Below are 57,671 nucleotides of genomic sequence, written 5' to 3' on the forward strand. Positions count from 1 at the left end.
TACTGCAGGGGGGACCCTGTGGGAGAGTAGGACGCCGCCGAACAATTATTCCGGGAAAGCCCCGTGCCCTTGTGGCACGGGGCTTTTCTGCGTTCACAGCGTCTCGGAACCGCGACGGGAGACCGCGTGACGTAGCATGCCGGCCATGGAGATCGATTTGCACGCTGGTATCCCGGTAGGTGATCTTCCTCCGTCCTTCGTCGCGAGCGACGTACAGCACGCCGACCATGCCATGCACACGATCTTCGTCGATGCCCTGGACGATCTGGACGACCTCGTCGCCCAGATCGGCTTGCGGGGTCTGGAGCCCACGGAGCGCGAGACTTTCCCGAACGGTGTGCGCACGGCTGTCCACCACGATCCGGACGGAAACCGGATCGGATTCGGCGGCGCTCAGCCTGAGGCGCGAGTGTGGCTCCTCAGCCTCTCTGCCCAGGGTCTTTACAGCCGACCGGCCGCTTTCAGCGCGAGGTAGGCATCAGCCAGTGCGGGTGCGAGTTCGTCGGGCGCGGCATCGACGACTGTGACGCCATGACGCCGGAGCTGGTCCGCGGTGCGGCGGCGTTGCTCTTGTGCCTGAGTGCCGGCTGCGGCCTCGTAGGTCGCTTCCGCTGTCCCGCGCGCACGGGACATCTTCTCGGCATGAGGGTCGGCGACAGATGCGACCATTACCGTGTGGCGCTGGGTGAGCTGCGGAAGGACCGGCAGGAGGCCCTCGTCGACAGGCGCGGCGTCCAGACTCGTGAACAGGACGATCAAGGAGCGACGCGGAGCGTTGGCCAGTGCGGCCGTGCTGAGACCGTGAACGTCGGTTTCCACGAGTTCGGGCTCCAGGGTGGCCAGCGCGCTGACAAGCGTCGACAGGACGTCCCCACCCGCTCTTCCCTGCACCTGAGCCCGAACGCGTCGGTCGTAGGCGAGCAGGTTCACCAGGTCGCCCGCGCGGGTGGCGAGGGCGGCGAGGAGCAGAGTCGCGTCCATGGCGGCGTCGAGTCGCGGCACATCCCCCACCCGGCCTGCGGACGTGCGGCCGGTGTCGAGGACGACGAGGATCTGGCGGTCGCGCTCGGGGCGCCAGGTACGGACAGCGACAGCGGACTGGCGTGCGGTGGCCCGCCAGTCGATGGAGCGGGTGTCGTCGCCCGGAACGTAGGCGCGCAGGCTGTCGAACTCGGTGCCCTCTCCGCGGGTCAGCACGCTGGTCCGGCCGTCGAGTTCACGCAGTCTGGCGAGCCGGGAGGGCAGATGCTTCCGGCTCGTGAAAGGAGGCAGTACCCGGACGGCCCAGGGCACGCGGTGATATCCCTGCCGAGCCGCGAGACCGAGGGGGCCGAAGGACCGGACAGTGACGCGGTCTGCCTCGCGATCTCCACGCCGCGACGGCCGCAGGAGTGTGCTGAGGCGGCGACGCTCCCGTGGGGGCACGGCGAACTGGTGCCGGGACGAGCCCTGTTCTCTCTCAGAGGTCCAACTGCTGGGAGGCCAGCCGTCGCGGAGATGGGCGCGGAACGGACGCCGGGACGGATTGGTCACGGTGAGTTGTACCGTTGCGATGTCACCGAGTCGAACGGATGTATCACCGGATCGGGTGAACTGCAACGTACGCACTGGCGCAGCCAGGGCATAGTCGCACAGAATTGCCAGTGAGAGCGGGATGTTGACCGCGAGCATGCCCGTCCAGCTCGGGGCCAGGATGCCTACGGGGAGTGACCCCAAAGCCGCCACCAGGGCGGCCCGTCCGGTGAGGGCCATGGTCAACGCCTCACCTGGGAACGGGGACGTGGGCGAGGACGGCGGTGATGACGGAGTCGGCGGTGACTCCCTCCATCTCCGCCTCCGGCCGCAGTTGTATGCGATGACGAAGTGTGGGAAGAGCGAGGGCTTTCACATCGTCCGGGATGACATAGTCCCGGCCCGTGAGCCAGGCCCATGCCCGTGCGGTGGAGAGCAGTGCAGTGGCTCCTCGGGGGGAGGCACCGAGGCTGAGTGAGGGGGATTCACGCGTGGCACGGCAGATATCGACGACATAGGCGGCGATCTCGGGGGAGACAGACGTCTTGGCGACGGCGGCACGTGCCGCTTCGAGGTCGGCCGGGCCGGCCACGGGCTGTATGCCTGCTGCCTTCAGGTCACGAGGGTTGAACCCGTCCGCGTGGCGCGTGAGTACGTGGATCTCGTCTTCGCGTGAGGGAAGCGGGACCGTCAGCTTGAGGAGGAAGCGGTCCAGCTGTGCCTCGGGCAGTGAGTAGGTGCCCTCGTATTCGACAGGGTTCTGGGTGGCCGCGACCAAGAAAGGGTCGGGGAGCGGTCGAGGAGATCCGTCGATGGTGACCTGACGTTCTTCCATGGCCTCCAGCAGAGAGGACTGCGTCTTGGGAGGGGTGCGGTTGATCTCGTCCGCGAGCAGGAGATTGGTGAACACCGGTCCGGGCTGGAACGAGAACTCGGAGGTGCGGGCGTCGTATACGAGCGAGCCCGTGACATCGCTCGGCATCAGGTCGGGGGTGAACTGGACGCGTTTGGTGTCCAGTTCGAGGGAGGCGGCAAGTGCGCGGACCAAGAGGGTCTTTGCGACTCCGGGTACGCCTTCCAGAAGGACATGGCCTCGGCAGAGGAGAGCGACGACCAGTCCAGTGACGGCCGGGTCCTGGCCGACCACGGCCTTCGCGATCTCGGAACGCAGAGCTTCCAGGGATGCGCGGGCGCTGTCGGAGTGCACGGGGACCACAGGGGTCCCTGCGGATGCCGCAAGCACGGCGGTCTCCGGGGTCGGGGCGCTCATGACGTGCGTACCTCCCTTTCGAGGGCGTCGAGTTGTTCGGTCAGAAGGACAAGCGCGGCGTCATCGGCGGGAGCCGGGCCGAAGAGAAGTGCGCGGAGGTCGCTGCCCGGGGGGCTGCGGCGTGCGACGACGGCGGGCAGGAGCACAGAGGGGGAATCGGCGTCACGGGGGGGCACTCCGAGGAGGGGAGCAATGCGGGCCCGTGTGGCGGAACGGAGTGTGTCGGCCGCGCGGCTCCGGGCGTCGGCCTTGTGGTAGAGGCGGGCCCGTCCTTCGGTGGATTCGGAGGCCCGTATGGCCACCGGTAGCCGCTCGGTGATCAGCGGTCCGAAGCGGCGGCCGCGCCAGATGGCGGCGAGGACGGCGGCGAGGGCCAGTTGGAGGGTGCCCCAGACCCAGCCCGAGGGGATGAGCCCGATGAGGCCGCTCTCTCCTCCGGCTGCGTCGTCACCGCTTTCACTGCTGGTGTCCCGGCCGTCTGCGCTGCCCGCGGCCGCGGACGGATCGTCGAGCGAGGGGAGGTACCAGACGAGATGTGGGCGGGAGCCGAGGAGTTGCAGGCCCAGCGAGGCATTGCCCTGCCGGTCGAGACGGTCGTTGTAGAAGATGTCGGGGGAGCCGAGCAGCACAGTGTCGCCGGCTCCTTGTCCCGGCAGGACAAGGAGGGAGGCGGATTCGTCGTCCGGATAGCAGGCGGTGGCCTGGGGCGAGTCCGTCACGTAGTGGATGCCGCCCAGTTCGGTGGCGCCCGCGGCGCGGGCTGCAGGGAGTTCGCAGCGTGGGGGCCGTGCGGTCACCGGTCGGTGCGATTCCGGGCGTACGCCGGGGGCGAGGCGGGCTACGGAGGGGCCGCCGGGGGCGATGAGGACGGTACGGCCCGCGGAGCCGGTGGTCGCCGTGTGGAGGTGCCGCTGCTGGTGAGTGGTGAGCATGTTGGGGCCGACAACGAGCAGGGTGGTGTCGGGGCCTGTCGCACCGGCAGCTTCTCCGAGGGTCGTCACGACGTCGACGGTTACGCCGCGTGCCATGAGGAGTTCGGCAACCGCACGGCTGCCGTAGGGGTCTGCGGAGCGGGGATCGAGCCGACCGTGCTGACCACCGGAGCGAACGGCGGCAAGGGCGACCCCGGCGATGACGAGGATGAGGGCGGCGAGCAGCAGTCCCCGGACACGCTGCCAGATCTGGTGGGGGGTGCGGGATTCCGAGGTGGTGGGAGCGGCCGAGGTGACGGTCATCCGGCGACCCCCTGGGTGGTGCCGGTGGTCAGCAGGGGTTTGGCAGCCTCGAGATCAAGATCGAGTGTGCACAGCGTGAGATACGCGCCCTCGTCAGCGGTGCGGCCACCGTATGTGACGTCGTCGAAGGCCCGGGCGGCGGCACGGAGACGGTCTGCGTGTGCGGGCATCAGCCGGCCTGCCTCGGCGGCTGCCTCGTCCGCGGTGCGGCCGGGGCGTGGGTCGAGTACGGCCCGGTCCTCCAGGGAGCGGACAAGGGCGCGCATCCGCTCCTGGACTGCTTCGGTCCAGCGTCGGGCTTCGGCGTGTGCGGCAGCGGTGGTGCGATGGTCGGCCGTGCTGCGGGTGGTGCCGCCGAAAAGAGTTTCGGGAGTGCGGACGGTGCGTCGTGGTGTGCCGAGCCTCCACCACAGGGCGGCGCCCGGACCGGCGACGGCCAGGACGAGTACGACGAGCCCGAGCGGGCCGCCGGGGGCTGCCCCGGCGGCGCCGGCGAAGAGGTCGCCGACCCAGTCCCAGAAGCGGTCCAGGCCGCGTTCGAGAAGGTTCGGATCGTGCTCGTGGTATCTCGGGTCGGACAGTTCGTCCTGCGCGGCTTCCCGGGCGGGGACGCGTGGGGTGCCCACGGGTATGTCCTCGTCTGCCGGGACGAGCGGTACTGCTGCGGTGGTGCCCCCCGGCCCCGTCACCGCATCAGCTTCTGGGGGTGTCGTAGCCGGGAACGCCCGCGGCCCGGGCGAGGTCGAGGTCGAGCGCCTCGCGGCGGATGCGCTGGTCGACGTAGAGCAGGGCCATCACTCCCGCGGTGAAGGGGTAGACGAGCGTCGAGATGATCACATCGCCGATGCCCGTGACGATGAGGAAGGGCCAGCCGAAGTCGGTCGAGCTGCTGTTGAGGAACTCGCTCAGACCTTCGCTGTCCACGCTTATGGCGATGATGCCGAACGGGATCGCGATGATCAAGGTCAGGACGATGACCAGCAGGTAGGTCAGCGCCAGAATGCCGAACGTCCGCCACCAGTTGCCCCTGACCAGCTTGGCCGACCGCCGCAGCGAGGTAAGAACGGATTGCCGCTCGAGCATCAACGCCGGAGCCGCGAGCATGAAGCGGATCATGAGCCAGAGAACGACGCCGCAGGAGGCGATGAAGCCGAGGAAGGTCAGTGCGAGGCCGGCTGTGCCGCCGCCCAGTGCCAGGCCCGGAAGCAGGCCCACGGCCATGATCGCGGCGCTCATCAGGCTGAGCAGAAGAGTCAGTCCGAGCAGCGGAAGAAGCCGTGGGCGGGCCTCGGACCAGGCTTCGGAGAGCGTTACGCCACGGCCCAGCACGGAGCGGCTGACCACCACAGTGAGGACCGAGGTGGTGATGAGCGTGGCGATCATCGCGATGAGCGTGTTCGGGGCGGTGGTGATCAGCTGCGACTGCGCCGAGTCGGTGGCCTGGCGGAGCGCCTCCGCACCGGTGGCGTTCGGGTCGACCGATTCCTGCTGGGGCAAGAGATAGCGCTGGAGAAGGATGATCACGATCTGGGCGATCACGGAGACGATGAGGCTGATGCCGAGGACCGTGCGCCAGTGGGTGCGCATGGTGGAGACAGCGCCGTCGAGGATTTCGCCTACCCCCAGGGGGCGGAGCGGGATGACGCCGGGCTTCGCAGCCATGGGCGGGCGGCCCCACCCGGGCCCCTGCGGCATGCCGCCCCAGCCCGGAGCCGGAGGGGGCGCGCCTGGGCCGCTGCCGGTGGGGCTCGGAGGGGACCACTGCCCCGGAGGCGGCTGTGCGGGAGACCACTGTCCGGCGGGTCCGCTTCCGTCAACGGGCGAGGAGGGTTTGGGGATTCCCGTCTCCTGGCCTTCGGAGGGGGCGGATCCGGGCGAAGCCCAGCCCGGAGAGTCGTTCATCGTCGCTCCTTCACAGTCCTGCCCGCTCATCGGGGCGGCAGGTTGCCAGCCATCGTGCCACGCGTTGGTCCGGGGCGGGCCCGGCGCTGTATCTCCTCCCTGCCTTCATGCGCGGGCGGTTCAGCGGGCAGACTGGGCAGATGGCTGATCAGGACGCACAGACGCCGGCGGGTATCGAGCCTCCGGCCCTCTCCGTACTCCGCTGGGACGAGTCACCGGAAGGGCCTGCGGTGGTGCTTCTCGACCAGACGCGGCTGCCCGCCGAGGAGGCCGAGCTGGTGTGCGCCGATGTGCCCGCGCTGGTGCGGGCGATCCGGGTGTTGGCGGTGCGAGGGGCACCGTTGCTGGGCATCACCGGGGGGTACGGGGTGGCGTTGGCCGCTGCCCGGGGTGAGGACGTGGCGAAGGCCGCGGAGTCGCTGGAGCAGGCGCGGCCCACCGCGGTGAACCTCGGGTACGGGGCGCGGCGGGTGGCGAGGGCGTACCGGGCGGCTGTCGAGAGCGGGGCCGGCCCGGAGGGGGCTGCCGTGGAGGCTCTCTCCGAGGCGCGGGCTCTGCATCATGAGGATGCGGCGGCCAGTGGTCGGATGGCGCAGTACGGTCTGGAGCTGTTGGAGGAACTTCTGCCGGGAGTGGGCGGGCATCGGCTGCTGACCCACTGCAACACCGGGGCGCTCGTGTCCGGCGGTGCGGGCACGGCGTTCGCCGTGGCTCTGAGGGCGCACCGGGAGGGCAGTCTGCGGCAGTTGTGGGTGGACGAGACCCGGCCACTCCTCCAGGGCGCACGGCTGACGGCGTACGAGGCGGGGCGGAACGGGATGCCGTACAGCTTGCTCACGGACAGCGCGGCGGGTTCGCTGTTTGCGGCGGGGGAGGTGGATGCCGTAATCATCGGGGCGGACCGGATCGCCGCGGACGGCTCGGTGGCCAACAAGGTGGGGAGCTATCCGTTGGCGGTGCTCGCGAAGTACCACCATGTGCCGTTCCTCGTCGTGGCGCCGACGACCACGGTCGATCTGGAGACGGTGGACGGCACATCGATCGTCGTGGAGCAGCGTTCCGCGACGGAAGTGACGGAGTTCACATCGAAACCGGGTGTTCCGGCCGGAGGGCACGGGGCCGGGACGTCTGTCGCGCCCCCGGGGGCCCAGGCGTACAACCCCGCATTCGACATCACGCCGCCCGAACTGGTCACGGCGATCGTCACGGAGGAGGGCGTCATTTCCCCGGTCACGGGGGTCGGACTGGCAGAGCTGTGTGCCAGGTCATCGCAGGTAACGATTAGCTAATGGGATGATGTCGTTTATGAAGGGACGCGTCCTTGTCGTCGACGACGACACCGCACTGGCCGAGATGCTCGGCATTGTGTTGCGGGGAGAAGGTTTCGAACCGTCGTTCGTAGCGGACGGTGACAAGGCACTGGCCGCATTTCGTGAGGCCAAGCCGGACCTGGTGCTGCTGGACCTGATGCTGCCCGGACGGGACGGCATCGAGGTCTGTCGGCTGATCAGGGCCGAGTCCGGTGTGCCGATCGTCATGCTCACTGCCAAGAGTGACACGGTGGATGTGGTGGTGGGCCTGGAATCCGGGGCCGACGACTACATCGTCAAGCCGTTCAAACCGAAGGAGTTGGTTGCCCGGATCAGGGCACGTTTGCGGAGGTCCGAAGAGCCCGCTCCGGAACAGCTGGCGATCGGGGATCTGGTCATCGATGTGGCCGGTCACTCGGTGAAGCGGGAGGGGCAGTCCATCGCCCTCACCCCGCTGGAGTTCGACCTGCTGGTCGCCCTCGCCCGTAAGCCGTGGCAGGTCTTCACCCGTGAGGTGCTGCTCGAGCAGGTGTGGGGCTATCGCCATGCCGCCGACACCCGTCTGGTGAACGTGCATGTCCAGCGGCTCCGCTCGAAGGTGGAGAAGGACCCGGAGCGGCCGGAGATCGTCGTGACCGTCCGCGGTGTCGGTTACAAGGCCGGACCGAGCTGATATGACCCTCGGCAGCGCTGCTCCGCCACCCGGGGTGCCCGGGGCCCGTACGGGGCGGGCTGCCGGGTCGGCACGGAGCACTTCCCGTTTCGGCCGGGCCCCCCGGGCCCGGGGCGGCCGGTTGTTCCGCGCCCGGACGCCCGGCGGCCCCGTGCCGCGGCTGCTGATGCGGTGGATCCGCGGGCCGCTGCTGCCGGCCGTCCGGCTGTGGCGGCGCAATCTGCAGCTGCGCGTCGTGGCGGGCACCCTGCTGATGTCGATCGCCGTCGTGTTGCTTCTCGGCTTCGTCGTGATCGGGCAGGTCCGCAACGGCCTGCTCGAGGCGAAGGGCAAGGCCGCGCAGACACAGGCGGCCGGCGGCTTCGCGGCCGCCCAGGCGAACGCGAACGCGCCGCTCGTCCCGGGGGACCAGAGCGAGGAGGGCGCCGACGGCATGACGGCCAGCACCTCCTGGCGCACCGAGCTTGTCGACCAGCTCGCCAGTGGTGGTGCGAACGCCTTCAACGTGGTGGCACTCAGCGCCGACTCCGTCGGGCAGGGCACCAGCCGCGCCCCCCGAGGCTCGGGCAGCGTGGAGGCGTCCTCCATCCCGCAGAGGCTGCGGGACGACGTGGGCGAGGGGGCGGGTGCCTTCCAGACGTACTCGCTGATCCGGTACTCGTACGGGAAAGAGCCGGAGCCCGGGCTCGTCGTGGGCAAGCGGCTCTACGACGTCGACCACCACCCTTACGAGTTGTACTACCTCTTCCCGCTCACGCAGGAGGAGAAGTCGCTGACCCTGGTCACGACGACCCTGGCCACGGCGGGCTTGTTCGTGGTCGTGCTGCTCGGTGCCATCGCCTGGTTCGTGGTGCGCCAGGTGGTCACACCCGTACGGATGGCGGCAGGGATCGCCGAGAGGCTTTCCGCGGGCCGGCTCCAGGAGCGAATGAAGGTCACCGGTGAGGACGACATCGCCCGCCTCGGTGAAGCCTTCAACAAGATGGCGCAGAACCTTCAGCTGAAGATCCAGCAGCTCGAGGAGCTCTCCCGCATGCAGCGGCGTTTCGTTTCGGACGTCAGCCATGAGCTGCGCACCCCGCTGACGACCGTGCGGATGGCCGCCGATGTCATCCATGAGGCGCGTGTGGACTTCGACCCGGTCACGGCCCGGTCCGCGGAACTGCTGGGGGACCAGCTCGACCGCTTCGAGTCGCTCCTGTCCGATCTGCTGGAGATCAGCCGGTTCGACGCGGGGGCGGCGGCACTGGAAGCCGAACCGATAGACCTGCGCACGGTCGTCCGGCGGGTGATCGGCGGTGCCGAGCCGCTCGCGGAGCGCAAGGGCAGCCGGATCCGGGTGGTGGGTGACGAGCAGCCCGTGGTCGCCGAAGCCGACGCGCGCCGCGTCGAGCGGGTCCTGCGCAATCTCGTCGTCAACGCGGTCGAGCACGGCGAGGGCCGGGACGTCATCGTGCGGATGGGTGTCGCTCAGGGCGCCGTGGCCGTGGCGGTCAGGGACTACGGCGTGGGGCTCAAGCCGGGCGAGGCGACCCGGGTCTTCAACCGCTTCTGGCGGGCGGACCCGGCACGTGCCCGCACCACCGGTGGCACGGGTCTGGGGCTGTCGATCGCCGTCGAGGACGCCCGGCTGCACGGAGGCTGGCTGCAGGCCTGGGGTGAGCCCGGCGGCGGCTCGCAGTTCCGGCTGACTCTGCCGCGTACGGCGGACGAGCCGCTGCGCGGATCACCGATACCGCTGGAGCCGGAGGACTCCCGGGGTAACCGCGAGGACCGTGAGCGGGCGGAGGCGGCGCCGGCGGCGGGCGAGCAGCGGCTGATGTCCGTACCGAACCAGACAGGTGCCACGGTGCGTTCGCACCTGGGCGTGCCGACGCACGGACCCGCGGCGCAGCGTACGCCGGCGTCGGTCCACCCGGCGGCTCTGCCGGGCAACGGATCACGTGTGGTGTCGCGTCCGGCCGGGGACCGACCGGACGGGGGCGCCGCCTCAGAGACGCAGGATCCGGAGCAGGAGGACACGACTCGTGGACACTGACCGCCGTCGGGGCGGCCGGGGCCGGGCGGTGCGGTTGTCCGCGCTGCTCTGCTGTGGCGCCGCGGTGCTCGCCGGGTGCGGAGCGATGCCGGTCACCGGCGACGTGAAGGCGGTCGACGCCTCGCAGCCGGGTGATTCCCAGGTCCAGGTGTACGCCGTGCCACCGAGGGAGGGCGCCGCGCCCATCGAGGTGGTCGACGGCTTCCTGGAGTCGATGACCAGCGACGACCCCGATTTCCGCACGACCCGCAAGTATCTGACCGCGGAAGCCGCCCGGAGCTGGCAGCCGGGCGAGGGCACCACAGTTCTCGCGCAGGCGCCGAACCGCAACGGGCCAACGGTGTACGACAAGCAGCGCAGGACCATCGAGACGACCTACACGCTGACCGGAGAACAGGTGGCGGCGGTCGACGCGCAGAGCTCCTACCGGCCGCTGGCCCCGTCGGAGTACTCCCAGATGCTGCATCTGGTCCGGGAGAAGGGGGCGGACGGCAAGCAGGAGTGGCGCATCGACATCGTGCCGGACGGTCTGGTGCTCGGGCAGTCCGACTTCAAACGCCTCTACCGGTCCGTGAACAAGTACTACTTCGCCGCCGGGCTGGCGGACGACGAGTCCGCGCTGGTCGCCGACCCCGTCTACGTACGGAACCGCACGGACCCCGTCACGCGGATGGACACCGCCACGCAGACGGTTCGGACGCTGCTGGAAGGCCCGTCGAACTGGCTGCGGCCGGTGGTCGATTCGCGCTTCCCCGCCGGTACGGCGCTGAAGAGCGGGGTCACCTCGCTGGCGCCGGACGACCAGAACGTCCTGAAGGTTCCGCTCAACAAGAAAGCCGATCAGGCCGGGCAGGGCGCCTGCCGGATGATGGCGGCCCAGGTGCTTTTCACGTTGCGTGACCTGACGTCTGCCCGGGTGGGGCAGGTGGAGTTGCAGGGTGAGCGGGGTCCGCTGTGTTCCCTCGGGGCCGACGAAGCCGAGGAATACGTCTCGGACAACGGTTCCGAGGGTCCCGACAGCCAGTACTTCGTCGACGACAAGGGGCGTGTACAGCGCATCCCCGGGAACACCAAGGGAAGCGGCGATCCGGAGCCGGTGATCGGTCCGATGGGCAGCGGGACGGTGCCCATGAGCGCCGTGGGTGTGGCCCGGGACGAACAGCAGGCCGCCGCGGTCTCGGCGGATCAGCAGCTTCTCTACGTGTCCTCCCTAGCGGAGGAGAGCGAGCCGGCCGCTCCCGTGGTGACCAGCCGCGCGTCGAAGGCCGCGGACCGGCTTTCGGCGCCGAGCTGGGACGGCAGGGGCGACCTGTGGGTCGCCGACCGTGATCCCTCGGATCCCAGGCTGCTACGCCTGGTGGACGGTGCCGGAGAACCGCAGGAGGTCTCGGTACCTGGCCTGAACGGTGGGCGGATCGAGGCACTGAGGATGTCGGCCGACGGGGTGCGGATCGCTCTGCGGGTGTCGAAGGACGGGCACACGACCCTGAACATCGGGCGGGTCGAGCGTCATGGTTCGGGGGAGGCCGAGCGGGTTTCGGTGGAGGACCTGCGCCAGGCCGCACCGCAGCTGGCCGACGTGACGGCCGTCTCCTGGTCCGGCCGCAGTCGTCTCGTGGTGGTCGGCAAGGAGGAGGGCGGTGTACAGCAGGTGCGTTACGTGCAGGCCGACGGGTCCACGTCGTCGTCCGGGCTCCTGCCGGGCGTGAATCAGGTGTCGGCGGTCGCGGCCGCCGACGACGAGCAGCTGCCCCTGATGGCGGACACCGAAAGCGACGGCATCGTGAAGCTGTCGCCGGGGGACAACTGGCAGACGGTCCTGAAACAGGGCTCCTCGCTGGTCTATCCGGGCTGAGCACAGGGCCGTGCGGCTGCCCGGCTGCCCGGCTGCCCGGCTGGCCGTTGTCCACAGGGGTTTTCCACAGGGATGGCCGGATGCCCGCCCTCCGGGCAGAGTGGGACTGTGCGGGGTTGGTGGCGGGAGATCGTCGGGCTGGTGCTGCCCGTGGCCTGTGGTGGCTGCGGCAGGCCGCGGACCGAGCTGTGCGAGGAGTGTGCCGCCGGGCTGGCGGCTGTGCCGTGCCGGGTGAGACCGGCGCCCGAACCCACGGGGCTTCCCGTGGTCCACGCGGCGGCGCCGTACGAAAACGCCGTACGCGCGATGCTGCTGGCCCATAAGGAGCGAGGGGCACTCGGCCTCGCCGGAGTGCTCGGCGGGGCACTGGCGGCCGCGGTGCGTGCCGGAGCGGGACAGGCGGGCGACGCTGGGCCGCTGCTCGTGGTGCCGGTGCCGTCGGCGCGGCGGGCCACGGCAGGGCGCGGGCATGATCCGGTGCGCAGGATCGCAGCCGCGGCCGCGGCCGAGCTGCGGCGCGGGGGCACGTCGGCCCAGGTGCTGGCCGTGCTGCGGCAGCGGCGTCCGGTGGCGGACCAGGCAGGGCTGGGGGCTCGGGAGCGACAAGCGAATCTGGCAGGCGCACTCGTCGTCGCGGACCGCGGCCGGACGCTGCTCGACGCCGGCCGGGTCGTGCTGGTGGACGACCTGCTCACGACGGGGGCGTCACTGGCGGAGGCGGCACGGGCGGTCCGGGCGGCCAGGGCGGCGAGTCACGCGAACAACCGCACAGCGGGGGCGGAGGAACTCCGGGCTGCTGTTGTCGCAGCTTCGCCGTCTGCCTTCGTAATAAACCGGAACTGACAGATGTCTTCCATCGTTGCAGGTAGTGAGTGGGTAAAGAGGTCCGATCGGAGGTACGCGTGAGTAGCGGGTGCCGACACGGTGGTGAGCAGGCTATGTTCGGTTGTGAGGAACGGTGAATTCCGTACCTCGACGAATGCGCCACCAGGTTTCGGGCAGGTTACACACCGGTACGTCCGGTACGCCGGAAGCATGGGAATCGGTGGGGCCGGAAACCCTGCCGGTGGGGGAGGAGGAGGTGACAGCCACCGAGTCCGCGGCTCCGGCGATCACCGGAGCCTGGTGCAAAAGGGAGATGCTCCGCCGCCGAAGCGGAGCGATCCGGGAACGGAGTTCTGCGTGGACATCGTCGTCAAGGGCCGCAAGACCGAGGTGCCCGAGCGGTTCCGCAAGCACGTGGCCGAGAAGCTGAAGCTGGACAAGATCCAGAAGTTCGACGGCAAGGTGATCAGCCTCGACGTCGAGGTGTCCAAAGAGCCGAATCCCCGTCAGGCCGACCGTGCGGCACGGGTGGAGATCACGCTCCGCTCACGTGGGCCGGTCGTCCGGGCGGAAGCAGCGGCAGGCGACCCGTACGCAGCGCTTGACCTGGCCACTGACAAGCTGGACACACAGCTGCGCAAGGAGCACGACAAGCGCTACAGCAGGCGCGGCAACGGCCGGCTGTCCGCTGCCGAGGTCGCGGAGGTCGTGCCGGGTGCCGCCTCGTTCAACGGGGACGGCGAGCTGATCCCCGAGGAGCCGGAGCCGTCCGTGCCGACCACCAGGATCGGTTCGCTCGAGGTGCAGGGCGAAGGGCCGCTCGTGGTGCGCGAGAAGACGCACGTCGCGGCGCCGATGACGCTCGACCAGGCCCTTTACGAGATGGAGTTGGTCGGGCACGACTTCTACCTGTTCGTCGACTCCGAGACCAAGGAGCCCAGCGTCGTCTACCGGCGACACGCCTATGACTACGGTGTCATTCACCTGAGGACCGACCCGCTGGCCTCCGACGGGGCGGGCGGCGCGGGCGGTGCGCTCGGCGGCTGACACCCGCCACTCACAGCCGGTACGCGGTGCCCCTGGAGCGCTTGTGCGCCCCAGGGGCACCGCGCGCGACCGCAGGGGGCACCGCTTCGGCGGCCAGGCATGAAAGCATGGTGTCCCAGGCCAATCAGTGCTCTGTGCACTGCCGTTGGCGTACTGCCTGTGACCTCAGGCAGTGGCCTTCAGGGGGAGGAACGATGGCGGACACCTTCGGGCCCGTACGCGGGACGAACGATGCCGACAGCGCTGCCGGTGCGGGATGCGTTGCGGACGACGCGCGTTCCCACAAGGAGCCCATCAGGGTTCTTGTGGTGGACGACCACGCGCTCTTCCGCAGAGGTCTGGAGATCGTCCTTGCGCAGGAGGAGGACATCCAGGTCGTCGGAGAGGCGGGGGACGGGGCGGAGGCGGCCGACAAGGCGGCGGACCTGCTCCCTGACATCGTGCTGATGGACGTGCGGATGCCCAAGCGCGGCGGCATCGAAGCCTGCACCTCCATCAAAGAGGTGGCCCCCAGCGCGAAGATCATCATGTTGACGATCAGCGACGAGGAGGCCGACCTGTACGAGGCGATCAAGGCGGGCGCCACCGGTTATCTGCTCAAGGAGATCTCGACCGACGAGGTAGCCACGGCCATTCGCGCGGTGGCGGACGGCCAGTCCCAGATCAGCCCGTCGATGGCCTCCAAACTGCTCACCGAGTTCAAGTCGATGATTCAGCGCACCGACGAGCGCCGGCTCGTTCCCGCGCCGCGACTCACCGAGCGGGAGCTGGAAGTACTCAAACTCGTGGCCACCGGCATGAACAACCGTGATATCGCCAAGGAATTGTTCATCTCCGAGAACACGGTGAAGAACCACGTCCGCAATATCCTGGAGAAGCTCCAGCTTCACTCCCGGATGGAAGCCGTGGTCTACGCCATGCGGGAGAAGATCCTCGAGATCAGCTAGCGGGTGGGCGGAGCGTCCGGCGGCTACCGAAGGACGCGGGCTATCTCCGCCAGGAGCGGCTCGCGCAGCTCCGGTGCGTCCACGCGCTCCAGCCGTACATCCGAACAGCCCACCCAGGAAGCAGCCTCCACGAGCGCCTCGGCCATCGGCGTCACGGACTTCCCCCCGTCGAGGGAGACCTGCCGGGCGACCAGCGTGGTCCCTTCCCTGGCCGGGTCGACCCGGCCCCGCAGCCTGCCGCCAGCCAGCAGCGGCATCGCGAAGTAGCCGTGGATCCGCTTGGGCCGGGGGACGTACGCCTCCAGGCGATGGGTGAAGCCGAAGATCCGCTCCGTGCGCGCCCGCTCCCAGATCAGTGAGTCGAACGGCGACAGCAGCGTCGTACGGTGCCGTCCGCGCGGTTCGGAGGCCAGGGCCTCAGGATGCGCCCAGGCAGCCTTGGTCCAGCCCCGCACCGACACCGGGACCAGTCCCGAGTCCGCCACCACGGCGTCGAACTGCTCCGCCTTGAGCCGGTGAAAGTCGGCGATGTCCGTCCGGGTGCCGACGCCCAGGGACCGCCCGGCCAGGGCCACCAGCCGGCGTAGGCACTCCGTGTCGTCCAGGTCGTCGTGGAGCACGGAGTCCGGAATCGCACGCTCGGCCAGGTCGTAGACCCGCTTCCAGCCGCGCCGCTCGGTGCACACCACCTCGCCGTACATCAGGGCGCGCTCGACGGCGACCTTGGACGCGGACCAGTCCCACCACTCGCCGCCGTTCTTCGCGCCGCCGAGCTCCGTCGCCGTCAGCGGGCCCTCGGCTCGCAGCTGTGCGATCACCGTCCCGTACGCCCCGTCGGGCAGGTCGTGGTGCCAGTGCGGCCGGGACCGGTAGGCGCGGCGGCGGAACGCGAAGTGCGGCCACTCCTCGACCGGCAGGACGCAGGCGGCGTGCGACCAGTACTCGAACGAGCGGCCACCCGACCAGTAGGCCTCGTCGACCGCGCGACGGCCGAGCGCGCCGAGACGTGCGTACGGCACGAGCTCGTGCGACCTGGCCAGGACCGAGATGGTGTCGAGCTGGACGGCTCCGAGGCGGCGCAGCACTCCCGGGACCCCGCCCCGGCGGTCCGGGGCGCCCAGGAGGCCCTGGGCGCGCAGGGCGATGCGGCGTGCCTGGTCGGCGGAGAGCTCCAGGGCGGGCGGTGGCACAGACGTCATGCGTCGAACCCTAGAGCGCGCCACTGACATCCCGGACCGGCCGATGAGGGTGGGTGCCTGGCAGCCCCAGATCGGCGGGGAGCAGCGCGCCTGTCCAGGTGTCATGCCGCGTTCCCTTGTTGAACAGCGCCGACCGCTGCTCACCCTCCATGCGGAAGCCGGCACGCAGGGCAACCGCGCGGGACGCCGCGTTGCCGATCTCCGCCCGCCACTCGAGGCGGTCCGCGGCGAGGGCGGTGAACGCCCAGCGGGCAGCCGCGAGCACCGCTTCCGTCGTGAAACCGGAGCCGCGGTGTTTCCTCGCCGCCCAGAAGCCCACCTCGTACGTGCCCGGCAGGTTGCGGCGGTTGACGCCGAGCGCGCCTACGAGCTGCCCGCCGTCCCGCAGCAGTACTGCGAAGTTGTACATCGTGTCGTCCTGCCAGCCCGTGGGTGAGAGTTCCTCCGTGAAGAGCTTCGCGTCGGCACGGGTGTACGGGGACGGGACAACCGTCCAGCGCTGGATGTCCGGATCCTGGCAGGCGGTGTACACCGCCTGCGCGTCCTCGGGCGCGAAGGGCCGCATGAGCAGGCGTTCCGTGGTGAGGGTGGTGGGTTCCATGCAGGGATTCTGGTGACGGGGAGCACGGGATGCGAGCACTTTTCGGTGCTTCCCGGCACCTTCCGTCCCCTCCGGCCGTTGTTTTGGGAGGGTACGGCGGCGAGAACGCGGTGGCAGCCCTCCCTGCGTGGCGGGGTCCTCGCTTACGATGGCCGTTGCGGTGGGGTCCACCTGCCGTGCCCGCGCCAGAGTCCATCACACGACCCAGTGCCAGGCCCGACCGGCAAGGAGACCAGCCTCAGTGTCCGTCTTCAACAAGCTCATGCGTGCAGGCGAAGGCAAGATCCTGCGCAAACTGCACCGCATCGCGGACCAGGTCAGCTCCATCGAAGAGGACTTCGTCAACCTCTCCGACGCCGAGCTGCGGGCGCTCACCGACGAGTACAAGGAACGGTACGCGGACGGCGAGAGCCTGGACGACCTGCTTCCCGAAGCATTCGCGACGGTGCGTGAGGCCGCGAAGCGCGTCCTCGGACAGCGCCACTACGACGTTCAGATGATGGGCGGTGCCGCCCTGCACCTCGGCTATGTGGCCGAGATGAAGACCGGTGAGGGCAAGACCCTCGTCGGTACCCTGCCCGCGTATCTCAACGCGCTCTCCGGCAAGGGTGTGCACCTGATCACGGTCAACGACTACCTGGCCGAGCGTGACTCCGAGATGATGGGCCGGGTGCACAAGTTCCTCGGTCTCGAGGTCGGCTGCATCATCGCCAACATGACCCCGGCGCAGCGCCGTGAGCAGTACGCCTGCGACATCACGTACGGAACGAACAACGAGTTCGGGTTCGACTACCTCCGCGACAACATGGCGTGGTCCCAGGAGGAGCTCGTCCAGCGCGGCCACAACTTCGCCATCGTCGACGAGGTCGACTCGATCCTCGTCGACGAGGCTCGTACGCCGCTAATCATCTCCGGCCCCGCCGATCAGGCCACCAAGTGGTACGGCGACTTCGCCAAGCTGGTCACGCGTCTCACCAGGGGTGAGGCGGGCAACCCGCTGAAGGGCCTCGAGGAGACCGGTGACTACGAGGTCGACGAGAAGAAGCGGACCGTGGCCATCCACGAGCCCGGTGTCGCGAAGGTCGAGGACTGGCTCGGGATCGACAACCTCTACGAGTCGGTGAACACCCCGCTCGTCGGTTACCTGAACAACGCGATCAAGGCCAAGGAACTCTTCAAGAAGGACAAGGACTACGTCGTCATCGACGGCGAAGTCATGATCGTCGACGAGCACACCGGGCGTATCCTCGCCGGTCGCCGTTACAACGAGGGCATGCACCAGGCCATCGAGGCGAAGGAAGGGGTGGACATCAAGGACGAGAACCAGACGCTCGCCACGATCACCCTGCAGAACTTCTTCCGCCTGTACGGCAAGCTCTCCGGAATGACCGGTACGGCGATGACCGAGGCCGCCGAGTTCCACCAGATCTACAAGCTCGGCGTCGTGCCGATCCCGACGAACCGGCCCATGGTCCGCGCCGACCAGTCGGACCTGATCTACCGCACCGAGGTCGCCAAGTTCGCCGCGGTCGTCGACGACATCGCCGAGAAGCACGAGAAGGGGCAGCCGATCCTGGTCGGCACGACCTCGGTCGAGAAGTCCGAGTACCTCTCGCAGCAGCTCTCCAAGCGCGGTGTCCAGCACGAGGTCCTCAACGCCAAGCAGCACGACCGTGAGGCGACGATCGTCGCCCAGGCGGGCCGCAGGGGCGCCGTCACGGTCGCCACGAACATGGCGGGCCGAGGCACCGACATCAAGCTCGGCGGCAACCCGGACGACCTCGCCGAGGCGGAGCTGCGCCAGCGCGGTCTCGACCCCGTGGAGCACGTCGAGCAGTGGGCGGCGGCCCTGCCCGCCGCGCTGGAGAAGGCCGAGCAGGCCGTGAAGGCCGAGTTCGAAGAGGTCAAGGATCTCGGCGGGCTGTACGTGCTGGGCACGGAGCGGCACGAGTCGCGGCGGATCGACAACCAGCTGCGTGGCCGTTCCGGCCGCCAGGGCGACCCGGGCGAGTCCCGGTTCTACCTGTCGCTGGGCGATGACCTGATGCGGTTGTTCAAGGCGCAGATGGTCGAGCGCGTCATGTCGATGGCGAACGTTCCCGACGACGTGCCCATCGAGAACAAGATGGTGACCCGGGCGATCGCCTCCGCACAGTCGCAGGTCGAGCAGCAGAACTTCGAGACGCGTAAGAACGTCCTGAAGTACGACGAGGTGCTCAACCGGCAGCGTGAGGTCATCTACGGCGAGCGCCGCCGCGTCCTGGAGGGTGAGGATCTGCAGGACCAGATCCGCCACTTCATGGACGACACGATCGACGACTACATCCGGCAGGAGACGGCCGAGGGCTTCGCCGAGGAGTGGGACCTCGACCGGCTGTGGGGTGCCTTCAAGCAGCTCTACCCGGTGAAGGTCACGGTCGAGGACCTGGAGGAGGCCGTCGGCGACCTGGCCGGTGTGACCGCCGACTTCATCGCCGAGTCGGTCAAGGACGACATCCACGAGCAGTACGCGGAGCGCGAGAAGACGCTCGGCTCGGACATCATGCGTGAGCTGGAACGGCGCGTGGTCCTGTCCGTCCTGGACCGCAAGTGGCGTGAGCACCTCTACGAGATGGACTATCTCCAGGAGGGCATCGGTCTGCGGGCCATGGCGCAGAAGGACCCGCTGGTCGAGTACCAGCGCGAGGGCTACGACATGTTCAAGGCCATGATGGAGGGCATCAAGGAGGAGTCCGTCGGCTACCTGTTCAACCTGGAGGTCCAGGTTGAACAGCAGGTCGAGGAGGTTCCGGTGCAGGAGGGTGCGGAGCGCCCCTCGCTCGAGAAGCAGGACGCGCCGGTGGCAGCCGCGGCCGGGCGCCCGGAGATCCGGGCCAAGGGGCTGGACGCGCCGCAGCGTCCGGACCGGCTGCACTTCTCCGCTCCCACCGTGGACGGGGAGGGCGGCGTCGTCGAGGGCGACTTCGCCAACGGTGACGGTGCGCGGTCCGAGGCGGACGGCATGACGCGCGCGGAGCGCCGCAAGGCACAGAAGAGCACGGGTGGGCGGCGCCGGAAGAAGTAGCGCGCGGCACATCTGAGCGGCGCCTGGCCCGGACACCGAGAGGTGTCCGGGCCAGGCGCGTTTCCTGGGCGCCTCGGGTGCCTCAGGGCGGTCGGGCCGCCCCCGAAGGGTGGCCGCGGCCCCTGCGGGTCCGCAGGGGCCGCTGTGCGGCCTCTGCGGGCGTGTCCTCGAGCACCGAAGGGCTCTCGCCGGGCGGCAGGTCATCTGACGGCTGGAAGGCGTTCGCCGCCCAGGTCGATCGCGGCGCAGCGCCAGCGAAGGTCGGGGCCCTGTTCGAGGCGGAAGGCCATGGCGCGGACCTGTTCGCCCGTGGCGATGCTGGCGAAGGCCTCGACGACGCCGGTGGCGGGCTGGGTGCCGTGGCAGGTGCGTACCACCGGGCGCCTGCAGCCCGCGCCGAGCGGGGCGTCAGGGGCGAGTTCGGCGAGCTGGTCGTAGGCCTCGCCGATCGTGTGGCCGAGCATCCAGTGCACCGGACGCTGGCCGCTGAGGACGGCGAGCAGGCGTTCGGCGAACCACTGGTGCGGGCGTAGCGGCCGCCGGGGCCGTTGTGGCGGTACGGTGCCCGGCCTGCTGCGGTCGCGTCGTCCGGCCGGCCTCGTCCTGTCCGTGCTCATGCTGATAGCCCCCGTGGCTGCTGTCGGGCGCCCGGCTGAGTACCGGGCGGTAACTTCTGTTGGGGACCTTCTACGGGGCCGGTCGGCGGCCCCGCAAACGGCGGCGGGGGCCAGTCGGGCATTTGGCGGGATCACCTATCCGGGTGACGGGCCCCACGCCGCAAGGGAACGGCGGGGGTGACGGTCGTCGCGGGGTGGACGGCGCCCGGTGTATCGGCAACCCCGAAGGGGGACGTCACACGTATCCTGAGGGCGTCATCGACTACGAAAGCGGTCAGCCATGCGTGTGTACGTCCCCCTGACCCTCTCCGGTCTTGCCGCTGTGCACAGGGCGGGCGAGGTCGGTCCGGGGCCGCTGACCGCGTATGCCGTGACGCCCGGTCTGCGCGAGTGGTACGTCTCCGACGACATCGAGGAGCTGGAGTACGCGGCCCTCAACCGGGCCGCCTCCGCTTCGCTGCGGTTGATCGCGGGCCGCCCGGAGGAGACCCGGCGCCGTGTCGTCGTCGCCCTCGATGTGCCGGACGGGGCGGCGGTCGCCGATCCGGACCAGGTCCTGGACGCGTCGTCGCTCGGCGAGGTGCGGATCGCGGACGCGGTTGCGCTGTCGAAGGCCGCCGCGGTGCATGTGGACGCCGACGGCGCCGAGAAGGACGTCGCCGCCGCGGCCGCGGCGCTGGGAGCGGCGGACCAGGGCGACGGCGACGCCCAGTTCACCGTGGACGGCGCGGAGGACCACGAGCTGCTGTGGTTCGGGATCCAGGAGATCCCCGGCCTGATCGGCTGAACGTCCCACCAGCGGCGGCTGTCGTACCCGGCGGGTATTTTTTGTCCATGGCGACATCCGGGAAGCACCGCACACATCTGGTCTGGGACTGGAACGGCACCCTGCTCGACGACATCCACGCGGTCCTCGGGGCGACGAACGCCGCTTTCGCGGAGGTCGACGTGGAGCCGCTCACGCTGGAGCAGTACCGCGAGACGTACTGTGTGCCGATACCCACGTTCTACGAGCGGCTCATGGGCAGGCTGCCCACTCCTGCCGAGTGGGAGCGGATGGACGGCCTCTTCCATCGCCACTACACCGAGCAGCGGGTGGGTTGCGGGCTGACCGAGGGCGTCGAGGAGCTGCTGGCCCGGTGGCAGTCCGGTGGCCGCAGCCAGTCCCTGCTGAGCATGTACGGCCATGAGCACCTGGTCCCAGTGGTTCGTGGGTACGGTATCGAGCGTCATTTCATACGCGTCGACGGCCGTACCGGCCCCTCCGGCGGAAGCAAGGCGCAGCACATGGAGCGTCACTTCGCGGTGCTGGGGGATGTCGCTCCCGAATCCGCGGTGGTCATCGGTGACGCGGTGGACGATGCCGTGGCCGCGGCCCACGTGGGCGCGCGCGCCGTGCTCTACACCGGCGGTTCGCACAGCCGCAGCAGCCTGGAGGCGGCCGGTGTGCCCGTGGTGGACACCCTGACCGAGGCCGTCGCCCTGGCCGAGCTGATGGCGGGCTGAGGGGGCGGGTGGTGACCGGCTGAGCGCATCCGCCCGTGTACGTGCCCATACGCGCCGAAACGATCTCGTGCGATGTCCATAGTGTCAAAGTTCGGGGCCTTCTTTTGTGCATATGCGGCTCATGACGGTTGTGGGTGCAGGAGGGATAGCCTGGTGCCGTGATCAGCGCGATACGTCTCGGGGGCAGTGAAGCCCCCGCCCTGCGCCCGGAGTGCCACAGCACCCGGGCGATGCGTGATCTCCGCGTCCCGGGCCGTCTGCCGAACATGGCCGACACGGCCCCGGGCATCTCCCCCGGCGGCATAGCGTCGACCCAGACCGGATACCCCGCGTCGTGGCGGTACGTCGTCTTTCTCACCTACGTCACGCAACGGCGCGCGACAGGAGCCAGAGGACATGCAGACCAAGCTGGACGAAGCCAAGGCCGAGCTGCTCGCACGGGCGGCCCGGGTAGCTGACAACAGTCCGGGCGGTGGTGTCGGCGGCCCAGGTGGTGGCCTCCGGGTGCACCTCGCCGAAGGGACCGGCACCGAAGCAGAGGACGGTACCGAGGCCGGCCGGGACGAGCGGCCGGGCCGGGACACCCTGTTCGCCTATTTCCAGCGCTACTACCTGCACACCGCTCCGGAGGACATCACCGACCGCGACCCGGTTGACATCTTCGGGGCAGCTTCCTCCCACTACCGTCTCGCCGAGAACCGCCCGCAGGGCACCGCGAACGTCCGGGTGCACACCCCGACCGTCGAGGAGAACGGCTGGACGAGCAGCCACTCCGTCGTCGAGGTCGTCACCGACGACATGCCCTTCCTGGTCGATTCGGTCACCAACGAGCTGTCCCGGCAGGGCCGCGGCATCCACCTCGTGATCCACCCGCAGGTCGTCGTTCGCCGCGATGTCACCGGCAAGCTGATCGAGGTGTTCGGTGACGATCCGGCAAGGAGCCCCGGCGCGCAGCGGTCCGGCGGCCGTAAGGCGGCCGGGACCGAGCTGCCGCACGACGCGCTCGTCGAGTCGTGGATCCACGTCGAGATCGACCGGGAGACGGACCGCGCGGACCTGAAGCAGATCACCGCCGATCTGCTCCGTGTCCTGTCCGACGTCCGGGAGACCGTCGAGGACTGGGACAAGATGCGCGGCGCCGCCCTGCGGATCGCCGACGATCTCCCGTCGGAGCCGCTCGACGACCTGGGTGACGAGGAGGTCGAGGAGGCCCGTGAGCTGCTGCGCTGGCTCGCCGCCGACCACTTCACCTTCCTCGGGTACCGGGAGTACGAGCTCCGCGATTCCGACGCGCTGACGGCCGTCTCCGGCACCGGTCTCGGCGTGCTGCGCTCCGACCCGAAGCACAGCGAGGACGAGGTGCACCCGGTGAGCCCGTCCTTCGACCGGCTGCCCGCGGACGTCCGGGCCAAGGCCAGGGAGCACAAGCTCCTCGTCCTGACGAAGGCGAACAGCAGGGCGACCGTGCACCGCCCCAGCTACCTGGACTACGTCGGGGTGAAGAAGTTCGACGCCGAAGGCAATGTCGTCGGTGAACGGCGCTTCCTCGGTCTGTTCTCCTCCGCCGCGTACACCGAGTCGGTGCGCCGGGTGCCCGTGGTGCGCCGAAAGGTCGCCGAGGTGCTGGAGGGCGCGGGATTCACGCCCAACAGCCACGACGGCCGCGACCTGCTCCAGATCCTGGAGACGTACCCGCGCGACGAGCTCTTCCAGACGCCCGTCGACCAGCTGCGTTCCATCGTCACCTCCGTGCTGTACCTCCAGGAGCGTCGCCGGCTGCGGCTCTACCTGCGTCAGGACGAGTACGGTCGTTACTACTCCGCGCTCGTCTACCTGCCGCGTGACCGCTACACCACCGGTGTGAGGCTCCGCCTGATCGACATCCTCAAGGAGGAACTGGGCGGCACCAGCGTCGACTTCACGGCCTGGAACACGGAGTCGATCCTCTCCCGGCTGCACTTCGTGGTCCGGGTCCCGCAGGGCACCGAGCTGTCGCACCTCACCGACGCGGACGCAGACCGCATCGAGGCGCGCCTCGTCGAGGCCGCCCGCTCCTGGGCCGACGGTTTCCAGGAGGCGCTGAACGCGGAGTGCGGCGAGGAGCGTGCCGCCGAGCTGCTGCGCCGTTACGGCCACTCGTTCCCCGAGGGTTACAAGGCGGATCACTCGCCGCGCGCCGCCGTGGCCGACCTGGTCCACCTGGAGGAGCTCAAGAGCGAACGCAAGGACTTCGCGCTCAGCCTGTACGAGCCGGTCGGCGCCGCACCCGCCGAGCGCCGGTTCAAGATCTACCGGACCGGCGAGCAGGTCTCGCTCTCCGCGGTCCTCCCGGCGCTCCAGAGGCTCGGTGTCGAGGTCGTCGACGAACGTCCCTACGAGCTGCGCTGCGCCGACCGTACGCATGCCTGGATCTACGACTTCGGGCTGCGACTGCCGAAGAAGGCCGCAGGTAACGGCGACTACCTCGGCGACGACGCCCGGGACCGCTTCCAGGAGGCATTCGCGGCCATCTGGACCGGCGAGGCGGAGAACGACGGCTTCAACTCCCTGGTCCTGGGCGCTGGTCTCGACTGGCGTCAGGCCATGGTGCTGCGCGCCTACGCGAAGTACCTGCGCCAGGCGGGTTCGACCTTCAGCCAGGACTACATGGAGGACACCCTCCGCAACAACGTCCACACCACCCGGCTACTGGTCTCCCTCTTCGAGGCCAGGATGTCCCCGACCCGTCAGAAGGCCGGTACGGAGCTGACGGACGGGCTGCTGGAAGAGCTGGACGGAGCTCTGGACCAGGTCGCCTCGCTGGACGAGGACCGGATCCTGCGGTCCTTCCTCACCGTCATCAAGGCCACGCTGCGGACCAACTACTTCCAGCTGGCCGACGACCACGAGCCGCACGGCTACGTCTCGATGAAGTTCGATCCGCAGGCCATCCCGGACCTGCCGGCGCCGCGCCCGGCGTACGAGATCTGGGTCTACTCGCCGCGCGTCGAGGGTGTCCACCTGCGCTTCGGCAAGGTCGCCCGCGGCGGGCTGCGCTGGTCCGACCGGCGAGAGGACTTCCGTACGGAGATCCTCGGCCTGGTCAAGGCGCAGATGGTCAAGAACACCGTGATCGTGCCGGTGGGTGCCAAGGGCGGGTTCGTCGCCAAGCAGCTGCCGGACCCGTCGGTGGACCGTGACGCCTGGCTCGCCGAAGGCATCGCCTGCTACAAGATCTTCATCTCCGCGCTGCTCGACATCACCGACAACATGGTGACGGGCGAGGTCGTGCATCCCTCCGAAGTCGTCCGTCACGACGAGGACGACACCTACCTCGTCGTCGCCGCCGACAAGGGCACCGCGAGCTTCTCCGACATCGCCAACGACGTAGCCGTCGCGTACGGCTTCTGGCTCGGCGACGCCTTCGCCTCCGGAGGCTCGGCCGGTTACGACCACAAGGGGATGGGAATCACCGCCCGCGGTGCGTGGGAGTCCGTGGAGCGGCACTTCCGCGAGCTGGGCCACGACACCCAGACCGAGGACTTCACCGTCGTGGGCGTCGGCGACATGTCCGGTGACGTCTTCGGCAACGGGATGCTGCTCTCCGAGCACATCCGGCTGGTCGCGGCCTTCGACCACCGGCACATCTTCATCGACCCGAATCCGGATGCCGCGACCTCGTACGCCGAGCGGCGCCGGCTGTACGACCTGCCGCGCAGCTCCTGGGCGGACTACAACAAGGACCTGCTGTCCGCGGGCGGCGGTATCCACCCGCGTTCCGCCAAGTCGATCCCGGTCAACGCGCACATCCGCGCGGCGCTCGGCATCGAGTCGAAGGTCACGAAGATGACGCCCGCCGAGCTGATGCAGAACATCCTCAAGGCGTCGGTCGACCTCGTGTGGAACGGTGGCATCGGCACGTACATCAAGTCGACGGCCGAGTCGAACGCAGATGTCGGCGACAAGGCAAACGACTCGATCCGCGTCAACGGCGCGGACCTGCGGGCCCGCGTCGTCGGTGAGGGCGGCAACCTCGGAGCCACCCAGCTCGGCCGTATCGAGTTCGCGCGGGCGGGCGGCCGGATCAACACCGACGCGATCGACAACAGCGCCGGTGTGGACACCTCCGACCACGAGGTGAACATCAAGATCCTGCTCAACGGTCTTGTCCGGGACGGCGACATGACCGTGAAGCAGCGCAACAAGGTGCTCGCCGAGATGACCGACGAGGTCGGGCAACTCGTCCTGCGCAACAACTACGCGCAGAACATCGCGCTCTCCAACGCCTGCGCCCAGGCGCCGTCACTGCTCCACGCCCACCAGCGCTTCATGCGCCGGCTCGGCCGCGACGGGCACCTGGACCGGGCGCTGGAGTTCCTGCCGACCGACCGCCAGATCCGTGAACTGTTGAACCACGGCAAGGGCCTCAGCCAGCCGGAACTGGCCGTGCTGCTCGCCTACACCAAGATCACGGCGGCGGAGGAACTGATCTCCACCAGCCTGCCGGACGACGCGCATCTGCAGGAGCTGGTGCACGCCTACTTCCCGAAGCAGCTGAGCGAGCGGTTCCCCGCGGCGGTCGACGGACACGCACTGCGCCGCGAGATCATCACGACGGTGCTGGTCAACGACACGGTGAACACCGGTGGTTCGACGTTCCTGCACCGGCTGCGGGAGGAGACGGGCGCCTCGCTCGAGGAGATCGTGCGGGCCCAGTTCGCCGCCCGTCAGATCTTCGGCCTGTCCAGGGTGTGGGACGCCGTGGAGGGGCTCGACAACACGGTGGCCGCCGATGTGCAGACCCGGATCCGGCTGCACTCGCGCCGGCTCGTCGAGCGCGGCTCGCGCTGGCTGCTCGGCAACAGGCCGCAGCCGGTCGGGATCGCGGAGACCATCGAGTTCTTCCGCGACGGTGTCGAACGTGTCTGGAACGAGCTGCCCAAGCTGCTCCGGGGCGCGGACATCGAGTGGTACCAGTCGATTCTCGACGAGCTGACCTCGGCGGGCGTTCCCCACGAGCTGGCGGGACGGGTGGCGGGATTCTCGTCGGCCTTCCCGGCGCTGGACATCGTCGCGATCGCGGACCGTACCGGCAAGGCCCCGCTGGCCGTCGCCGAGGTGTACTACGACCTCGCCGACCGGCTGGGGATCACCCAGCTGATGGACCGGATCATCGAGCTGCCGCGGGCCGACCGCTGGCAGTCCATGGCCCGCGCCTCCATCCGCGAGGACCTGTACGCCGCGCATGCCGCGCTGACGTCGGACGTACTGTCCGTAGGCAACGACACGGCCTCTCCCGAGCAGCGGTTCAAGGCCTGGGAGGAGAAGAACGCGGCGATCCTGTCGCGTTCGCGCTCCACGCTGGAGGAGATCCGGAGCTCGGAGGCCTTCGACCTGGCGAACCTGTCGGTGGCCATGCGGACGATGCGGACCTTGCTGCGTACGCACGCCTGACCCGGAGCGGCCGACCGGGCCGCGACACACAGCCGTCCGCCGGACGGGCCGACGAGGCCCGTCCGGCGGACGGCTGTGTGGTCGTGCGGTGCCGAGCGGTGTACCCGGGGCGCGGGGGGTAACGGGATCATTTCTTGGGCTTCGCCGGCCCGGTGAACTCCTCGTACGCGGCGACGACCTCCTTGGCCGGGCCGTCCATCCGCAGGGTGCCCGCCTCGAGCCAGATCGCCCGGTCGCAGGTGTCGGTGATCGACCTGTTGCTGTGGCTGACCAGGAACACCGTGCCGGCCTCCTCGCGGAGCTCCATGATCCGGTCCTTGCTGCGCCGCTGGAACTTCGCGTCGCCGGTGGACAACGCCTCGTCGATCAGCAGGACGTCATGGCTCTTGGCGGCCGCGATGGAGAAGCGCAGCCTGGCTCCCATGCCGGAGGAGTACGTGCGCATGGGCAGGGTGATGAAGTCGCCCTTCTCGTTGATGCCGGAGAAGTCGACGATGTCCTGGTAGCGCTCGCGGATCTGTTCGCGCGTCATGCCCATGGCCAGGCCGCCGAGCACCACGTTGCGCTCGCCGGTCAGGTCGCTCATCAGGGCGGCGTTCACGCCGAGCAGCGAGGGCTGCCCCTGGGTGTGGACCCGGCCCTTCGACGGGGGCAGCAGCCCTGCGATCGCCTTGAGGAGCGTCGACTTCCCGGAGCCGTTGGAGCCGATCAAACCGATGGCTTCGCCCTTGTACGCGGCGAAGCTGACGCCTTTCACCGCGTGCACCTGACGTGCGCCCCGCGGCTGGCGGCGGGACACGATCCGGTTCAGCGCGGAGGTGGCGCTGCCCTTGCCGGTGCGGGCTCCGTTGACCGTGTAGGTGATGTGGACGTCGTCGACGACGACGGTGGGTACACGCATGTCGGGGGTGTCAGCCACGTCCGTACCGTTCCTCGGCCTTCCAGAAGTACACGAAACCGCCGATGCCGCAGAGGAGCGCCCAGCCCGTCGCGATGGCCCACACGTGCGGGGGCAGCTGCGCGCGGGTGAAGCTGTCGATCAGGGCGAAGCGCATCAGGTCGATGTAGACGGCCGCCGGGTTGCACTCCAGTGCCAGCAGCACGAGCCGCGGCACCCGGTCGGCGGTGAGCAGGGTGTCGAGACTCCACATGACGCCCGACGCGTACATCCAGGTGCGCAGGATGAAGGGGGTCAGCTGGGCGATGTCGGGGGTCTTGGCGGCCAGCCGCGCCATGACCATCGAGATGCCGGTGTTGAACAGGGCCTGCAGGGCGAGCGCCGGGATCGCCAGCAGCCAGGACGGCCGCGGGTACTGGCCGAACGCCAGCAGGATCAGGAACAGCGCGCCCAGCGAGAACAGCAGCTGCTGGAGCTGCTGGATGGCCAACGCGATCGGCAGGGACGCGCGGGGGAAGTGCAGGGCACGGACGAGTCCGGTGTTACCGCTGATGGCCCGGGTGCCGGCCGTGATCGAGCTGGCGGTGAAGGTCCAGATGAAGACCCCGGTGACGAGGAAGGGCACGTAGTCGGGGACTCCGTGCTTGGTGTTCATCAGGACGCCGAAGATGAAGTAGTAGACCGTCGCGTTGAGCAGCGGGGTCATGATCTGCCAGATCTGGCCGAGCTTCGCCTGGCTGTACTGCGCGGTCAGCTTGGCCGTGGCGAAGGCGGTGATGAAGTGCCTGCGCCCCCAGAGCTGCCGGATGTACGCACCGAGCGTCGGCCTGGCCCCGCTGACTGTCAGTCCGTGCCGGGCCGCGAGCGCGGCCAGCTCGCCGGGTTCGTACACGGGCAGGAGGTCGGTGGATGCGGTGTCCGCCGGGGCCGGCGGGGCTGCTGTCTGGCTCACCACGGTCGCTTTCGACGGGGGGCGGGGAATCGGGGCGAACGCGTTCGGCCCGATGGGACGGCACCGTATCGTCGCAACGCTGACAGTAGGACGTTTTTACGTCGCAACGCAACCGTTTCGTCGTTACGGTCTATCATTCGGGCCATGACCACGGAACGGCGAACCGGGCGCCGCGCCCCGGCAGGTGCCGCGGTGCTGCGCGAGGACGTGACCGACGCGATCCGCGGCGCCGTCTTCGAGGAGCTGGCCGCCGTGGGGTTCGCGCGGATGTCGATCGAGGGCATCGCCCGGCGCGCGGGTGTGGGCAAGACCGCCGTCTACCGCCGCTGGAAATCCAAGCTCCACCTCGTCCTGGACCTGGTCGCGGCCGTCGCCGCGCAGGGCATGCCGGCGCCGGCGACCGGTTCGCTGTACGGGGATGTGCGCGCCGTGCTCGAACTGGCCGCGTACGCCCTGCGTCATCCCGTCGCCTCGCAGGTGATCCCCGACCTGCTGGTCGAGGCGGCCCGTAACCCGGAGATCTCCGGCGCCATCAAGGCCGCTCTGCTGGACCAGCAGAAGGGGGTGGCCGCCGTGGTCGTACGGGCGGCGGTGACGCGCGGCGAGCTGCCCGAGGGCAGCGATCCCGACCGGGCGCTGGATCTCATCGTCGGACCGCTGTACTGGCGCCTCGTCGTGGTCCGCGGAGATCTGCCCAAGGGGTACCTGGACGACCTCGCGGCCTCGGCTGTCCGGGCGCTCACGGCCTGACGGAGCGCGGGGAGTCCGAGCCCCCGCCGAGCAGCCGGTCCACGACCCGGCGGGCCGCTCCGCCGTCGGCGGGGCCGCAGTGGTCCCGCCGGAAGCTCTCGTACGCCTCGGCGTGCAGCTCCTCCGTAGCAGGCGCGGCCGCGGTCCGCAGGGCCTGGGCCACCTCCTGGGTGGTGACGAGCAGCGGCCCCGGGGCCCGGGTCTCGAAGTCCAGGCAGAAGCCGCGCACGGTGTCCCTGTAGTGCTCCAGGTCGTAGGTGTGGAAGAGCATCGGACGGCCGGTGTGTGCGAAGCCGAACGCCAGGCCCGAATAGTCGGTGACCAGCACGTCGGCGATCACCAGGAGCTCGGTGGTGTCCGGGTGCGTGGACACATCACGCAGTGCGGGGTGCGCCGGCACACTGCCCGTCACCCGTGGATGCCTGCGGACCAGCACGGTGGTACGGCCGTCCAGGGACCGTGCCAGGGCGGGCAGGTCGAGCGCCGGATCCCAGCGGTACAGCGGGTCGGATCCGGCGGGAACACCGGACGGCGGGTGGGCGAGATGATCGCGGTACGTCGGCGCGTACAGCACCACGCGGTGGCCGTCCGGGATGCCCAGCTCACGGCGTACCCGCTCGGCCGTCTTGTCCCGGCCGGGCGCGGACAGCAGGTCGTCGGCCGGGGAGCCCGCCTCCAGCACCTCGCCGTGGTAGGCCAGGGCGCTGCGGAGATGCGGGGTGGCGAAGGCGCTGGGGGAGACCAGGAACGACCACTGGGCGGAGCGGTGCGCCAGCGTGGCGAGGTACTGGTGATCGGCGTACAGGGTGCCGGTGAGGTCCAGTCCGAACCGGCCGAGCGGGGAGCCGTGCCAGGTCTGGACGACGGTCTGGTCCGGGCGGCGCTCGAACCACGCGGGCAATTGCCCGGCCACGACGATACGACGCGCCCGCGCCAGCGCCTCGTACCAGGCGGTGCTGTGCGCCACGACGGGGACCGCGGTGGGCGGGACGCGGGTCGCGGCGCCCGCGGACCCGTCGGTGACCCAGAGATGTCCGGTATCGACGCTCCGGCGCACGAGCTCGGCGTGCACGGCGCGCGGGGAGCCCTCCCCCGCGTAGAGCACGACATCCCGGAGCGGCAGCCGGCGCTGCGCCGGGTAGTGCGCCGTCCGCAGACGGTGCTGGCGGTACGCGCTCCGTTCGGCGTCTCCGAGCGCCGGCGCGCAGTGCACGGTCAGCCGGTCGCCGTGACGGCGGCCGAGGTGGAAGCGGGCGCCGGCGGCGCTCACCGGCAGGCGGGCGGCGAGCGCCGCGCCGACGCGCACGGGCCGTCCGTCCAGGAGCACCTCCCAGTCGCCTTCCCGGGGAGGCTGGACCAGCACAACCGCGAAGCGGGACTCCCGCTGATCGACCGGGACGGTCACGGTCTCCCCGAGCGTGCTGTGCCGCAGTACGAGTGCACCGGTCCCTGCCCCCTCGACGCGCAGCCCGCCGTCCGGAGCGGGCCCGGCGCGGTCCGCGCGCGGTTCGCCGGACACCTCCACCACCAGATGGCCCGCAGGGTCCGCGAAGGCGGGCGGCGGCAGGTCCGAGGCCGCGGCGAGCGGCACGCGGACGCCGTCGGCCAGGAGCGCGGCCCGCCACCGGCCCCCCGGCGCGGTGCCGTGGGGCCCGCCGGGCGCCGGTGCGGGCTCGGCGGCCAGCGCCGCGAGCGGGATCCGGGCGCTGAAGCCGTCCCCGGCCGTCTCTGTGCACCGCACCGGGCAGACGTGCTCCACGGTCCCGTCACGGCTCAGCACGAGGGCCGTCGGCCGGGCACCCCCGTACAGCCGGCCGGCGAGGTCCAGGGTGCCCGGCGGCCCGAGACCGTGGCCGGTGACCAGTGCGGGCAACCGGGTCACGGTCAGTTCCAGCCGGCCGTCCCGGTAGCCGAGCACCGCGCGCCGGCCCTCGCCCAGGTCGTGGACCAGCGGTTGCGCGGCGGCCGCCTCCACGGCGCGCAGCGCCGCGCGCCGTACGACGCCGTGTCCGGCCAGCACCACGCCCACCAGCCAGGAGCCCGGCCCCAGACGCCCCGGGTCGAGGACCATCTCGAAGCCCGCGTAGTCGTAACCGTGCACCTCCTGGCCGGAGTCCGCGGTGGCCCGGTCCGTCCGGACCGTGCGCACCGGCACGGCGCGCAGCCGTCTGCCCGTGGCCTCCCGCACCAGGCCGGCCTTCAGCGAGTGCCGGGCCGCCCGGGCCGGGAGATTGCGGATGTACGCGTATCCGCGCAGCCGCAGCCTGCCGTCCTCGGCCCACGACGCCTCCACCAGCCGTGCCACGGCGGGCAGATCACCCGTGCCGAGGCGTGCCGGAGGGCTCGCCACCACGCCGGGGTGCACGGCGCGCCGCCGGCCCAACGGGCCCACGACGGTGAACGTGCCCGTCCCGTTGGCCCGTTCGAACTCCAGGAGGGCCAGCAGTTCCTCGGCCCTGCGCTCGCGCACCAGCTGCCAGCGGATACGCGCCTCGACCGGCAGCCCGGCCAGGGCCGCGTCGCCCGCCCGGTCGAGGAAGGCGCCCGCGTCCGCCATGAAAGCGGAGCGGTAGGCGGGCCCTCCCATGGGCAGCCCCTCCAGGAAGTACACGAAGTCGTCGCGCAGGCACGATCTGTCGTAGCGCAGCCGCTGTGCGGCGTCGCGGTCCGCGAGGAAGTCGCTGACCTGCGCACAAGCCGCGATGCGGTCCCGTACGCCCCGTACGTCTGTACGCCGCCGGGTGATCGAACCCTCCCGCACCCGCCAGTAGTAGACGTGCTCGTGCAGCACGTCCACGGATCCGGCGAGGTGATGCGCCGGGATCATCACCGGGGTGTCCTCGTAGAGCTTGCCCACCGGGAAGGAGAAGCCGTGCCGGTCCCAGAAGGAGCGCCGGAACACCTTGTTCCAGGCGACACGGTCGGCCAGCAGCCGGGCATCGCGGGTGATGTGGGTGCGGGGGTGGTCGGCGGTCAGCCAGCGATACTGCCAGGCCTGCTGCCTTCCCTGCTCGTCGAGCCGCCACACATTGCCCGTCACCAGGTCCGAGCCGGTCGACTCCAGGGACGCCAGCATCCGTTCGTACGCGTCGGGGACCACGAGGTCGTCGCTGTCGGCGAACGCCAGGTACGGGACACCGGCGGTGGTGTGGGCGATCCCCGTGTTACGGGCCGCGCTCAGGCCCGCGTTGTGCTGGTGGACGTAGCGGAAGCGGTCGTCCCGGGCGGCGAACTCCTCGGCGATCCGGCGGCTCCCGTCCGTCGAGCCGTCGTCGACCACCACCACCTCGAGGTCCTCCAGGGACTGTCCTGCCAGCGAGGCGAGGCACTCCTCCAGATAGGCCTCGACGTTGTGCACCGGGACGACGACGCTGAGGAGTGGCTTCATGTACGGCTCAACCCGGCGGAGCGCCCCGGGTCACGCCGCTGACCCGAACGGGTGATGATTCGTAGGGTGGGCGGCACGGTCCCCGTTACGCTCGGCTGCCATGCTCCTCAGTGTCGTCGTGTCCGCCCACCGTGTTCAGGGGTACCTGAGGGCGGCCCTGGAGTCCGTGACCGAGCAACAGCAGCCGCCGCCGGAAGGCGGACCCGCGGACCTGGAGCTGATCGCCGTCGGCGCGTCCGGCGGGCCGGAGCTCACCATCGCGCGGGAGTGCGCCGCGCGCGACCCCCGGGTACGCGTGCTCGTCCTCGACGGCCCCTGGGACAGGGGCGCGGCCCGCAACGCCGGCGCGGCGGAGGCGCGCGGGACCTATCTGCTCTTCCTCGACGGGGACGACCTGCTCCTCCCGGGCGCGTCGGCGGAGATCTCCGCACGGCTGACGGAGGACCGGCCCGATGTGCTGCGCCTGGGCCACGACCAGGTCGACTGGTGGGGTACGGCCCAGCCGGGTGACGCCCTCCCGGCCGCCCGGAACCAACTCTTCCGCCGCGCCTTCTGGGACGCCCACCGGCTCCGCTTCACCGAGGGCCCGTACGGCGACGCCGTGCCCGTCCACCGTGCGGCCTTCCTGGCCTCTGACGCGGGCACCCTCGCCTCGCTCGACCGTATCTCCGTACGCCACCGGCTGCGCCGTACCGGCACGTTCGCCACGACACCGGGCGCAGCGCACTTCGCCGTCATCGACGCGTACGAGCGGCTGGCCGCGGAGACGGGCGGCGACCCGCGGATCCCGGCCGTGCGCACCGCGCACCTGACGGCCGTGCTCGACGACCCGGGGCGAATCGCCCCGGGCGACCGTGCCGCCTTCTTCCGGGCGGCGGGGCTCCCCGGCCGGTACGCCGCGCACCGGACCAGGCAAGCCTCCCGCGCCGGGCGCGCCCGGGCGCGAGCCGCCGCGCGTGCGGGCAGGAAGTGGCTGCGCGCCCGCGTGATGAGGGCCGTCTACCGCGCCGACCTGCGCCGGCCGCTGAACCCCTGTCTCGCCGTCTACGGGGCCTACTGGAACAGGGGCGTCGCCTGCAATCCGGCCGCCGTCTATGCCAAGGCCCGCGAACTGGTCCCGGACATCCGCGGTGTCTGGGTCGTCTCCTCCCGGCACGTCGACCGGATGCCGCCCGGTGTGCCGTACGTCATCGAGGGGTCCCGTGCCTACTGGCGGACCATGGCCACCGCGACGTACCTCGTCAACAACTCCAGCTTCACCGGCGGCTTCAGCAAACGGCCCGGCCAGATCTATCTGCAGACCCATCACGGCACCCCGCTGAAGACCATGGGCCTGGACCAGCTCCCGTACCCCGCCCTCACCAACGGTGTCAGCTTCGAGCGCATCGTCGCCCACACCGACCAGTGGGACTTCAGCCTCTCCGCCAACCCGCACAGCACCGAGGTCTGGGACCGGGCCTACCCCTCCTCGTACGAACAACTGCCGTACGGCTACCCGCGCAACGACATCCTGTGCACCGCCACCCGGGAACAGACCGAGAGGATCCGTGCGGAGCTCGGCATCGCACCCGGGGCGACTGTACTGCTGTACGCGCCGACCCACCGCGACTACCGCAAGGGCTTCGTCCCCCGGCTCGGCGTGGAGCGCCTCACCCGCGATCTGGGCCCGGGCTGGGTGCTGCTGGTGCGCGCCCACTACTTCTACGGGCGTTCGGCCGGAACAGCGGCGGGGGGCCGGGCCGTCGACGTCACCGGCCATCCGAGCGTCGAAGAACTCTTCCTGGCCGCCGACGGGTTGATCACCGACTACTCGTCCCTGATGTTCGACTACGCCTGCCTCGACCGCCCGATCATCACCTACGCGCCCGACTGGGACGCCTACCGCGCCTCCCGCGGCACGTACATCGATCTGCTGTCCGGCCGGCCCGGCGACACCCCCGGCGCGGTCGCCACCACGGAGGACGAGCTGTGGGAGGTGCTGCGGAGCGGTGCCTGGAGGTCCCCTGAGGCCGACGCGCTGCGCGCCGCCTTCCGCAGCCGCTTCTGCCCGTACGACGACGGGCTCGCGGCGGAGCGTGTGGTGCGGCGGGTCTTCCCCGTGCCGCCGGCCTGAATCCCCGGGTCACCCGTACGGGGCGACCCCTCCGCACCCCGCCGTCGTTGTGCTCAACAGCGCGCGCATACGGCAACGTCGGGAGAATCTCATGCACCGGTCCGCCTACGAGCAGATGCAGCTCTGCGTCGAGGAGTACCTGCCCAAGACCCGCAGGCACCGCGTCGTGGACCTCGGCTCGCGGATCTCCGGCAAGCAGACCCGCACCCACCGCGGGCTGCTCGCGGACCATGACATCGACTACTTCGGGGTCGATGTCCTCGAGGGCCCCAACGTCGACGCGGTCATGACCCGGCCCTACCGGATCCCCGCGAGGTCGCGCAGCGCGGATGTGGTGCTGTCCGGCCAGGCGTTCGAGCACATCCCCTTCTTCTGGGTGTCGATGATGGAGATCGCCCGGGTGCTCAGGCCCGGCGGCTACGCCTTCATCACCGCGCCCTCGCGCGGCCACGTCCACGACGCCCAGGACTGCTGGCGCTACTACCCCGACGGTTTCCGGGCGATGGCCGCTCACTCCCGCCTCGAACTCTGCGAGGCGTACACGGACTTCCCGCCGGCCCGGGGCATCTGGCACGACTACGCCTCCATCGACGCCAAGGCCGCGTACTGGGGTGACTCGGTGGGCGTCTTCCGCCGGCCGCAGCCCCACCGCCGGCCGGTGACCCGGCTGAAGAACACGCTGGCCGACCTCGCCGTGCGGGAGACGGCGGTGTGGTGGGCCAATCGGGCCGGGGGAGTGGACAGGGTGCCCCTGCCGCGACCGCTGGACGGCAGGGAGCGGTGCGGGCGCCCGGACAGCCGCACGGTCGCATCAACCAAAGGTTGACGAAAGATGACATGAGCCGCAAAGCGCGCGTACTGTCCGGCCCCATGGCTTGGCGCAACGCCGTCAACGGCGTCCTTCAGCAACTCACCGGGTACCAGCTCAGGCGCGCGATTCTGCCCGCTCCACGCCCGGCTCCCGCAGAGCAGCCGACGGCGGCGACGAAGCCGGTGGTGGCGAAGACGCCGCAGTTCCCCGCCGACTACGACGACGAGGCGAAAGACATCATCCGTGCGGTCAAGCCGTACACGATGACCTCCCCGGAGCGGCTCAACGCCTTCGTCCTCGCGACCCGGCACATCGTCAAGCACGGCATCCCGGGGGACATCGTCGAGTGCGGTGTCTGGCGCGGCGGTTCCATGCAGGCCTGCGCCAGGACGCTGCTGTCGCTCGATGAGACGGGGCGCGACCTCTACCTCTTCGACACGTACGAGGGCATGACCCCGCCCACCGTCGAGGACCTGCGGCGGGACGGCAGGCCGGCCCAGGAGCTCCTGGACGCGCAGGGCAAGGACCGCCCCATCTGGGCCGTGGCCTCCCTGGAGGACGTACAGGCCGGGTTCGAGCAGGTCCCGTATCCGAAGGACCGCGTCCACTACGTGCAGGGCAAGGTCGAGGACACCGTCCCGGCGCAGGCGCCGGAGCAGATCTCCATCCTCCGGCTGGACACCGACTGGTACGCGTCGACGAAGCACGAGCTCCAGCATCTGTACGGGCGTCTGGTGAGCGGTGGGGTGCTGCTGATCGACGACTACGGCTACTGGCAGGGCTCGCGTCAGGCCGTGGACGAATTCCTGGAGGAGACCGGCGAGCAGCTTCTGCTGCTGCGCATGGACGAGGGCCGGATCGCCGTCAAACCCTGAACAGGAACTGCCCCGTTGCGAGCCCCGTGCCTCCCCGGCGCGGGGCTCGTTCCCTACACAGGAAGTCCGTTCGTCCGCCCGGAAGGATCGTGCGCAGCGTCATGGCACCCCGTCTCACCGTCGTCGTCCCGCTCTTCAACGTCGAGCAGTACCTCGGAGCCTGCCTGGAATCGCTCGCCGGGCAGACCATGGCCGACCTGGAAGTCGTCATGGTCGACGACGGCTCGACGGACGGCAGCGCCGATGTGGCGATGGACTTCTCCCGGCGGGACACCCGCTTCAAGCTGATCCGGCAGAAGAACGCCGGACTCGGGGCCGCGCGCAACGCCGGAGCCGGACAGGCCCATCCGGAGGCCGAGTTCCTGGCATTCGTCGACAGCGACGACGTCGTACCTACAGGCGCCTTCGCGAGGATGCTCGGCGAACTCGACGTTTCGGGCTCGGACTTCGCGACCGGCAACGTCCTCAGGCTCCGGGCGAACGGGGCGCTCGAACAGGCCCCTATGTTCCGCAGACCGATGGAGAGGCCCCGCCGGGCCACGCATGTCACCCGGGACTGGATTCTGCTCGGCGACCGCATCGCGTGCAACAAGGTGTTCCGCAAGGCCTTCTGGGACCAGCACGCATTCGCCTTCCCGACGGGTGTCCTGTACGAGGACATCTCCGTGGTCCTGCCGGCCCACTTCCTGGCCCGGAGCGTCGACGTCGTGGGGGAGCCGGTCTACCACTGGCGGGACCGCGACGGCTCGATCACCTCCCGGCGCGCCGTGGCGCGGGGCATCCGCGACCGGGTCACCGCCGTGTCCACGGTCAGCCGGTTCCTCGCGGACCGGGAGATGCCGGAGGCCAAGCGGCGCTACGACGGGCACGCGCTCTCCGGTGACCTGTGGCTGTTCATCGAGGCGCTCCCGCACGGTGACGAAAGCTTCCACGAGGCCTTCCTCACCCACGCCAACGCCTTCGCCGACACCGTCGAACCAGCCGTCCTCGAAGCGCTGCCCCTCCACCTGCGGGTCAAGTGGCAGCTCATCCGGGAGCGGCGGACCGCGGAGCTGCTCGCGATGCTGGCCTACGAGTCCACCGACCGTGACACCTTCCACGTACGGGGACGGCTCCGGCCCCGGGCCGAGTACCCGGGTGTCGACGCACCCCTCCCGCGCAAGGTCACCGCACTGTCCACCGAGGACCTCCCGGTCCACGCGCATCTCACCGAGGCCGTCTGGCGGGACGGGCTGCTGCACCTCAAGGGGTACGCGTACGTCCGCAACGCCCCGGGCGGATCGGCCGGGGCGGGCTGGCTGAGGTCCGGCCGCCGACTGATCCCGCTCCGGCTGCGCAGGACGGTGACGGACGAGGCGACGGCCGGATCGGGCCGCTCGCTGCACCGCTACGAACGGTCCGGCTTCGAGACCGTCGTCGACCCGCGCCGGCTCGTCACCCGGGGCACGGCGCGTGGCACCCGGACCCTCTGGAAGCTGGAATCCGTCGTCCTCGGTGCGGGTCGGCTTCGTCGGGGACCGATGCGGCTGCTGGGCAATCCGGCTGCGCCCGCCGTGCGCTACGTCGACGAGCGCACCCGGGTCGTCCCGCTGCTGTCCGGGAACAAGCTGGAGCTGCGCGCCGAGCGGGTCGACGCCGTGCTCGCCGGTCACGCGCCGACCGGGGACGCGATCCGGATCGCGGTGCGGATGCTGGGCGGGGACGCACCGACGGCTCTGCGCATCCAGGAGTGGCGTACGAAGGAGACCCGCGAGTTCCCCCTGTCGACGGACGAGAGCACGGACGGGGGCACGGACGGTCGCACCGTAGTCGCCGAGGTGCCGCTGGTGACGTTCCGGGGCTCCGACGGCGACTGGGGTGTCCAACTGGTCACCGAGGCTCGCCGGCTGGCGGTCGCGGCTCGTCCGGAGACCGACGCCGCGCGGTATCCGCTGCCCAACGGCCGTGAGGTCTACGCCGCCGCCAACCCCTCCGGGGACCTGGTGCTCACCGACCGGGACGTGCGGCCCGTCGTCACGGCCGTGTCCTGGACGGACGACGCCGGTCTGGTCCTGGAGGGGACCTTCCCGGCCGTGCGGGACCGCCCGGTCGAGTTCGTACTGCGGCACAGCGGCCACCAGGAGGAGCACACCTTCGCCGTGGAGCACACGGGCACCGGCTTCCGTACGGCGCTGTCTCCCGGCGCGGTCGACGGGGCGGGTGGGGAGCTGCCACTCGCCGAGGGCCGGTGGTACCCCTTCCTCCGGGAGCGGGGCGAGACCGACCCGGAGCGCCATGTCCCGCTGCGCGTGGTGCACCAGCTGCACGCGGGACTGCCGCTGGGGCGGGAGTCGGGCGGGCGTCGCTTCACGCTGGAGAGGCGCTTCCACGACCGGCTTTCCCTGCGGTCGGGCAGCGCCCTGCCGCCGGGGGAGCGGGGGGCGTACGGGCAGCGCCGGCTGCGCGAACGGTATGTGAGCCTCCTCGGACGGGAGTTGTGGGACGCCGTTCTGTACTCCAGCTTCGACGGACGCCAGTACTCGGACTCGCCCCGCGCCGTTTACGAGGAGCTGGCCGGGCGCGGCACCGGTGTGGAGCACCTGTGGGTGGTGCGGGACCAGCAGGCCGCCGTGCCGGCCGGGGTCCGCGCCGTCGCCCTGCACAGCACCGAGTGGTACGAGGCCCTGGCCCGCAGCCGGTGGATCGTCACCAACACCCAGCTGCCCGAGTGGTTCGAGCGGGCGGAGGGGCAGTTCGTCGTCCAGACCTGGCACGGCACTCCGCTCAAGCGCATCGGCCGCGACCTGGCGGGCACCGCGTTCGCGGACGCCGCGTACATGGACTCCATGCCGCGGCGCGCCGCCCAGTGGAGCGTGCTCGTCTCGCCGAACAGATTCTCCACGTCCATCCTGCGCCGCGCGTTCGGCCACACGGGCGAGGTGCTCGAGTGCGGCTACCCGCGCAACGACCTGCTCCACGCTCCGGACCGGGCGGACCTCGCCGACGCCGTCCGGCAGTCGCTCGCCGTGCCCGACGGCAAGCGGGTCGTCCTGTACGCCCCCACCTGGCGCGAGGACCTGCCCAAGCGGAGCGGGCTGTACGGGCTGGACCTCCAGCTGGACCTGGAACAGGCACGTAAGGCGCTCGGCGACGATCACGTCCTGCTGGTGCGCCGCCACTACCTGGTCGGCGGAAGCATCCCGGAGAGCGACTTCCTCCGGGACGTTTCATGCCATCCCGATGTCGCCGAGCTGATGCTGATCAGCGATGTGCTGGTCACGGACTACTCGTCCCTGATGTTCGACTTCGCGCAGACGGGGCGGCCCATGCTCTTCCACACCTACGACCTGGAGCACTACCGCGACACCCTGCGCGGCTTCTGCTTCGACTTCGAGAACCGCGCGCCCGGCCCGCTGATCGCCGACTCGGCCGCCGTCGTCGAGGCGCTGCGCGACCCGGAGGCCGCGACGGCCGGCCACCGTGCGGCGTACGCCGCCTTCCGCGAGTCGTTCTGCGATCTCGACGACGGGACGGCAGCCGCCCGGGTCGTGGACCGGATGCTGAAGGGGGCGCAGGCATGAGCACGCCCGACTTCACCTGTGTGATCACCGCCGCGGAGGGCGGGGAGGACGCACTGACATCGTCCGTGGAGTCCGTCCTCGACCAGAGCCTGCGCGCCGTCGAGGCCCTCGTCGTCCTGCCCGCCGACGCACCCGCTGCCCTGCGGAGAGCGGCCGGATCGCTCGCAGGCCGTTCCCCGGACCACGTCCGCGTGCTCGACCCCGGTACGGACTCCGTCGCCGCGCTGCGCAACGCCGGTCTGGACGCGGCGCGGGGCGCGTACGTCCTCGTGCTCGACACCGGGGAACGCCTCCAGCGGCACGCCTGCCGCAACCTCTGGGAAGCCGGGTCCCGCACCCGTGCCGACCTGGTCGCGGGGCGCTGGAGCGGGCTCACCGGGGACGGGGCGAAGGAACGGGAACCCGCCTGGCAGCACCCGCTGTTCCTGCGCTCCCGTACCGTCCGCCGATTCGACGAAGCCCCCGAACTGGCGGTGCGCGACGCTCTGGTGACCGGATTCTGCCTGCGGCGCGCGGCGGTGGAGCGGCACGCGCTGCGCTACGACGAGGACCTCACCCACAGCGAGATCCTGTTCGGCCCCCTGGCGGCGGCCGTGGTCGGCCGGATCGCACTCGTACGCCGCCGGATCGTCTCCGGGCGTGCCGTGCCGGACGCCGGCCGGGATCTCGCCGGGCTCGTGGAGGCGCACCGGCGCGTGTGCCATGTGCTGGTGGCCCAAGGGCTGGCGGAACTGCGCGAGGAGCGGGAGCGCGCCTTCCCGCTGGACCACCTCGTGCCGCTGGTGCGCACCTTTCCCGAGCGGCCCGCAGCCGAACGCGAACGCATCGCGGCGACGGCTGCCCGGGTCCTGCCCGGCTGCGTCCCGGAGCCGGCCCTGCTCACCCTCCCGCCCGTCGAGCGTGTGGGCGTCCGGTTGTTGGAGCGGGGAGGCGCGGACGCGGTGCTCACCGCGGCGTACGCGCTGCGCAGGAGGGACGCCGTGGCCGCGCCCCTCATGACGGCGGACGACGGACGGGTGTACTGGCCCGGCGGGCCCGACCCCGTGCTGGACGTCACCGAACTCGGCCACCAGTACCGCACGTTCGGCGAGCTGAAGCTGATGAACAGGCTCACCCGTTACGAGACCGACGGCCGCTGGGTCCTGCTGGCGGGCAGGCTCGTCCTGCCCTCGCACACCGGGCCCGACCCGGACGGGCCCCTCACGGCCCACCTCGAGTTCCGCGTACGCGACGGCTCCCGCACGTTCCGCGCCCCGGTCGACGTGCTGCGGCCGGACGCCACCGGCATCAGCTGGTCGGTCCGCGCCGGCCTCACCCGCCTGCTACGCCCTCTCGGCCTCCGCGACACGGTGTGGGACGCGCGGATGGTGGTGGAGGACGGCCGGACCCGCTCGGTGAGCGACCTCTTCGCCGCCCACGACCTGGTCGGCCCGGGGGACCGTTCCCCCGCCCTGCCCCGGCTGGGCAGGACGGCCGGGGACACCTGGCAGCCCTACATCACGCTCCGGGACCACCTGGCGCTCCGGCTCGAAGCCCGCCGCCGGCCCGCCCGCACGGCCCGCCGGCTGGTCCACTACGCCACCCACTTCCGCCCCGCCCGCCGCGCCAGGCTCCTGCTGAGGGCCCTGGGCAAGCGCCGGGACCGGCTGCACGCCAAGGGCTTCAAGGTCCCCGTCTACCGCTCCTGGCTGCTCCGGCTTCCCGTGCGCAAGGGCTCCGTGGTCTTCGAGAGCCACATGGGCACCTGCTACGGCGACAGTCCCCGGGCCGTCCACGAGGAGGTGCGCGCCCGGGGGCTCCCGCTGCGCTGTGTCTGGTCGTACGCCGATTCCCCGGCCGGCTTCCCCGCGGACGCCACGCTCGTGCGACGCTGGTCCTGGCGCTATCTGTGGGCCCTGGCCCGGGCGGAGTACTGGGTCGACAACCAGGGCTTCCCGCAGCATCTCGACAAGCCCTCCGGCACGACCTACCTCCAGACCTGGCACGGCTCGGCGTACAAGCGCATGGGTTTCGACGAGACCCGGGTACGCCTGCAGAACGCCCCGCAGCGGGAACGTCTTCAACGGGCCGTGCAGCGCTTCGACCACTTCCTCGTACGTTCCGAGCACGACGAGCGCACCCTGGCCCGCGCCTACCGGCTGCCCGAGCAAAGCCTGCTGCGCACCGGCTATCCGCGCAACGACGCCCTGCTGGCCGCCCGTGCCCGGGACGAGGCCGAGGGGCGGCTGCCCCGGCCGGCGCTCGCGGCGGAGCTCGGACTGCCCGACCACCGCAAGGTCGTGCTGTACGCGCCGACCTTCCGGGGCGGGCCCGGCAAGCGCAAGCGGCAGCGGCTCCTGCTGGACGCGGCGCATTTCGCGGAACGCTTCGGTGACACCTGCACGCTGCTGGTGCGGGCGCACTACCTGGAGGCGGCGAGTCTGCCCGTCTGTCCGCCGGGGACGGTCGTGGACGTCTCGCGCCGCCACGACGTCAGCGAACTGCTCGTACTCGCCGACGTCCTGATCACCGACTACTCGTCGATCATGTTCGACTACGCGCTCCTGGACCGTCCGATCGTACTGTTCGCCCCCGATCTCGACTCTTACGCCGCCGAGCGGGGCAGCTACTTCGACCTGAGGGAGAAGGCGCCCGGGCCGGTGACGGCGACCGAGGAGGAGCTGTTCGCCGTACTGGCCCGGCTGAAGACCGCGGACACCGACTTCCAGGAGAAACGCGCCGCCTTCGCCGCGGAGTTCGGCGGCTACGACCGGGGGGACGCGGCCCGCGCGGTCGTCGACACCGTGTTCGCCCGGCACGTCGTCCCGTCCCGCACCGCCCGTACCGGGGAGGCCGGCCGATGAGCCGCAGGCGCGATGTCTTCATCGTCTCCAACAGCACCGACGAACTCGGCGGTGTGACCGGCTGGATGCACCGGACCGCCCAGCTGTTCCAGGAGGCGGGCCATCAGGTGCACACCATCGGTATCCACGCCGCCGAACGCACGATGGCCTTGCCCGAGCCGCCCGGTTACCCCGTGACGGCCCTGTACCCGGCGCACCCTCCGACCCCTTGGGTGCCCAAGGGCCTGGGGGACCGCTTCCGGATCGCCGCCCGGCGCACCGAGGCCGACCGGGTGGCCCGGAAGCGGCGTGCCGTCGAGCGGCTCTCGGAGATCTTCCGGTCCGCCCGGCCCGGCGGGGTGGTGATCGTCAGCCAGGTCTGGGCGATGGAGTGGGTCGGTGAGGCGGACACCGCCGGTCTGCGGGTCATCGGGATGAGCCACGAGTCCTACGACTACTCCCGGGCGAGCCACCGCTACCGCTGGATCAAGAACCACTATCCGCCGCTCGACCGCTGGCTCGTCCTCACGGAGGAGGACGCCGACAAGTGGGCGGGCGACGGGATGAACAACGTCGGTTTCATGCCCAACGCCCTGGCCGCGCTGCCCTCGGTGCCCTCCCCGCGACGCGAGAAGTCGGTCGCGAGCATCGGTCGGCTCACCGACCAGAAGGGCATCGACATGCTCCTGGACGCCTGGGCGCTGGTGGCTCCTCAGCGGCCCGACTGGCGGCTGGACGTGTACGGGACGGGCGAGGACGAGGCGGACCTCCGGGCGCGGTGCACGGTCCTGGGGCTCGATTCCTCGGTCGGGTGGCGGGGGCGCACGGACGACGTCCCCGGCGCGCTCGCCGGCTCCTCCGTCTTCGTCCAGTCCTCACGCGGCGAAGGCTTCCCGCTCGCGCTGCTGGAGGCCATGGCGAGCGGGGTGCCGTGTGCGGCGTTCGACTGCGCACCGGGCGTACGGGAGATCGTGCGCGACGGCGAGGACGGACTGCTCGCGCCCGCGGGCGACATCGGCGCGCTCGCCGACCGGCTGCTCCGGCTCACCGGCAACCCCCGGATGCGGGACGCGATGGGGAACCGGGCGCGGACCAATGTCCAGCGGTTCTCCGAGGCGGAGATCATGGGCCGCTGGGAAGAGCTGTTCGCGTTCCTGGAGCGCTGAACGCCCTGGGGCCCCGGCCCTGGGGCCCCAGGGACTCACCCGTTCGTGTACTCCCGTACCGGCACCTGACGAGGAACCCCGGTGGGCCCGCGGCCTCTCAGCGGCGCGGGCAGCGGCAGACCCGAGGTGTCTTCCATGAAGACCCGGCGCACCACCCGCTCCGCCGCGTGCCCGTCGTCGTACGGGCAGAACCGGGCCCGGAACGCCGCCCGGCGCTGCGTGGAACGGGGCCCGCGCCAGTGGTCCGTGGAGAAGATCTCGTGCAGCTCCTCCTGGTCACGGGCCACCGCCCCGGGAGGGAAGGCCGCCGGATCGAAGTACGTGCCACGAGCACTCCCGTACGCCTGCGCGTCCTCCAGGTGCAGGACGACGGGACGGTCCAGATTGACGTAGTCGAACATCAGCGACGAGTAGTCCGTGATCAGCCCGTCGGAGGCGAGACAGAGCTCCTCGACGGAGGGGTGGGAGCTGACGTCGATGATGCGTGGGTGCCGCGTGTGACCGGCGGTGGCCCGGGCCGTCGCGTCCAGGTAGTGGGAGCGGGCCAGGAGCACGAAGTGCGGGCCCAGGACCTGGACCAGCTGCTCCAGGTCCAGGGAGTGCTGCTGATCGCGCCGGTAGTCACGGTGGGTCGGTGCGTACAGCAGGGCGGTGCTGCCGTCCGGGACACCCAGGCGCTCACGCAGCCGCGCCACCTCGTCGGGGCCCGTGCGGCGGAAGACGTCGTTGCGTGGGCTGCCGTACTCCAGCGTGGTGTAGCCGGAGGGGTAGGTGCGCTGCCATACGAGGGTGGAGTGCTGGTTGGCCGAGAGGGAGAAGTCCCACTTGTCGATGTTGCGCAGCAGCTGGTCGAAGTCCATGGAGCCGGCCGCCGCGGGTCGGTGCACGAGGTCGATGCCCATGGTCTTCAGCGGCGTCCCGTGATGGGTCTGGAGCAGCACCTGGCCGCTTCTCTTCACGAGTCTGCGGTCGAAGTTGACGTTGTTCACGAGGTACTTGGAGCGCGCCAGGGCCGTCCAGTACGCGGCCGTCCCCGGGTGCAGCACGCGGGTCGCGTCCGGCACCGTGTGCGCGTCCTCCGGGCGGCAGATCCAGGAGGTGCGCAGCCCGGGCACCAGAGCCCGGGCCGTGGCCTCCAGTGCGGCGGGGCTGCAGGTGTAGCCGCGGTGCCAGTAGGCGGCGAACACCGCGTCCCCGCTCCGGACGGGCAGCCGCAGCTGGACGCGGTAGTGCAGTTGGAGCGCCGCCCCGCGGACCAGCCGGTGTGCAGCCGTGGCCGCGCGCCCGAGCCGGCCGCGCAGCCGCTGAGCGGCCCATAGGGCGCGGTAGGTGCGGTGGGCGCCCAGCCGGAACAGCGCGTGCCGCAGCCGGGCACGGCGGGGCACGGGGGCGCCGGGGGTGCGGTAGCGGCGGCAGTGGGCGCGGGCGCGGCGGAAGAACGTGGCCCGGCTTCCGCGTGGCAGCCGGCCCCGGGAGGTGAAGAGGGTCGAGAAGTGGTCGAGCATCCGGCGGAACATCACCGGGCGCCAGACGGAGAGTTCGGGGCGGGCGTCGATGAAGGCGAAGACCCGGTCGTACTGGTCGAAGACGTCGAAGTGCCGGTGGGTGGTGGTGGAGAGGATGTTGCCCCGGCGCCGCTGGCGGTATCCCACGCAGACGGTGTCCAGCACGGCGATGGACCCGGCGGCCATCAGCACCGGGTAGGTCCAGGGGGTGTCCTCGTAGTAGCCGGGCGGGAAGGTGAAGCCCTCGGCCTCGATGAACTCGCGGCGGTACGCCTTGTTCCAGACGACCATCAGGACCTTGAGCAGCTCGGGACGCTCCGCGAGCCGGAAGGAGGCGGGGCCGGTCTCGGCGAGGTACTGGGAGAAGGCGTTGCGCACGCTCTCGCCCGACCAGTACGTACGGGCGTAGTCGTAGACCAGTACGTCGGGTTCGCCGGTGGCCTCCAGGCGGTCGGCGATTGCCTGGAGCGCCTCCGGGGCGAAGGTGTCGTCGCCGTCGAGGAAGAGCAGATAGTCTCCGGTCGCCCTGGTCACCCCGGCGTTGCGGGCGGGTCCGAGGCCGGAGTTGTCCGGCAGGTGGACGGCGCTGACCCGGGGGTCGCGTACGGCGTACTCATCGGCGATCGGGCCACAGGCGTCCGGCGAACAGTCGTCGACCACGATGATTTCGTAGTCCTTGAAGGACTGGTTCAGCACGGAGTCGAGACACGCGTGCAGATACGCCTGGACCCGGTACGCGGGCACGATGACACTGAACCGGGGCACAACACATCCAGGGGTCGCTCGCGGGCGGGCAGGTGGCCCGCAAACGGCCGATGGAGTGACTTGGTTACGCGGGATGTGGCATCCGGGGGAAATGCGAGGTAGGGCGGCCCGGTCGAGGATGAACGGGCCGCCCTGATGTTGACGAACGTATGTGCTGCACCCTTCGCTCTACTTGACGGCGCCCGCCATCACGCCGGAGACGAACTGTCGCTGGAAGGCGAAGAACACCGCCAGCGGGATCACCATGGAGACGAAGGCGCCGGGCGCCAACACGTCGATGTTGTTGCCGAACTGCCGTACCTGCTGCTGCAGGGCCACGGTGATCGGCGGGGACTCCGAGTCCGCGAAGATCAGCGCGACGAGCATGTCGTTCCACACCCAGAGGAACTGGAAGATCCCGAGCGAGGCGATCGCGGGCCCGCCGAGCGGCATCACGACCCGGGTGAACACCCGGATCTCGCCCGCACCGTCCAGCCGTGCGGCCTCCAGCAGTTCGCGCGGGATCTCGGCGAAGAAGTTCCGCAGCAGGAAGATGGCGAACGGCAGGCCGAACGCCGTGTGGAACATGATCACACCGAAGGTGGTCTCGAAGATCCCGATGGCGCCGAAGAGCTCGGACACCGGGATCAGGGCGACCTGCACGGGGACCACCAGCAGCCCCACGACCACCAGGAACCACCAGTCGCGGCCGGGGAACTCCATCCACGCGAAGGCGTAACCGGCGAGCGATCCGATGACGACCACCAGGAACGTGGCCGGGACGGTGATCATGACCGTGCTGAAGAGGGAATCGGTGATCGTCGAGTTCTCCAGCAGGCGCTGGTAGTTGTCGAAGGTCAGCTCGGAGGGGGCGGTGAAGATCTTCCACCAGCCGCTCGCCGCGATGTCCTCGGCCCCTCGCAGCGAGGAGAGCAGCAGCCCGATGGTCGGCATCAGCCAGAACAGGGCCACCAGGACGAGGAAGACCCGCATGGCGCCGCCACCAGCCCGGGCGGCGATCCGCGTGGCGAGGGACTGCTTGACCTCTGTGTTCCCGGTCGTCGTCACCGGCGCCCCTCCTTCCGCATCCGGCGGATGTTGCTGTGTTTTTCCGGGGGGCGACCCCCGGGCCCCCGGCAGGAGGCGGGTGCTGTGCGGGCTTGTGCGGTCACCGGCGCCCCTCCTTCCGCATCCGGCGGATGTTGCTGTGTCTTTCCGGGGGGCGACCCCCGGGCCCCCGGCAGGGGGCGGGTGCTGTGCGGGCTTGTGCGGTCACCGGCGCCCCTCCTTCCGCATCCGGCGGATGTTGAACAGCATCACCGGGATCACCAGCAGCAACAGGAGTACGGCGATGGCGCTGCCGACCCCGAGGTCCGCGTCCGTGCCGAACGAGGAGCGGTACAGCTGGAGAGCCAGGACGTTCGCGTCGTCCTGGGAGGAGCCCGGCGCGATGATGAAGACCAGGTCGAAGATCTTCAGGACGTTGATCATCAGGGTGACCAGGACCACCGCCAGCACCGGTGCCAGCATCGGCACCGTGATCCGGTGGAACACCTGCCACTCGTTCGCACCGTCCACCCGCGCTGCTTCGAGGAGTTCGCGCGGCAGACCAGCCAGGCCCGCCGCGATCAGCACCATCGCGAAGCCCGCCCACATCCAGACGTAGCTGCCGATGATCCCCGGCGTGACGAGGGACGGTCCGAGCCAGTCGACACCGTTGTACGGCTCGCGGAAGTTGTCCGCCGGGAGCCGGAGCAGGGACCCGTCCGCCGAGGCGGGCAGGGTGAACACCCCGTCCGCTCCCGCCGTCGCCGAGGCGACGACCTTGCCGTCCTTCACCGCCTCGACGGTGATGCCCTTGAGGCCGAGTTCCTTCGGATCGACGGCGTTCGGGTTGCCGCCGCCGCCCTTGGTGAAGTCGAGCCAGGCCGTCCCGGTGATCCCGTCACCGGACGCGGCGGGCGTCTTCGCCGGTTGCGCGTCGCCCGGCATCTTCGCCGGGACCACGCCGACCAGCGGCAGGCTCACCGGTTCACCGGCGCGCACCGTCTCCTTCGTGACGAAGGAACCGCCGCCGCCTGCTTTCAGCGGATGGACGGGCAGCGGATGCGCCTTGGGGAAGCCCGAGGACTGCGCGAACGTGTCGTGCACCCCCACCGCCACGGCGTTGGCGACCCCGCGCTCCGGCGCCTGTTCGTACACCAGCCGGAAGATGATGCCGGCGGCCAGCATGGAGATCGCCATCGGCATGAAGACGATCAGCTTGAACGCCGTACCCCACCGGATGCGCTCGGTGAGCACTGCGAAGATCAGCCCCAGCACCGTGGCGACCGTCGGTGCGAACACCACCCAGACCGCGTTGTTCTTGACCGCCGTACGGATGGTGTCGTCCGTGAACAGTGCCTTGTAGTTGTCGAGGCCCGCGAAACCGGTCCCGGACTGGTCGAGGAACGAGCGGTAGACGGAGTACACGATCGGATAGACGACGAGTGAGCCGAGCAGCACCAGGGCCGGCAGCAGGAACGCCGCCGCGACGGCCCTCCGGGTGCCGGTCACGCTTCCGCGTGGACGCGTGCCCGTGCCCGTGTCAGGACGCTTGTCGGCGGGAGGCGAGCTTTCGGCGCCCCCCGCTGTCGCTGTGGTCATCCCGTCAGCTCGTGTACGCCTTGGCCGCGGCGGACTCCAGCGCGGCTTGCGTCCCCGCGATGTCCGTCGGGTTCTTCAGGAAGTCCTGCAGCGTCTTCCACTCGCCCTTGCCGGGCGTCCCGCCGAACGACTGCGGTGCCTGGTCGGACATGTCGAACCGGACGTCGTCACCGGCGGCGATCAGCGCCTCGGCGATCTTGCGCTGCACGTCGTTCGGATAGGCGGCCGCGTCCAGCGCCTTGTTGGGCGAGATGAACCCGCCGGCCTCGGCCCAGATCTTCGCCGCGTCGGTCGAGGCGAGCCAGGTCAGCAGCGCCTGGGCGCCCTTGCTGTCCTTCAGCGCCACGGCTGCGTCACCGCCGGTCACCACGGGTGAGTCCGTGCCGACCGCCGGGAAGGGGAACACCTTGGCGTCCGTGCCGATCTTCGCCTCGGTCTGCGCGATGTTGATGGAGACGAAGTCACCCTCGAAGACCATTGCACCCTTGGGCTGGTCACCGCCGGTGAACGTCTGGGTGACCGACACGGGGAACTCGGTCTGCAGCGCGCCGTCCGCGCCGCCGGAGATCAGGCTGGGCTTGCCGAAAAGCTCGGCGAGGGTGGTCAGGGCGTCCTTGACGGACGGGTCCGTCCACTTGATCTCGTGCTTGGCCAGCTGGTCGTACTTCTCCGGGCCGGCCTGGGAGAGGTAGATGTTCTCGAACCAGTCGGTGAGCGTCCAGCCGTCCGCGCCGCCGACCGAGACCGGAGTGACACCGGAGGCGGAGACCGTTTCCGCCGTGGCGAGGAAGTCCTTCCAGGTCTTCGGCTCGCTCGCGCCCGCGTTCTCGAACGCCTTGGCGTTGTACCAGATCAGGGACTTGTTGGCGGCCTTGAAATAGACGCCGTACTGGGTGCCGTCGACCGCGCCGAGGTCCTGCCAGACCTTCGCGTAGTTCTTGCTCAGCTGGGCCTTGGCCTCCGCACCCACCGGCTTGGCCCACTTCGTCGTCACGGCCTGCTGGATGGCTCCCACCTGCGGGAGCATCGCGACGTCCGGGGGCTGTCCGCCCGCGATCTTCGTACCGAGGAAGTTGACGATCGGGTCCTGCGCCGGGACGAAGGTGACCGTGGCTCCCGTGCGCTTCTCGAACTCGTCGAGCACCTTCGTGAAGTTCGCCTGCTCGGGTCCGGTCCAGACCGCGGCCACCGATATCTTCTCGCCGTCGAGCTTCGGCAGAACGACGCTCGACGGACTGCCCTCACTCCTGCCCGAGCCCTTGCCCGCGGTGTCGTCCTCGCCGCCGTCGCCACCACACCCGGTGAGGGCCAGCGCCCCGATCGCGGTGAACACCAGTACGGCCCTACGCATTCGAAGGGTTCTGCGCATCCCTGCCCCGTCTCTCCTGCGCGCGCGTGAGCGCGGACCGGCACCAACGGTGGGACCCTGCGGTGCCGCTCACGTCTCACATCGTGCGGTTCACGTCGTCCGTGCGCACAGTCCTATGCCCGGCGCACCGGGGCCGCAATACCGCCATCCACGTCGACTACGTGATCGTGATGGGCTCGTGACGTCCTGTCAGGACGTTGATCGTGCCCGCCCGGTACGGCCGTGAGTGCAGCTCGGTGCGGCGCGGACTCAAGGGATCAGCGGAGGGAGCGGCTCCGCGTTCACCGAACGGGCAGCCCTTTCCAGGGCGCTGGCCAGCAGGGCCAGGTCGGTGGGCCCGTTGCCCAGCTCGCGGACGGGCCGACGGGTCGGCGGATCTCCCATCCGCTCCCACTCCAGCGGTACGACGGTGGGGCGCAGGGTCGCCGTGCGCGGGATACGGCCGGTGACCCGGCCGCCCTGGAACGGCGTCACACGGCCGTCCGGATGCCCCAGTCGTCCCCGGCCCGGCGCGGCCTCGTCCGGGGACGGGGGGACGACGGGCGGGTCGAGCACGATGCGCAGCCGCGCGCCCCGGGCCAGCTCCGTGTCCTCGGTGCGGTCCGGGCGGGCGGAAGCGGCGACCAGATGGACGCCGAGTCGCCCGCCGTCCCTGGCCACGGCCTCCAGCACCCGGACGACGGACCCGGCGGACGGGCGGCCGGGGCTGCCGAGCGCCGGAGCGACCAGGGCGTCGAAATCGTCGGCCAGGACGACCAGCCGGGGAAGGGGGGAAGGGCCGGGGTCCACCGGGCGGGCCGCGGTGGTGCGCAGCCGCAGAGTGCCGCTGGGGGGCGATTCGAGGTCACCGCGCTGCTCGGCGGCGCCTGCGGGGCGGCGGCCGGTGAGTGCCTGGGACTCCTCGTACCGGGCGTGCCAGTCGGTGAAGTCCAGCGTGCCGAGTAGCTCCGCCCGGCGCTTCAGCTCCCCGCCCAGCGCCTGGGCGAACTCCCGCATCCGTACGGGGTCGGAGGCCACCAGGTGCGTGAAGACATGCGGCAGTTCCGTACAGGGGCGCAGTCCCTCGCCGCGCTCCCCGTGCTCGCCGCCCGCTCCGTCGACGAGGAGGATGCCGAGCCGGTCGGGACGGGCGGCGGAGGCCAGGGAGGCGGCGACGGCGCGCAGCAGCTCCGTACGGCCGCTGCCCGCGGGCCCCTCGACCAGCAGATGAGGCCCCTCGTCGGCCAGATCGACGGAGAGCGGGCCCCGGGGGCCGGCGCCGAGCACGAGCACGGGCCGTCCCGCGTGACCGGAGGAGGCGCCTGCGGGCCCGGTCTCCGGGGCCCCGCCGGCCTCGCGCCGTTGCGCGCCGATCCGGGGGGAGCCGCTCCCGGCCAAGGGGTGGTAGGCGGAGCGGCCCGCGCCGGAGCTGGTCGGTCCGCTGCTCCGGAAGAGGGCGCCCCCGGAGTCGAGGGACTCACGCTGCGCGCCCACCCGGGGCCCGGTGCTCAGGGTGCGGCCGGAGCCCGCCGTGTCCAGGCCCGCGGCGCCGAGCACGGGTGTGCGCACCGTCGCGCCCGGCTGGTCCTCGGCCGTCGAGGCCCAGCGCGCCATGAGCGAGGCCGGGGTGGCCCTGGCGAGGCCCAGTTCGTCCAGCAGGCGGGCGGAGGGGGGCAGGGCCGCAGCCATGGGCCGGCCGGGCAGGGCGGCCAGGCCCTCGTCGCGCAGCGGGGCCAGGGCGCGCCCGAACCGCTCGGCCCAGGCCTCCGACACGGCGTCCACCGCGGCGACGGTGCCGTGGCCGGCGGCCTGGCCGCCCGCCGTGCGCAGCAGCCGCAGCGCGGTGGCCACATCGCCGCTCAGCATGGCGACCGCACCGCACTCGCGGAAGGCGATCGAGGCCCGGCACGCGCTGTCGTACGTGGCGGCGACGGGGGATGTGGGGGAGGCGGCCGGGGTCTCGGCCAGACAGATCAGGTGGATTCCGGCGGCGCTTCCGGATCCGGCCAGGCCGGCGGTGGTCTCGCGCAGCGCCGAGGAGCCGGGATCGCCGTCCACGAGCACCACGGTGTACGGCCCGGTGTGGTGTCGGGCCGCATCGGCCACGGCGGACCGGTCGGCGCTCGCCCAGCCGGCCCCCAGCGGCCCCTCCTCCATGCGGCGCACCAGCTCGGCCGCGCGGGCGTCCGCCTGCTCACGGTCGTACGCGAGGAGGAGGCGGCAGTCCTGGCCGTGCATGGGGCGCAGATGGGGCAGCCAGCCGAGCCAGGACCACTCGCGGCGCCGCTCCTCCAGGGTCCGCGCCCGGTCCGTGCTGATCAGCACGATCTCCAGGTCGAAGGGGGAGTGCAGCGCGGCGAGCTGCGCCACCGTCGAGCGGGCGACTCCGGACAGCCGGGCCCGCGGTCCCGCGAGCCCGAGCGAGCCTGCCTCCCGGAGCCCCACGGTGACCGGCACGACGGGCAGGTCGGCCCGCTCCGTCGTCCCGAGCCGCACGACCAGGGCCTCGGGGTGCGTGGAGTCGCGCTCCCAGAGGCGGGGGCCGGGGCCGAGCGCCGTGAGGAGCACGGTCGCGGGGTCCGGCCAGGTACCGGCCGGGGCGGAGGGGGAGCGGAAGGGCGTGGAGGGGGCCTGCGGGGCGGACGCGAAATCCGGTCCGATCGTCGGTGTGCCACCGGCCGGAGTCCCGTGTTCCTGTTCTCCCTTGCCGGCGAGCCGCCGCGCCCAGGCGCCTATGCCGCCGCGTCTGGGGGGCTCTCCGGGGGTGAGGACGGCGCCGCGGCCATGGGTGGTGACCTGCGGGAAGGGCTCACCCTGGTGTGCGTCGTGGCCGGACGGACCGTCGTCGTAGGTGTCGTAGGTGGGGTGTGTGCCGTCGTACGCGTCGTGAGAGCCGTGCCCGAGGGGGGCGAGGCGGTAGGCGTGGCTGTGCTCCTCGGCGCCGGCCGGGCCCATGTCGGGATCCCCGTCCGCCCCCGGGGCGCCGCCCGCCCTCTCCGCGCGGGCCACCCGCAGATGACCCTCGCCGTCCGGCGTCGTCGTCAGCGTGGGCGTGGGGTCGCCGGGCGTGAGCCGGAGCGTGGACTCACCGAGTCGCAACAGGGCGCCCGGGACCAGCCGGACCGGGCGGTCGTGGACGTCCGTGCCGTCCAGCGAGGTGCCGTTGGTGGAACCCAGGTCGGCGACGGACACCCGGCCGTCGTCGGAGACCGTCACCGCGCAGTGCAGCCGTGACACATCGGGGTCGTCGAGCGGGACGTCCGCCTCGGCGGAGCGGCCGATCCGGATCTGTCCGCCGTGCAGCAGATGGACGCCGCCGGCGTCGGGGCCCGCGATCACATGCAGCCGTGCCGGTACGGCGTCGTCGATCGCCTCGTCGTCGCCGGGCACCTGGAGCGAGAGCACCGTGCCGTCCACCAGGGGTGGCTCGCCGAGGGCGCAGCGCTGTGGATCGAGCCGCTCCCGCCCGGCGTACAGCACGGTGGCGCCGCCGCCCGCGGAGCCCTCCGGGCCGCACACCGCGGTGGCCAGGGCGGAGGCGACGGCCGCGAGGGCCGTCCCGGCGGGGGCGGTCACGAGCACGTCACAGGCGCGCGCCGGGGTCTGGCCGCTGCGCGGCGCGAGGACGGTCAGCCGGATCTGCATCGCCGTCAGCGGTCCCTTCTGCGCGGGGTGCCCGGCAGGGGAAATGCCCTGTGATTCCCCCCACCCGGCACGGACGCGTCGTCCGGTACAGGTCGTCACGGAGCGTGAGGCTCCCGACCTCACGGTTCCGTGCTGGAGGCATCCTCGCACCTGCCACCGACAACACGCCCCGGGGTGGCCGTTCGGTGATCATGAATGGCCGAGTGTGGGTGTAAAAGTGCCTGCTTGGTCCTGTCGAGGACGTGCTGCACACTCGTTCGGCAACCAACCCCTTCGTGTCTGCGTCTTCCCTGAGCACAGTGGCGACACGACCGGAGGATGGCAGACCTGTGCCCCGTACGGCGGCACTAGAGTGGGCCGGAACATCCGGGCGGGCCCGGGGGGACCGCGAAGCACAACGATCAGCAGGGAGCGCATGACGTGCGGCCGGTAGGCAGCAAGTACCTGCTCGAGGAGCCGCTCGGACGCGGCGCCACGGGCACCGTCTGGCGAGCCCGCCAGCGGGAGACCGCGGGCGCCGAGGCGGCCGTCGCCGGGCAGCCCGGCGAGACCGTTGCGATCAAGGTGCTCAAGGAGGAGCTCGCCAACGACGCGGATGTCGTGATGCGGTTCCTGCGTGAGCGCTCCGTTCTGCTGCGGCTCACCCACGCGAACATCGTGCGCACCCGGGACCTCGTCGTCGAGGGCGATCTCCTCGCCCTGGTGATGGATCTGGTCGACGGTCCCGACCTGCATCGTTACCTGCGTGAGAACGGTCCGCTCACCCCGGTCGGCGCCGCGCTGCTCACCGCGCAGATCGCGGACGCGCTGGCCGCGAGCCACGCCGACGGTGTCGTGCACCGCGACCTGAAGCCCGCAAACGTGCTGCTCGACGAGCGCGACGGCGAGATGCACCCGATGCTCACCGACTTCGGCATCGCGCGCCTCGCGGACTCCCCGGGGCTGACCCGGACCCACGAGTTCGTCGGCACACCCGCCTATGTGGCGCCCGAGTCCGCCGAGGGCCGTCCGCAGACCTCCGCCGTGGACATCTACGGCGCGGGCATCCTGCTGTACGAGCTGGTCACCGGCCGTCCGCCGTTCGCCGGGGGCACCGCGCTGGAGGTCCTGCACCGGCACCTCAGCGAGGAGCCCCGGCGCCCCGGTACCGTCCCCGAGCCGCTGTGGACGGTCATAGAGCGCTGCCTGCGCAAGGACCCGGACCAGCGGCCCAGTGCCGTGAACCTCGCCCGCGCGCTGCGTACCGTCGGCGCGGGCATCGGCGTGCACGCGAACTCGGCTCAGATCGCGGCGGCCGAGGGCGTGGGCGCCCTGCTCGCCCCCGACCCGGCGCCCGCCGCCGTCCCCGAGGCACCGGGCGCGGCCGACCAGACCCAGGTGCTGCCGAGCAACGCGGGCTCGTACGACCCGGCGGCCCCGACCAGCGTGATGCAGCAGACTCCGGGTGGGGGCGGCGGGGCCGACCCCACCGCGATGATGCCGCCCGTACCGCCCCGCCCCGAAGGCCCTCCGCAGCCCGACGAGCCGCACCCCTGGCAGTCCCAGCTCCGGGCCGCCCGGGACCGCAACGAACAGACGCAGGTCCAGTACCTCGACCCGAGCCAGGACCCGCTGCGCCGCAGCCCCCAGCGCCAGCAGCCGCCGCAGGGCCAGCAGCCGCCGCAGGGCCAGCAGCACCGGCAGCCGCAGCACGCCCCGCAGCAGTCGCCGCAGCGCTACCAGCCCCAGCCCCAGCCTCAGCAGCAGCAGCAGCGGCCCCAGCCCCAGCCCCAGCCTCAGCAGCAGCGGCCCCCGCAGCGTCAGCAGCCGCAGCGTCAGCAGTACGCGCCCCCGCAGCAGCCGGCGCCTCAGCCGCCTGCCCCGCGCCAGCCGAGGCAGCGCAGCGCCAACCCGATGCGCATCCCCGGCCTCGGCTGTCTCAAGGGGTGCCTGTTCACGGTGGTGCTGCTGATCATCGCCGCCTGGCTCATCTGGGAGCTGACACCGCTTCAGGACTGGATCGCCCAGGGCCAGAGTTTCTGGGCGGCCATAGGGGACGGCATCGGTAACGTCACCGACTGGTTCCAGGAGTTCGGCGCGAGCAGTTCCGGCGGCACGACCGGCCAGTAACCCTGCTCAATCCGTGTCTTTGTCGACTTCTGCGGGCCCAATTCGCCCGCAGAAGTGAAGGTTGGCGCCATCCAGCGCACGCAATACCCCGTTCGCCGCGTAACTTTGTCGACCGGGGGTCAACGCCAGCCGCTGAGGGAGCAGTCTTGGCACGGAATATCGGCAGCCGGTACACCGCCCACCAGATCCTGGGGCGCGGCAGCGCCGGCACGGTGTGGCTCGGCGAGGGGCCCGAGGGGCCGGTCGCCATCAAGCTGCTCCGCGAGGACCTCGCGTCCGACCAGGAGCTCGTGGGTCGCTTCGTACAGGAACGCACCGCGCTGCTCGGGCTCGGGCATCCGCATGTCGTCGCCGTCCGCGACCTCGTGGTGGACGGCACCGATCTGGCACTGGTGATGGACCTCGTGCGGGGCACCGATCTGCGCACCCGGCTGGACCGGGAGCGCCGCCTCGCGCCCGAGGCCGCCGCGGCGATCATCGCGGACGTCGCCGACGGCCTCGCCGCCGCGCACCGCGCCGGAGTGATCCACCGTGACGTCAAGCCGGAGAACATCCTGCTCGACATGGAGGGCCCGCTCGGCCCGGGCGGATCGCACCCCGCTCTGCTCACCGACTTCGGCGTCGCCAAACTGATCGACACCCCGCGCCGCACCAAGGCCACCAAGATCATCGGTACGCCTGACTACCTGGCCCCCGAGATCGTCGAAGGCCTCCCGCCGCGCGCCGCCGTGGACATCTACGCCCTCGCGACCGTGCTCTACGAGCTCCTCGCCGGCTTCACCCCCTTCGGCGGCGGCCACCCCGGGGCCGTCCTGCGCCGCCATGTGACCGAGGCGGTCGTCCCGCTCCCGGGCATCCCCGAGGAGCTCTGGCAGCTCCTGGTCCAGTGCCTGGCCAAGGCCCCGGCCTCCCGGCTGCGAGCATCCGAGCTCGCGACCCGGCTGCGGGAGCTGCTCCCGCTCCTGTCCGGGATACCCCCGCTCGAGGTCGACGAGCCGGACAGCGAGGCCGAACCGCAGACGTACGACGAGCAGCAGTACACCCCGGCCCCCGAGGAGCCCCGCCGCCGCCGCGGCGCGGTCCCGCTGGTGCCCGGCTCCTCCCCGGATTCCAACCGGGACACCCATACGAGCATGCGCGTCCCCGCCCCGGACGAGCTCTCCGGAGGCCCTCTCGGTACGGCCCGCGCCCCGCGCGCCCCCGGCCGGCCGCGCCCCGGCTCGGCCCGGAACAAGTCGGCGGCCGTCCGCAAGCGCCGGATCACCCTGGGTGTCGCGGCGGTCGCCCTGTGCGCGGCGGTAGGGG

37 protein-coding genes (1 of these 37 running past the window's edge) are annotated in these 57,671 nt (G+C 70.9%); 21 read left to right on the forward strand and 16 right to left on the reverse strand.

Going from position 1 to position 57,671, the window contains the following annotated elements; all coding sequences use genetic code 11:
• The first annotated feature begins 145 nt into the window (after window positions 1-145).
• On the forward strand, window positions 146-475 hold the full coding sequence (locus ACWD04_RS27180; RefSeq protein ID WP_451136201.1) for a VOC family protein: 330 nt from the start codon (window positions 146-148) through the stop codon (window positions 473-475).
• Here the strand turns inward: ACWD04_RS27180 and ACWD04_RS27185 are convergent.
• Genes ACWD04_RS27185 through ACWD04_RS27205 form a run of 5 tightly spaced genes read right to left on the reverse strand, consistent with a single transcriptional unit; the run spans window position 442 to window position 5,919 of the window.
• A complete protein-coding gene (locus tag ACWD04_RS27185) occupies window positions 442-1,752 on the reverse strand; it encodes a DUF58 domain-containing protein (protein ID WP_451136203.1) in 1,311 nt (436 codons plus the stop codon). The two genes, ACWD04_RS27180 and ACWD04_RS27185, sit on opposite strands and share 34 nt — an antisense overlap.
• 10 nt (window positions 1,753-1,762) lie before the next feature.
• Complete coding sequence (locus ACWD04_RS27190; protein WP_451136205.1) at window positions 1,763-2,782, reverse strand: AAA family ATPase; 1,020 nt, start codon at window positions 2,780-2,782, stop codon at window positions 1,763-1,765.
• Window positions 2,779-4,017 (reverse strand): DUF4350 domain-containing protein, encoded by a 1,239-nt coding sequence (locus ACWD04_RS27195; protein ID WP_451136207.1) that lies wholly within the window; start codon window positions 4,015-4,017, stop codon window positions 2,779-2,781. Before ACWD04_RS27195 ends, ACWD04_RS27190 begins: the two co-directional genes overlap by 4 nt.
• Window positions 4,014-4,706, reverse strand: coding sequence for a DUF4129 domain-containing protein (locus ACWD04_RS27200; protein ID WP_451136209.1), 693 nt, complete (start codon window positions 4,704-4,706; stop codon window positions 4,014-4,016). Before ACWD04_RS27200 ends, ACWD04_RS27195 begins: the two co-directional genes overlap by 4 nt.
• A 4-nt stretch (window positions 4,707-4,710) precedes the next feature.
• Window positions 4,711-5,919 (reverse strand): DUF7544 domain-containing protein, encoded by a 1,209-nt coding sequence (locus ACWD04_RS27205; protein ID WP_451136211.1) that lies wholly within the window; start codon window positions 5,917-5,919, stop codon window positions 4,711-4,713.
• Between the two features lie 140 nt (window positions 5,920-6,059).
• On the opposite strand from ACWD04_RS27205, the gene mtnA reads away from it, so the two are divergent.
• The 7 genes from mtnA (at window position 6,060) to ACWD04_RS27240 (ending at window position 14,614) form a co-directional block, all read left to right on the forward strand.
• Complete coding sequence (gene mtnA, locus ACWD04_RS27210; RefSeq protein ID WP_451136213.1) at window positions 6,060-7,208, forward strand: S-methyl-5-thioribose-1-phosphate isomerase; 1,149 nt, start codon at window positions 6,060-6,062, stop codon at window positions 7,206-7,208.
• A gap of 4 nt (window positions 7,209-7,212) precedes the next feature.
• Window positions 7,213-7,902, forward strand: a complete 690-nt coding sequence (mtrA, locus tag ACWD04_RS27215) for a two-component system response regulator MtrA (protein WP_187281934.1) — start codon at window positions 7,213-7,215, stop codon at window positions 7,900-7,902.
• A gap of 1 nt (window position 7,903) precedes the next feature.
• A complete protein-coding gene (mtrB, locus tag ACWD04_RS27220) occupies window positions 7,904-9,940 on the forward strand; it encodes an MtrAB system histidine kinase MtrB (RefSeq protein WP_451136215.1) in 2,037 nt (678 codons plus the stop codon).
• Window positions 9,930-11,795, forward strand: coding sequence for an LpqB family beta-propeller domain-containing protein (locus ACWD04_RS27225; RefSeq protein ID WP_451136217.1), 1,866 nt, complete (start codon window positions 9,930-9,932; stop codon window positions 11,793-11,795). Before mtrB ends, ACWD04_RS27225 begins: the two co-directional genes overlap by 11 nt.
• A 108-nt stretch (window positions 11,796-11,903) precedes the next feature.
• Window positions 11,904-12,638 carry a ComF family protein gene (locus ACWD04_RS27230; protein ID WP_451136218.1) on the forward strand — a complete coding sequence of 245 codons (735 nt, stop codon included), beginning with the start codon at window positions 11,904-11,906 and terminating at the stop codon, window positions 12,636-12,638.
• A gap of 339 nt (window positions 12,639-12,977) precedes the next feature.
• Window positions 12,978-13,667 carry a ribosome hibernation-promoting factor, HPF/YfiA family gene (gene hpf, locus ACWD04_RS27235; RefSeq protein ID WP_451136220.1) on the forward strand — a complete coding sequence of 230 codons (690 nt, stop codon included), beginning with the start codon at window positions 12,978-12,980 and terminating at the stop codon, window positions 13,665-13,667.
• Window positions 13,668-13,861: 194 nt separating this feature from the next.
• Window positions 13,862-14,614: a response regulator gene (locus ACWD04_RS27240; protein WP_451136222.1), complete on the forward strand. Its 753-nt coding sequence runs from the start codon at window positions 13,862-13,864 to the stop codon at window positions 14,612-14,614.
• A 23-nt stretch (window positions 14,615-14,637) separates the two neighbouring features.
• Here ACWD04_RS27240 and ACWD04_RS27245 read toward each other — a convergent pair whose 3' ends face one another.
• Together ACWD04_RS27245 and ACWD04_RS27250 are read right to left on the reverse strand one after the other, a co-directional pair.
• Window positions 14,638-15,813: a winged helix-turn-helix domain-containing protein gene (locus tag ACWD04_RS27245; RefSeq protein ID WP_451136224.1), complete on the reverse strand. Its 1,176-nt coding sequence runs from the start codon at window positions 15,811-15,813 to the stop codon at window positions 14,638-14,640.
• 10 nt (window positions 15,814-15,823) lie between these two features.
• Window positions 15,824-16,414 carry a GNAT family N-acetyltransferase gene (locus ACWD04_RS27250; RefSeq protein WP_451136226.1) on the reverse strand — a complete coding sequence of 197 codons (591 nt, stop codon included), beginning with the start codon at window positions 16,412-16,414 and terminating at the stop codon, window positions 15,824-15,826.
• Window positions 16,415-16,655: 241 nt separating this feature from the next.
• Between ACWD04_RS27250 and secA the strand changes: the two genes are divergently transcribed.
• Window positions 16,656-19,478 carry a preprotein translocase subunit SecA gene (secA, locus tag ACWD04_RS27255; protein WP_451136228.1) on the forward strand — a complete coding sequence of 941 codons (2,823 nt, stop codon included), beginning with the start codon at window positions 16,656-16,658 and terminating at the stop codon, window positions 19,476-19,478.
• Between the two features lie 200 nt (window positions 19,479-19,678).
• Here the strand turns inward: secA and ACWD04_RS27260 are convergent, their stop codons facing one another.
• Complete coding sequence (locus ACWD04_RS27260; protein WP_451136230.1) at window positions 19,679-20,095, reverse strand: Rv3235 family protein; 417 nt, start codon at window positions 20,093-20,095, stop codon at window positions 19,679-19,681.
• 280 nt (window positions 20,096-20,375) lie between these two features.
• Between ACWD04_RS27260 and ACWD04_RS27265 the strand changes: the two genes are divergently transcribed.
• The 3 genes from ACWD04_RS27265 to ACWD04_RS27275 all read left to right on the forward strand — a co-directional run bounded on the left by ACWD04_RS27265 (window position 20,376) and on the right by ACWD04_RS27275 (window position 27,034).
• Window positions 20,376-20,882, forward strand: coding sequence for a DUF6912 family protein (locus ACWD04_RS27265; RefSeq protein WP_451136232.1), 507 nt, complete (start codon window positions 20,376-20,378; stop codon window positions 20,880-20,882).
• 47 nt (window positions 20,883-20,929) lie between these two features.
• Window positions 20,930-21,601, forward strand: a complete 672-nt coding sequence (locus ACWD04_RS27270; protein WP_451136234.1) for an HAD family hydrolase — start codon at window positions 20,930-20,932, stop codon at window positions 21,599-21,601.
• Window positions 21,602-21,997: 396 nt separating this feature from the next.
• A complete protein-coding gene (locus tag ACWD04_RS27275; protein WP_451136236.1) occupies window positions 21,998-27,034 on the forward strand; it encodes an NAD-glutamate dehydrogenase in 5,037 nt (1,678 codons plus the stop codon).
• A 127-nt stretch (window positions 27,035-27,161) separates the two neighbouring features.
• On the opposite strand, the gene ACWD04_RS27280 is transcribed toward ACWD04_RS27275, so the two are convergent.
• Both ACWD04_RS27280 and ACWD04_RS27285 read right to left on the reverse strand, forming a co-directional pair.
• On the reverse strand, window positions 27,162-27,935 hold the full coding sequence (locus tag ACWD04_RS27280; RefSeq protein WP_451136302.1) for an ABC transporter ATP-binding protein: 774 nt from the start codon (window positions 27,933-27,935) through the stop codon (window positions 27,162-27,164).
• Between the two features lie 10 nt (window positions 27,936-27,945).
• Window positions 27,946-28,887, reverse strand: a complete 942-nt coding sequence (locus tag ACWD04_RS27285; protein WP_451136238.1) for an ABC transporter permease — start codon at window positions 28,885-28,887, stop codon at window positions 27,946-27,948.
• Window positions 28,888-29,028: 141 nt separating this feature from the next.
• On the opposite strand from ACWD04_RS27285, the gene ACWD04_RS27290 reads away from it, so the two are divergent.
• Window positions 29,029-29,634, forward strand: a complete 606-nt coding sequence (locus ACWD04_RS27290; RefSeq protein ID WP_451136240.1) for a TetR/AcrR family transcriptional regulator — start codon at window positions 29,029-29,031, stop codon at window positions 29,632-29,634.
• Here ACWD04_RS27290 and ACWD04_RS27295 read toward each other — a convergent pair.
• On the reverse strand, window positions 29,624-33,022 hold the full coding sequence (locus tag ACWD04_RS27295) for a bifunctional glycosyltransferase/CDP-glycerol:glycerophosphate glycerophosphotransferase (protein ID WP_451136242.1): 3,399 nt from the start codon (window positions 33,020-33,022) through the stop codon (window positions 29,624-29,626). The two genes, ACWD04_RS27290 and ACWD04_RS27295, sit on opposite strands and share 11 nt — an antisense overlap.
• A gap of 100 nt (window positions 33,023-33,122) precedes the next feature.
• On the opposite strand from ACWD04_RS27295, the gene ACWD04_RS27300 reads away from it, so the two are divergent.
• From ACWD04_RS27300 to ACWD04_RS27325, 6 genes are all read left to right on the forward strand, one after another.
• Window positions 33,123-35,135, forward strand: a complete 2,013-nt coding sequence (locus tag ACWD04_RS27300) for a CDP-glycerol glycerophosphotransferase family protein (protein WP_451136244.1) — start codon at window positions 33,123-33,125, stop codon at window positions 35,133-35,135.
• Window positions 35,136-35,226: 91 nt separating this feature from the next.
• A complete protein-coding gene (locus ACWD04_RS27305) occupies window positions 35,227-35,961 on the forward strand; it encodes a methyltransferase domain-containing protein (protein ID WP_451136246.1) in 735 nt (244 codons plus the stop codon).
• A gap of 11 nt (window positions 35,962-35,972) precedes the next feature.
• Window positions 35,973-36,821: a TylF/MycF/NovP-related O-methyltransferase gene (locus ACWD04_RS27310; protein ID WP_451136248.1), complete on the forward strand. Its 849-nt coding sequence runs from the start codon at window positions 35,973-35,975 to the stop codon at window positions 36,819-36,821.
• A 101-nt stretch (window positions 36,822-36,922) separates the two neighbouring features.
• Window positions 36,923-40,381, forward strand: coding sequence for a bifunctional glycosyltransferase/CDP-glycerol:glycerophosphate glycerophosphotransferase (locus tag ACWD04_RS27315; RefSeq protein ID WP_451136250.1), 3,459 nt, complete (start codon window positions 36,923-36,925; stop codon window positions 40,379-40,381).
• Complete coding sequence (locus ACWD04_RS27320; protein WP_451136252.1) at window positions 40,378-43,224, forward strand: CDP-glycerol glycerophosphotransferase family protein; 2,847 nt, start codon at window positions 40,378-40,380, stop codon at window positions 43,222-43,224. The genes ACWD04_RS27315 and ACWD04_RS27320 overlap by 4 nt, the downstream gene beginning before the upstream one ends.
• Window positions 43,221-44,369, forward strand: coding sequence for a glycosyltransferase (locus ACWD04_RS27325; protein ID WP_451136254.1), 1,149 nt, complete (start codon window positions 43,221-43,223; stop codon window positions 44,367-44,369). Before ACWD04_RS27320 ends, ACWD04_RS27325 begins: the two co-directional genes overlap by 4 nt.
• A 35-nt stretch (window positions 44,370-44,404) precedes the next feature.
• Here ACWD04_RS27325 and ACWD04_RS27330 read toward each other — a convergent pair whose 3' ends face one another.
• From ACWD04_RS27330 to ACWD04_RS27350, 5 genes are all read right to left on the reverse strand, one after another.
• The gene (locus ACWD04_RS27330) at window positions 44,405-46,639 is read right to left on the reverse strand and encodes a bifunctional glycosyltransferase/CDP-glycerol:glycerophosphate glycerophosphotransferase (RefSeq protein ID WP_451136256.1); all 2,235 of its coding nucleotides are present in this window, start codon (window positions 46,637-46,639) and stop codon (window positions 44,405-44,407) included.
• Window positions 46,640-46,807: 168 nt separating this feature from the next.
• The gene (locus ACWD04_RS27335) at window positions 46,808-47,686 is read right to left on the reverse strand and encodes a carbohydrate ABC transporter permease (RefSeq protein ID WP_451136258.1); all 879 of its coding nucleotides are present in this window, start codon (window positions 47,684-47,686) and stop codon (window positions 46,808-46,810) included.
• 204 nt (window positions 47,687-47,890) lie between these two features.
• Window positions 47,891-49,264: a carbohydrate ABC transporter permease gene (locus tag ACWD04_RS27340; RefSeq protein ID WP_451136260.1), complete on the reverse strand. Its 1,374-nt coding sequence runs from the start codon at window positions 49,262-49,264 to the stop codon at window positions 47,891-47,893.
• Between the two features lie 4 nt (window positions 49,265-49,268).
• Complete coding sequence (locus ACWD04_RS27345; RefSeq protein WP_451136262.1) at window positions 49,269-50,633, reverse strand: ABC transporter substrate-binding protein; 1,365 nt, start codon at window positions 50,631-50,633, stop codon at window positions 49,269-49,271.
• Between the two features lie 249 nt (window positions 50,634-50,882).
• Window positions 50,883-54,257: an FHA domain-containing protein gene (locus tag ACWD04_RS27350; RefSeq protein WP_451136264.1), complete on the reverse strand. Its 3,375-nt coding sequence runs from the start codon at window positions 54,255-54,257 to the stop codon at window positions 50,883-50,885.
• 420 nt (window positions 54,258-54,677) lie between these two features.
• Between ACWD04_RS27350 and ACWD04_RS27355 the strand changes: the two genes are divergently transcribed.
• Both ACWD04_RS27355 and ACWD04_RS27360 read left to right on the forward strand, forming a co-directional pair.
• Window positions 54,678-56,366 carry a serine/threonine-protein kinase gene (locus ACWD04_RS27355; protein WP_451136266.1) on the forward strand — a complete coding sequence of 563 codons (1,689 nt, stop codon included), beginning with the start codon at window positions 54,678-54,680 and terminating at the stop codon, window positions 56,364-56,366.
• 146 nt (window positions 56,367-56,512) lie between these two features.
• Window positions 56,513-57,671, forward strand: partial view of a serine/threonine-protein kinase gene (locus ACWD04_RS27360; RefSeq protein WP_451136268.1) — the 5' portion only. The gene runs 83 nt beyond the window's last position; only the first 1,159 of its 1,242 coding nucleotides appear in the window; its start codon is at window positions 56,513-56,515; the stop codon falls past the right edge of the window.

This window comes from Streptomyces sp. NPDC002911, assembly GCF_053591835.1.

Coding starts and splice junctions, on each gene's coding strand:
- ACWD04_RS27180 (WP_451136201.1), top strand. CDS start 146: ATGGAGATCGATTTGCACGCTGGTATCCCGGTAGGTGATCTTCCTCCG.
- ACWD04_RS27265 (WP_451136232.1), top strand. CDS start 20,376: ATGCGTGTGTACGTCCCCCTGACCCTCTCCGGTCTTGCCGCTGTGCAC.
- ACWD04_RS27245 (WP_451136224.1), bottom strand. CDS start 15,813: ATGACGTCTGTGCCACCGCCCGCCCTGGAGCTCTCCGCCGACCAGGCA.
- mtrA (WP_187281934.1), top strand. CDS start 7,213: ATGATGTCGTTTATGAAGGGACGCGTCCTTGTCGTCGACGACGACACC.
- ACWD04_RS27320 (WP_451136252.1), top strand. CDS start 40,378: ATGAGCACGCCCGACTTCACCTGTGTGATCACCGCCGCGGAGGGCGGG.
- mtrB (WP_451136215.1), top strand. CDS start 7,904: ATGACCCTCGGCAGCGCTGCTCCGCCACCCGGGGTGCCCGGGGCCCGT.
- ACWD04_RS27310 (WP_451136248.1), top strand. CDS start 35,973: ATGAGCCGCAAAGCGCGCGTACTGTCCGGCCCCATGGCTTGGCGCAAC.
- ACWD04_RS27340 (WP_451136260.1), bottom strand. CDS start 49,264: ATGACCACAGCGACAGCGGGGGGCGCCGAAAGCTCGCCTCCCGCCGAC.
- mtnA (WP_451136213.1), top strand. CDS start 6,060: ATGGCTGATCAGGACGCACAGACGCCGGCGGGTATCGAGCCTCCGGCC.
- ACWD04_RS27270 (WP_451136234.1), top strand. CDS start 20,930: ATGGCGACATCCGGGAAGCACCGCACACATCTGGTCTGGGACTGGAAC.
- ACWD04_RS27300 (WP_451136244.1), top strand. CDS start 33,123: ATGCTCCTCAGTGTCGTCGTGTCCGCCCACCGTGTTCAGGGGTACCTG.
- ACWD04_RS27315 (WP_451136250.1), top strand. CDS start 36,923: ATGGCACCCCGTCTCACCGTCGTCGTCCCGCTCTTCAACGTCGAGCAG.
- ACWD04_RS27205 (WP_451136211.1), bottom strand. CDS start 5,919: ATGAACGACTCTCCGGGCTGGGCTTCGCCCGGATCCGCCCCCTCCGAA.
- ACWD04_RS27240 (WP_451136222.1), top strand. CDS start 13,862: ATGGCGGACACCTTCGGGCCCGTACGCGGGACGAACGATGCCGACAGC.
- ACWD04_RS27295 (WP_451136242.1), bottom strand. CDS start 33,022: ATGAAGCCACTCCTCAGCGTCGTCGTCCCGGTGCACAACGTCGAGGCC.
- ACWD04_RS27345 (WP_451136262.1), bottom strand. CDS start 50,633: ATGCGCAGAACCCTTCGAATGCGTAGGGCCGTACTGGTGTTCACCGCG.
- ACWD04_RS27185 (WP_451136203.1), bottom strand. CDS start 1,752: ATGGCCCTCACCGGACGGGCCGCCCTGGTGGCGGCTTTGGGGTCACTC.
- ACWD04_RS27350 (WP_451136264.1), bottom strand. CDS start 54,257: ATGCAGATCCGGCTGACCGTCCTCGCGCCGCGCAGCGGCCAGACCCCG.
- ACWD04_RS27190 (WP_451136205.1), bottom strand. CDS start 2,782: ATGAGCGCCCCGACCCCGGAGACCGCCGTGCTTGCGGCATCCGCAGGG.
- ACWD04_RS27260 (WP_451136230.1), bottom strand. CDS start 20,095: ATGAGCACGGACAGGACGAGGCCGGCCGGACGACGCGACCGCAGCAGG.
- ACWD04_RS27250 (WP_451136226.1), bottom strand. CDS start 16,414: ATGGAACCCACCACCCTCACCACGGAACGCCTGCTCATGCGGCCCTTC.
- ACWD04_RS27280 (WP_451136302.1), bottom strand. CDS start 27,935: ATGCGTGTACCCACCGTCGTCGTCGACGACGTCCACATCACCTACACG.
- ACWD04_RS27325 (WP_451136254.1), top strand. CDS start 43,221: ATGAGCCGCAGGCGCGATGTCTTCATCGTCTCCAACAGCACCGACGAA.
- ACWD04_RS27275 (WP_451136236.1), top strand. CDS start 21,998: ATGCAGACCAAGCTGGACGAAGCCAAGGCCGAGCTGCTCGCACGGGCG.
- ACWD04_RS27290 (WP_451136240.1), top strand. CDS start 29,029: ATGACCACGGAACGGCGAACCGGGCGCCGCGCCCCGGCAGGTGCCGCG.
- ACWD04_RS27305 (WP_451136246.1), top strand. CDS start 35,227: ATGCACCGGTCCGCCTACGAGCAGATGCAGCTCTGCGTCGAGGAGTAC.
- ACWD04_RS27195 (WP_451136207.1), bottom strand. CDS start 4,017: ATGACCGTCACCTCGGCCGCTCCCACCACCTCGGAATCCCGCACCCCC.